The following is a 57,671-nucleotide window of genomic DNA, read 5'->3' as shown; positions in this document are numbered from 1 at the left end:
GAACAACGGCAACACGAACACCGCGCAGCTGTACCGCGTCAACGCCTCTGACCTCGGCGGGGGCACCGTGAGCGCGACCGCGGTCGGCCCGCTCATCAGCAACACCCCGATCCTCAACTCGCTGGCCTTCGGTGACGACGGCTACCTGTACATCGCGGGCAACGGCACGAACTCGTTCCTCAAGGTCAACCCCGTGAACGGCAAGACCGTCGACACCAAGACCGTCAGCGTCGCGATCACCGACATGGCCTCGAACGCCGTGCCGTCGACCGGGCAGGCCCAGGGTGGTTTCACCGACGGGCGCGCGAAGCCGAGCGACCAGCTCACGACGACCGTCAGCGGCGGTGACATCCCGACCCCGGTCAGCGCGACGACGTCGACCGGCAAGGACACCGTCACGGTGGGACCGATCATCCTGCTGCCCGGCCAGAGCTACACGGTCGACCAGACCCCCGGGAACAGCACGACCGACCCGAACGCGTACGACACGACGTACAAGTGCATCAACCTGGTCGACGGCTCGGTCGTCGCGCAGGGCAAGGGCACCTCGGCGCCGTTCACCGTCCCCGCGGGCGGCGGCGACGTGCAGTGCGTGTTCTCGAACCCGCTCAAGCCGACCGTGACGAACACCTCGTCGACGGGCAACACCCCCGGCCAGCCGGTGACCGTCGACCCGCTCGCGGGTTCGCAGGGCTCCATCGACCCGACCACCGTCACCCTGACCCCGAACACGCCGGACTCGACCGTGTCGAACGGCGGCAAGCAGCTCACCGTCCCCGGTGAGGGCACCTGGACCGTCGACCCCCAGTCCGGCAAGGTCACCTTCACGCCGGAGAGCGGCTCGACGAAGAACCCGACCCCGGTCACGTACACGGTCGACGACACCCGCGGCAACCAGACCTCCGGCCAGATCGCCGTGACGTACAAGGGGAACGCGCAGCCCGACACCGCGAAGACCACCCAGGGCACGGCCGTCACGGTCGACGTCCTGGCGAACGACCAGGGCGCCACCGTCGCCTCGAGCGTCGTCTTCCCGACCTCCGGCCAGCCGAAGGGCGCGCAGGTCTCCACCGACGGCAAGCAGCTGACGGTCCCCGGCGAGGGCACGTACTCGATCGACCCGAGCACCGGGAAGGTCACGTTCACCCCGGACCCCGCGTTCCGCGGTACCACCTCGCCCGTGTCGTACCAGGTCGCCGACGCCGACGGCGCGACGTCCACGGCGACGATCACCGTGCAGGTCGCTGCGGTCGGCCCGACGGTGAAGAACGAGACCGCCACCACGCAGCAGAACACCCCGACCACGGTCGACGTCGTCCGCGACGCCGCCCCGGGCGTGCAGGGCGGCACCCCCGTCGACCCGACGAGTGTCGTCTTCCCGACCACGGGCCAGCCGGCCGGTGCAACCACGAGCACCGACGGCCGCCAGCTGACCGTCCCGGGCCAGGGCACGTACACCGCCGACCCGACCACCGGGAAGATCACGTTCACCCCGGCGCAGGGCTTCACCGGCACCACCACCCCGGTCACCTACCAGGTCGGTGACACCGGCGGCGCGACCGGCACCGGCACGCTGACCGTCACCGTCACGGCCGTCACCCCGACCGCGAAGGACGACACGGTCACCCTTGCGCAGGGCGACACGGCCACGGTCGACGTCCTGGGCAACGACACCCCGGGGAACGCGGCGACCCCGCTCGACCCCACCAGCGTGACGTTCCCCGGCAACGGCACGAAGCAGCTCACCGTCCCGGGCGAGGGCTCGTACGCGATCGACCCGAAGTCCGGCAAGGTCACCTTCACCCCCGAGCCGACCTTCCGCGGCACGACGACGCCCGTGACCTACCAGGTCGCCGACGTCGACGGCCACACCGCGTCGGCGACGATCACCGCGACGGTCACCCCGGTCGGCCCCGCGGCGAAGGACGACACCGCGAAGACCGAGCAGAACGCCCCGGTCGTCGTCGACGTCACCGCGAACGACCAGCCCGGTGTCGCGAACGGCACCCCGGTCGACCCGACCAGCGTGGTCTTCCCGACCACCGGCCAGCCGAACGGTTCCACCGTGTCGACGGACGGCAAGCAGCTCACCGTCCCCGGCCAGGCGACGTACGTGATCGACCAGACCACCGGGAAGGTCACCGTCACCCCGGCGCAGGGCTTCACCGGCACCACCGCGCCGGTGACCTACCAGGTCGCCGACACCGGCAAGGCCACGGGCACCGCGACGATGAGCGTCACGGTCAGCGCCGTCAGCCCGACCGCGAAGGACGACTCCGCGACGACCGACCAGGGCAGCGCGACCACCGTCGACGTCCTGGCCAACGACACCGCCGGCAACGCCCAGACCCCGCTCGACCCCACCACCGTGATGTTCCCCAGCAGCAAGACGGGCACGACGAGCACGGACGGCAAGCAGCTGACCGTCCCCGGCGAGGGCACGTACACGATCGACCCGACCACCGGGAAGGTCACGTTCACGCCCGAGGCCACGTTCCGCGGCACCGCCACCCCGGTGACGTACCAGGTCGCGGACACCGACGGCACGACGGCCACGGCGACGATCACCGTGACGGCGAAGCCGGTCGGCCCGAAGGTCGCGAAGGACACCACCGCGACCACGTCGCAGAACACCCCGGCGACCTTCGACGTCGCCGGTGCCGCCAGCCCCGGCGTCAAGAGCGGCACGCCCGTCGACCCGACGAGCGTCGTCTTCCCGAAGGACGGGCAGCCGACCGGCGCCAAGGTGTCGGACGACGGCAAGCAGCTCACCGTCCCCGGTGAGGGCACCTACACGGTCGACCCGAAGACGGGCGTGGTCACGTTCACCCCGGCGCCCGGGTTCTCCGGCACCACCACCCCGGTGACCTACCAGGTGAGCGACACCGGCGGGCAGACGTCGACCGGTCAGCTGACCACCACGGTCACCGCGGTCTCGCCGACCGCCGAGCCGGACACCGCCACCCTCGCGCAGGGCGACTCCGCGACGATCGACGTGCTCGGCAACGACCACGGCGGCAACGCGGCCACCCCGCTCGACCCGGAGAGCGTCGTCTTCCCGGCCGCCGGCCAACCTGCGGGCGCCGTCGGCACCGAGAGCGCGAAGCAGCTCGTGGTCCCCGGCCAGGGCACGTACGTGATCGACCCGGACTCCGGGAAGGTCACCTTCACCCCCGAGCCGACGTTCCGCGGGACCGCGACGCCGGTGACCTACCAGGTCGCCGACACCGACGGCACCACGACGACCGCGACGATCACCGCCACGGTCACCCCGGTCGGCCCGGCGGCGAAGGACGACACCGCCACGACCGAGCAGAACACCCCGGTGTCGATCACGGTCCTGAGCAACGACGGCCCCGGCGTCGCGGACGGCACGCCGCTCGACCCCGCCAGCGTGGTCTTCCCGGCGACGGGCCAGCCGGACGGGGCCACGGTCAGCACGGACGGCAAGCAGCTGATCGTCGCCGGCCAGGGCACGTACACCGTCGACGCGTCCACCGGGAAGGTGACGTTCGCCCCGGCGCAGGGCTTCAGTGGCGCTGCCGCACCGGTGACCTACCGCGTCGCCGACACGGGCGGGGTGTCCGCTGCTGCGACGCTCACCGTCACGGTCACCTCGGTCGTGCCCGCCGCACACGACGACTGGGCGAGCACCGCGATGGACACCCCGGTGACGATGTCGGTCCTGAGCAACGACGACGCCGGGAACGCCGCGACGCCGATCGTCCGGACCACCGTCCGGCTGATCGACGGCTCCGGCGCCTCGGTGTCCCGCATCGCGGTGCCCCGGAACGGTGTCTGGTCGGTGAACGACGCGGACGGGACCGTGACCTTCACGCCGGAACCGGGGTTCTCGGGTCCGACGCAGGGCGACTACCGGATCACGGACACCGACGGGCACACGAGCGACGCCGTCATGACCGTGGTCGTCGGCACCCCGCCGACCGCGAAGGCGGACCACCGCGACGGCAAGCCCGGCACCGCGACCGTCGTCGACGTCCTCGGCAACGACGGCCCCGGCACCGCGCCGATCGACCCCGCGTCGGTCCGTCTGGTCGACCCGAAGACGGGCAAGCTCGTCGACACCGTGACGATCGCCGGCGAGGGCACCTTCACGGTCCAGCCCTCGGGCACGGTCACCTTCACCCCGGTCGACGGCTACGCCGGGACCGCCACGATCCGGTACTCGGTCGCCGGCGAGGACGGCAGCCGCGCCACCGCGGCGGTCTCGGTCACGATCCCGGTCGTGCCCGGCATCACGCAGAACCCGGCGAAGGGCGGCGGCGTCATCGTCACCACCCCGAGCGGCGACCGCCTGGCGTTCACCGGCAGCGACGTGCTGTGGCCCGGCCTCGGTGCCTCGTTCGTCCTGATGGCGATCGGCCTCGGCCTGGTCCTGCTGCACCGCCGCCGCACCGCACAGGAGCGCTGACCCGCAACCAGCTGATCAGCAACGGCGAAGGGCCGGGACACCAGATGGTGTCCCGGCCCTTCGCCGTTGCGTGCGGATCGGCTCAGTCGAGCGTCCGCCGCACGTCCGGCAGCAGCTCGTGGAGCCGCTCCGCCAGACGGTCCTGGGCTTCGTGCAGGGACCGGAAGTCCCCGACGTACTGCCCGTAGGTGTCCGAGACGAAGAAGTGCGCGCCCTGCTGGTCGACCACTCCCCCGTAGTACCCGCCGTAGTTCGCCGCCCAGAGCCCCGTGTCGGCTTCGGACCAGACGACGTGCGCCCGGGCCGGTGCGTCGGGTGACACGACCCCGGCAGCGATGCCGGTGATGACCTCGATGGTCGCCGTGTCCACGGTCACCTCGGCCTGGTGGCTGCTGGTGACGCTGGTGCTCATGGTGGTGCTCCTCGTGATGGTGGTGCTGGTGGAACCGTGCAGTGTGGTGTTGTGCGGTGCGCTGGTGTCGCGGGGCCCGTCCGACGACGGGCCGGGATGGTCGCCAGGCACTAGTCGATCGGCCGGATGACGGCCGGCAGCATGACGTGCAGCTGGTCGGCGAGCTTGGCCTGGGCGTCCTCGAGCGTGGCGAAGTCGCCGACGACGAGGCCGAAGGTGTCGGAGGCGACGTACCGGCCGTCGCGCTTGTCGACGGTGCCGCCGAAGTAGCCGCCGTAGTTGGCGATCCACTCGCCGTCGTCTTCCTGCGTCCAGGTGGTCTTCGCGCGGGCAGCACGACCGGCGTGTTCGGCTTCCGCTTCGAGGATCGCGATGACGTCGACGGTCTCGGTGTCGAGCGTGACCTCGGCTCGGCTGTCGGTGGTGACGGTGATGCTCATGTGTCGCTCTCCTTCGCGATCCGGGGTACATCTGCTGACACCAGAACGGTACGGGGCCGGCCGTCGGCAGCGCCAGCGATGCCCGCCGATTCACGGGTCGCACCAATGCGATCGATCGGGTACCCCCGGAAATCCGGGGTTGGGGGACGCAAGAACGGGGTACAGGCCCGAAACGGGGTACTCGTTTCGCGGATGAACGACTTCCCGGGGCACGTCGCGGCCGTCGGACGGTCGCCAGCGGCCGGGAGGCGCGGCACAGTACGGTCGGTTCCCGTGACCACCGCGAGCAGGACGACCGCCGTGCGGATCGTGCTGTGGGCGGCGGTCGGACTGCTGGTCGCCCTCCTGATCGTGCCGGGTACCGAGGACGGGCTGCGGTCCGCCCTGGGACGCGCCCTCGCGGCGCTGCGCGCCCTCGGGCACGGCACCCTCGACGTCGACCCGGGCTTCGCCATGGCGATGGTCGTGACGGCGGTGACCGTCCCGGTGCCGGTGCTGCTCGCGGTGGTGGGGCGCGCCTCCAGGCCGGGTGGGGTGCGGCAGCGCGCGGTCGTGAGCTGCCTGCTCGTCCTGGTGCTCGCCGCGGCTGCGGCGGTGCACGCGGACGGACGGTGGGACCGCTTCCGGGACGTCGCGACGGCCGGACTGGTCGGGGTGCTGCTCGGCAGCCTGCTCGACGCGGCGGTGCACGCGCGGGAGCGGGCGGCGCACGCCTCGGTGCGGAGCAAGCGGGTGGCGTGGACGATCGCGGGTCTCTACGGGCTGCTGGTGGTGCTCGTGGCGACGTGGGGGACGCCGGTCGACGGCGGGATCCACCCGTGGCTGGTGCGGGCCATCGCGGCCGGGCAGCGGCTCGGGGCGCCGTCGTGGCTCGGGTACAGCGCGGTCGAGTTCACGGCGAACGTGGTGTTCTTCGCGCCGTTCGGGTTCCTGGCCGTGCTCCTGCTCGGCGCCCGGCGGTGGTGGGTGGGGATGCTCGGCGGCTTCCTGGTGAGCTGCGCGATCGAGACGACGCAGGCGCTGTTCCTGCCGGCGCGGTTCGCGTCGGTGGACGACGTGCTCGCGAACACCTCGGGGGCCGTGCTCGGGGTGCTGCTGGGGGTCGTGGTGCTGGGGCGGGCGCGGCAGGCCTGAGCGGTCGTTGTTGCATCGGGCATGCTGTCCGAGTTCGGCACTGACGGCTGAAGAAGCACAGAGCGCGCCCCTGCCGGAAACAAACGTGACCTACCGTCAGCGCATGGCCCGACCCGAACGCCGCCCCTACCGTCCGCCCTCGATGTTCCCGTGGTGGTTGTGGATCGCCGCGCCGCTGGCGGTGATCGCCGTCGTGGCGATCGCGTTGCTCGTCGCCTGACGACCACCCGCCTGACGACCATTCGTCCCACAACGAGAAGAACCCCCCGGCACCGAGGTGCCGAGGGGTTCTGTCAGTCGAGCGAGGCTCAGACGGTCTCGCGCTGGCGACGGACCGACTTGCGGACGACCAGCAGGCCACCACCGAGGACGATGGCGCCACCGGCAGCCCAGAGGCCGAGCGTGGAGATGGTGCCACCGGTGAAGGCGAGCTCACCGGGGGTGCCGGTGTTGCCGTTGGCGGCGACCGAGGTCGCGCCGGCCGGGGCGATCGTGAAGGTCGCGAAGCCGGTCACACCGGAGGTCGCGCCCGTCGCGGTCAGGTTGTACGTGCCCGAGCCACCGGCCGGGAACGTGACGCGCACGGTGAGCGAACCGTCGGCGTTCGCGGTGTAGTCCTTCGAGACGGTCGTGGTCGGCAGGGCGCCGAGCGTGACCGCACCGGCACCGGTGACCTGCACGCGGACCGACTCGCCGTCCTGGAAGGCGCCCGGCGTGAAGGCGACCGTCGCCGTGCCTCCGGCGGTGTAGCTACCCGAGACCGACACGTCGGAGTCCGGCGTGTACCCAGCAGCGTTGGCCGCGGTCGGGATGGCGATGAAAGCTGCGCCCGCGAGGACGGCAGCGGCGATGAGCTTCTTCATAGAAGTGTTTCCCCTAGTGATCTGATCCTTCAGACCCTGACACCCAGAGCCCGTGCACCGCACGCAAGCCACGTGGTGCACGCGGTTGCTATGGCGAAGTTCCCTCAATCTAGCGGGAATCCCCAGCTTGTTGCCACCAGATCCGTAACTTTCTCCAGACGACATCTCGTGCAGGCGCTTCATCGAGCGGTCAGCCTTGCGTAACGCGGAGTTCACACGTGGAGAAAATCCCAGTTCAGAGCCGCGTTCATTCGTTCCCAGCGCGGCTGATCCGTACCCCTGTGAGGGCAGTGAGCGCGCGTCGAGGGCGCTCAGCTTGCCGCAGATCCCCTCGATCTGGGGGTAGCTGAGACCGCGTTTCCCGGAGCAACACGATGGTCCATCACCTTGTCAGGACGTACTCGGGTCTATCGTTCGCGGTCAGCCCTGCGGGACTGGGGCGGCGCAGTCGAATCGCAGCGGCAGGGCCTTCGTCTGCTCCACACCCGGGGTGGACAGCACCTCGGTGCCGGCCTTCGCGTTCTTGGCCTGCCCGAGGAAGGCGACCCGGAACGTCGCGCTCTCGCCCGGCGCCAGGACGGTCCGCAGCTGCGCGACCGGGTGGCCGTCGTCGGTCGCCGTCTGCACGCCGACAGCCTTACCGTTCTGCGAGGCGCCGAGGAAGATCGCGTTCTGCGGCGCGTAGACCGCGATGAGCGTCTTGATCTTGCCCGGCTCGGTGCCGAAGTCCCCTCCACCGGTGACGTACCTGGGAAGGCTCGTGGCAGCGTCGGCCGGTGCGGTGTTCTTGATCGTCACCTCGACCGCGGAGGTCGGCAGGCCGTCCTTCCGGCAGACCGACGACCCGACCGAGATCGTCTTCTGCAGGTAGTAGTCCATCTTCGAGCCGGTGCCGTCGTTCAGGTAGACGCCGAACTGCCGGGTCTCCTGGTCAGCGGTCGGCAGCGCTCCGGAGACGGCCGTGCCGTCGATGAGCTGCTCTTCGGACGCGTCGGCGCTCCAGAGGCGGAGTCGTCCCTCCCCCGCGGACTGCGTCAGCGCCGCGACGAACTGCTTCGCGTCGAATCCGCCGCTCGAGACCTTCTCGAACACCGCGCTGGCTGCCGAGGCGAAGAACGCGTCCTGCAGCTTCGGGTCGGAGTACTTCGCGTACGCCTCGCTGAGCAGCAGCTTGACGGCGTTGTCGGACGTCAGCGTGTCGCCGGTCGCGAGCTGCACCGGGCCGGTGGCCTTGAGCAGGTAGCTGAGCGTCACGGGGTCGATGGCGATGACGCCGTTCACCTGCTGCCCGGTCTCGCGCTGCCACATCGCCTGGGCGAGCTTGCCCGAGACGTCGAAGCGCGGGGTCAACGTGACGTCCTGCATGTACTTCCCGGTGATGTCGCCGTACAGCGCCCTCGTGCCGTCGTCGAGCGGGAGCACTGATTCGGGATACGGGCCGAACGCCTGTCCTGAGCGCTGGTCGCCGAATGCGACAGAGCCGTCGTTCACGTTGAGGAGCGCCACGGCGCCGGGGATCCCGCCCCCGGCACGCAGCTCAGCGTTGTTCTGGAAGAGCAGCAGGTACTGGCGGTCGCCGTCGGCGCCGAGCATCGCCGGGGCGAGCTGTACGACGCGGTTCGCGGTGTCGACCTGCCCGTGCACGGACGTCAGGGCGTTCCGGAGCTGGTTCACCGCGGACGTCACCGGGGACAGCGTGTTCATGGTGTCGATCGCGTCCGCGTCCTTGACGGCTTCGTCGATCGTCGCGGTCGCCTTGGCGACCGGCGCCTGCGCCTGCACGAGGGGCTGCAGGTCGACCTTGCCGTTCTTCGGCGCGAACGAGTCCGTGCCGAGCTTGCCGACGACGCTCGCGACCGGGCTGACCGCACCTTGCGACACGTCGTCGACCACGCCGGCGATCTGGCGCACCGCACGCAGGTTCGTGCCGAAGAAGGGAACGTGCTCCGAAGCACGCCAGATCGGGTCGCCGGTCAACGAGCGGGCCGCGCCGGCTTCGTCCTCCAGGTGCGCGGCCGTCTTCTCCGCGCTCGCGGTGTCGCCACCGGTCAGCTGCGTCCGGAGCGTCTGGACGTCGGTGACGGCGTTCTCGAGGTGTCCCTTCGCGAGCACACCCCGCACCCCCACCCAGGCGACGGCGAGGATGACGAGTAGGACGATGGCCAAGACGATCCACAGCACGGTCCGGGCCCTGTTCCCCCGGCGTACAGCAGTGCGTCGCGACTCGGGCAGGTCGGACATGAGGGCAATCCTATGGTCCCTCATGTCCGCTTCCCGTCACTGACGGATCGAGTCGGCGTTCTCGTGGAACCAGTCGATCGTGCTGCGCAGGCCGTCCTCGAGCCCGATCTGCGCGGTCCAGCCGGCCTCGGCGAGCTTCGACACGTCGAGCAGCTTCTGCGGCGTGCCGTCGGGCTTCGACGTGTCCCACACGGTCTCGCCCTCGAACCCGACGACCTTGGCGATGGTCTCGGCGATCTCGCGGATGGTCACGTCTGATCCGGTGCCGACGTTGACCTGGTCAGGACCGTCGTAGTGCTCGATCAGGTGGAACACCGCGGCGGCCATGTCGTCGACGTGCAGGAACTCGCGGCGCGGTGTCCCCGTGCCCCAGTTCTCCACCCGGCCTAGGCCGTCCCGAACCGCTTCGTCGTAGCGACGGATCAAGGCGGGCAGGACGTGCGACCCCGTCGGCGAGAAATTGTCGCCGGGTCCGTACAGGTTCGTCGGCATCGCCGAGATCCACGGCAACCCATGCTGTCGGCGTACGGCCTGCACCTGCAGGATCCCCGCGATCTTCGCGATCGCGTACGCGTCGTTCGTCGGCTCGAGATGGCCGGTCAGCAGGGCGTCCTCGTGGATCGGCTGGTCGGCGAGCTTCGGGTAGATGCACGACGACCCGAGGAACACCAGGCGCTCGACACCGTGCTCGACGGCAGCGTCCATGACGTTCACCTGGATCTGCAGGTTCTCGCTGAGGAAGTCGTGCGGGTAGGTGTTGTTCGCGAGGATCCCGCCGACCTTCGCAGCCGCCAGCACGACGTGCTTCGGGCGCTCCTGCGCGAAGAAGTCGAACACCGCGGCGCGGTCCTTCAGGTCCAGCTCGGCGGACGTCCGGCTCACCAGGTCAGTGAAGCCCTCGGTCTCGAACTTCCGCTGCACCGCGGAGCCCACGAGCCCGCGGTGGCCGGCGATGTAGACGCGGTCGGATCGATCGAGCGGCCCGGGGGTAAAGGAGGTCTCGGTCATCAGGACTCCCAGCTCGCGAGCTTCACGGTGTCGATCCACGGACGGCCCTCGTGGTCGAGCGCCTCGATGTCGGCGTCGACCATGATCCGGGCGAGCTCCGCCGTGTCGACCGTAGCCTCCCAGCCGAGCTTCTCCTTGGCCTTCGACGCGTCCCCGACGAGGGCGTCCACCTCGCTCGGGCGCAGGTAGCGCTCGTCGAACCGGACGTGGTCCTCCCAGTTCAGCCCGGCGTGCGAGAACGCCGTTGACAGGAAGTCCTTGACCGTGAAGTTGCCCCCGGTGGCGAGCACGAAGTCGTCCGGCTCGTCGACCTGCAGCATCCGCCACATGCCTTCGACGTACTCCGCGGCGTAGCCCCAGTCACGCACCGAGTCGAGGTTGCCGAGGTACACGTGGTCCTCGAGCCCGGCCTTGATCCGCGCCACCGCACGGGTGATCTTGCGCGTGACGAACGTCTCACCGCGGCGCGGGGACTCGTGGTTGAAGAGGATGCCGTTCACGGCGAACATGCCGTACGCCTCGCGGTAGTTCCGGGTCACCCAGTAGCTGTAGACCTTCGCGGCGCCGTACGGGGAGCGCGGCCAGAACGGCGTCTCCTCGTTCTGCGGCGGCGGGGTTGCGCCGAACATTTCGGACGACGACGCTTGGTAGAAGCGCGTGTGGATGCCGGACATCCGGACGGCCTCGAGCATGCGCATCGAGCCGACCCCCGTGACGTCCCCGGTGTGCTCCGGCTCGTCGAACGAGACACGCACGTGGGACTGCGCGGCGAGGTTGTAGACCTCGTCCGGCTTCAGCTCGCCGAGCAGGCTGACGAGCCGTGCGCCGTCGCCGAGGTCGCCGTAGTGCAGAAAGAGCTTCGCATCCGGATTGTGCGGGTCGACGTACAGGTGGTCGATCCGCGAGGTGTTGAAGGTCGAGGCACGGCGGATGAGCCCGTGCACCTCGTACCCCTTGCGGAGCAGCAGCTCGGCCAGATACGACCCGTCCTGCCCGGTGATGCCCGTGATGAGTGCGCGCTTCGTCAATCGTTTCCCGATCCCGTGGAGGTAGCAGTCCGACGTCCCCGCGCCAGCCCCTGCAGAAGTTGAGCATAAGTGTTGAACGAGGCGTGGCTGGACAAGCGTTCCCGACGGAAGCGCTGACCGGCGAGGCCCAGCTCTGCAGCCCGCTCCGGGTCGCTTGAGAGTGCCTCAGCCGCTTCGAGCAGCGCCCGCGGGTCGCCAGCCGCGACGGAGACGCCACCGCCGGAAAGGAGCACTTCGCTCTCAGTGACGCTCCCCGCGTCCGTCGCTGCCAGGACGGGAAGGCCAGTGCTGAAGTAGGAGGTGAGCTTGCTCGGGACCGCCATCCCAGCGACGCCTGGCTTCTCGTTGACGAGCAGCGCATCCGCGGCCGCGAGGGCGCGGCGGAACTCAGCATCGGGGAGAGATCCGAGCATCTGCAACGAGAGGACATCCGCGGCGGCCCGCTCGAGGTCGCGGCGTTGGTTCCCATCGCCGAGGAGCACGAAGCGGACCTGACTGCCACTTGCGGCAGCGAGCTTCGCCGCCTCGACGACGTTCTCGAGCCCCTGCTTGACCCCCATGTTGCCTGCGTGGAGGACGACGAATTCGTCGTCGGTCCAGCCGAGTTCCGCTCGTGCCGCCGCCCGATCGACGGGTTCGCGATCCTCGAGGTGCGACCAGTTGCGCACGACTGCCACGGCACTCGGAGCGACACCAAGCTCCTGGACGACCGTGTCACGGAAACGCTCGTGGATCACAACGACCGCATCCGCTCTCCTGAGCAACCATCCCTCGAGCGCCGCGACCGCCCGCGCTAGGCGACCCGGCCGTTCACCAAGCTCCCGCAGGCCGAGGGAGTACAGGTCCTGTACCCAGACGACGACAGGAGCCCGTCGGCCGAGCCGCGCACGGAGGAACGCGATCGCACTGGACAAGAGCGCGGGCGATACGAGCACGATGGCGTCCGGCCGGCCAAGCCGAGTCAGCGACGACGCGAGTCCGAAGGAGATTTCGGACACTGCACGCGACAATCCGCCCGGCTTCGAGGGAAGACGGTGACGGAACCGCTCGACGACCACACCAGCATGCGACTCACGAGACCGACGGGGCGGCTCGCCATTGAACCGCCACTGCGGGTAGTGGGGGTGCGCGCTCAGGGCCCGCACGCGGAAGCCGCGGCGAGCGAGCTCCTCAGCCAGACCCGCCGAATACGGTGCGATCCCAGTGGTCTCGGGGGTGTAGTTCATGCCGATCAGCAGAACCGACAAGGGGGTCGTCACCGACTAAACATAACAGTTGCGATGAGTTCCGACCCCTCCTGGCCTTGAACTGGGTCAGGTCAAGCAGCCCCAAGTGTGCGAGGCGCCCGTTCGTGGTCGCGGCCCGTCAACGACCTCCGGGACACCCCCCCCAGGTCCGACCATTGAGAGGATTCCATCCTCGACGGCCCTCACGAGCGATCTGATGACGATACGCTTCCCCCATGTCACGGTTGATTCCGTTGTTCGCTCGCCTCCCAATTCCGATCAGCTACCGTTGGCGCCTCCTCCGTCTCGCAGGGCTGGACACAGATACTGCGGGGATCGCGCCGGGAGTTCAATTTTGGAATACGAAGGTGAAGTTAGCCGCGGGCTGCTTCGTGAATCGAGGCGTCAAATTCGAAGGGGCGGCACAGATCGATGTCGGCTCACATGCAGCGATCGGCCCCGATGTTCTCATCTTGACTTCGACGCACGATATCGGCCCTTCGTCCTGGCGCGCTGGGGCGGGCGCACCTCTGTACGCTCCTGTTTCGATCGGAGCAGGAGTATGGATCGGCGCGCGAGCCACAATCCTCCCCGGCGTGACAATCGGTGATGGCTGTGTCATCGCCGCAAATGCCGTCGTGCGCGGCGACTGCCCAAGGGACACGATGTGGGCGGGGGTGCCTGCGCGCCTCGTAAAAGCTCTCATTTGAACAGCGCCTGATCGCAACGCGCTCGTCTCGCGATGCGGTACGCAGACACCCAGGCGTGCTTGAAGGAACGGCGGTCGCTGACGGCGCTAGGCTGACGAACACTCAGGGCGAGCCGATGGCTGCCGTGCTGCTTGCACACCTCAGGGACGTCCGCATCGAACGAGGAGAACAGATGACCGAGAGCGTCGCGCCCCACCCCGACCCCCGAGAACCCAGGATCATCTCGCTGGCCGATGCGCCGGGCGAGCGAGCAGCTTGGGACCGCCCATTACCAATGGTGCTTGCTTGGTCGGCCGCTGAGCTTCTCTTCGTGTACAACCCCTGGCAGTTCAGTTCTCGTCTCCGAACTTGGGTGCTTCGACGATTCGGAGCGAACATCGGCGATGGGGTGATCATGCGCCCCCGAGTCCGCGTACGATTTCCCTGGAAACTTCAGATTGGAGAGAACAGCTGGATTGGAGAAGGCGTCTGGATTCACAATCAAGCTCGAGTGACGATAGGCTCCGACACCGTAATCTCACAAGAGACCTTTCTTACCACCGGTACCCACGCACATCGCACGGATATGGGATTGCGAACACGCCCAATCTCAATCGGAGACGGAGTCTGGATTACTTCTCGATGCATGCTCCTGGGCGGCACGGTGATCGGAGATGGCTCCCTTGCCCGTCCGATGTCGCGAATAAGCGGGCAATTTGCGCCCAACTCTGTCATTGACGGAATTCCAGCCGTGCATGTCGCGAACCGATTTGACGAAGTGAATTGACCTTTCATCCGACGCACCATCGAAGCCGAGACGACCTGAGCCATGCCAAGAAATAAAAGACTCGACGAATCCGCCGTCTTATGGGTCCAAGGAGGTCTCGGGAATCAGCTGTTCCAGCTCAGCGCGGCCTTCCAGACTGCCCAACAAAAGTCACTTTCGCTCCTTCTCTCGAGATCCAGCTTCGGGCGAGACAAGCTGCGCAACTTCGAACTTGAGCGATTGATCAATCCCACCAAAATCCTCACCAGCGCGGAGGAGCATCGACTCGGGCAGCCCTACAACTGGCGCGGCAAGAGGAGAACCTCACCGTTACTCAGCAACGTGAGATTTCAATTCGCCAGCGATCACCCGCAAGAAAGCGATTTCGAGCCCGGCACCTTGAATATAGGATTTTATCAGGAACATGCTTGGCTGGAGTTGCCCACCGATATTGTCCGTGGAGAACTCACGCATCAAGCGTCAGCGGTCAAGGGGATGCTGCGCGAAGGACAGCTCGTCGCACACGTTAGACGAGGCGACTACGCTACCTCAGCCTCCGCGCGCGCTTCCTTCGGCTTCCTTGATCGAGATTACTACCACAGAGCAGCCTCGGAATTAGGCCGCGAGCTCCAAGAAGCAATCATCTTCACGGACGATGTTCAAGCCGTGCAACGCGAGTTTGGCGTCTCGCGGGACCAGGTGGTCGGATCGGACGACATCCGGTCGCCGCTGGACACGCTCCTCACCATGTCCACGGCGAGTGCACTCATCATTCCGAACAGTACGTTCTCCTGGTGGGCCGCAGAAATCGCAGGCGACGTTCCAGTGGCCGCTCCAGAAACCTGGTTCTTCGATCGACCAGAGGACCTCAAGCGTCAACAGTGGATTGCAGTACCGAACTCGTCATGAGATTCAGAGTCCGCACCTCCATAGGATGGCTCCCATTTAGCCAAGTAATCCTTTTGATATCGTCCTTGACGACCTTCGCGATTCTCTCGCGACTCATCGCGCCCTCAGCGTATGCACAGTTCGCAGTTCTGGCATTCGTTTACACAATCTGCTCACTCGCGACCGATTTATCGTCGATGGGCTTCCTTCTTGTACATGGAGATTCCGCGACAAATCGTCGGCTTGCCTGGAGGAGCGCGACGCTGAGCGCTGCAGGAGGCGCCTGCCTCCTAGCAATAGCAGCCACCACGCTCACGCTTGCTCCGCTACCCCTCGGCCCGCCAGGCCTAGCGAATTCCGCGATCCTTGTACTCGGCTTAGTAGCGCAAGCGCTTTCTCAGCCACCAAGAGCGCAGCTAATGTTACGCCGAGCTTACTCGCGTATTGCTGTTACAGACATCGCAGCGACCGCTGTCACGGTGGTGGTCACAGTACTCCTAGCCCAAGTCAATGCCTCGGTCACGGTGCTCTGCACACAATTGACCTTGCTGTCCGTGGTTCGCCTATTGCTGGTCGCAGCACTGAGTGCCAGGAGAGAAACATTCTCGGACATGGCAAACGGGAGCTCCGGCGGAGCTGCGATGGGTCCTGTCGCGTACGGACTCCGTGTACTGCCCCTGAACGTTGCTTCGTACGCGAGCCGCTCAATTGACTCCGGGGTACTTCCGCTCATCCTCCCTGCAACCGCGGCGGCCACATACTCACGGTCGTACCAGCTCATAATAAGTCCGATTACTCAGATTCAACTTTCACTCGGCGGGGCACTCGTGGAGCGGCTCGCGAGGCATGCAGACGGAGATCCCGCCGCGGCTCGTCGCTTCAACGGGGCGCTCTGGGCCGCGCTACACACTCTGACCTTCTCTGCCGCCATCGCGCTCTCGCTCGGAGCCCCCCTGATCCAAAGCATCTTCTTCGGACCCGCGTGGCAACATGTCGACGTTTTCGTCGCCGCGATGGCCGCCCTACTGCCTTCATTGACGTTGAGTACGTACATCTCCTGGAAGCTGCAGATCAGCGCGAACATCCGCCACTCGCTCGCGAACCTGACAGTCCTGATGCTGGTGCCGTTCTTGGCTATAACACTGGCCCTCACGTCAGGCACGAGCGGTGCCGTAATCGGACTCGCGGCAGGAGCCCTGATACAGGGACTACTGCTGGCAATTATGCACAGAAGCTATCTCCCAACCAGGCTGTGGCTGGTTCTACTTCAGATCGTCACAGAATGGATTGTGCTCGCTGCGCTCGTGGCACTTCGCCTAAGTTGAGTCTTCTCAGTGGAGGAACGGGAATGCAGACTCAAGCTTCGTCAATCTGTGGACACGCCGACGGTCAGACCCACGAGGCAAAGCTGCAATGAGCTGATCGGTAATTGTTGAGATCTCTTCGTTCGACACCGTCCAAGCGGCCGGCAGTCCGAGCGACTCGCCCAATGCGCTCCAAGCTCGTATGAGCTCTGGATTTCGACTCACCCGACTCGTATAGGACGATTTTGCCGTCGCTTGTGAAGGATGATGCCGGTAGGCCACGTTAGCCACGGACGCAAGTCGAATTCTCCTCCCTTCAGCAGCGAGGCGCATCCAGAGTTCATAATCCTCGGCGGGACCATGAACGTAGGTTTTAGACCCGTTCAGCGCACCCCTCCGGGCCAACATAGTCGACTGCGGCAGCGGGTTGATGATGAATAGGGCCAGGGGCAGCGCGGCTGGCGAGAGCGGGGCCGGTCGAGGCACGTGGAGACGTCTTCCGGCTCCGAACCTCACAATAGGTGCGAACAACAGATCCAAATCTCTCATGGCGCGCTCGAACCCCAAAAAGCGATTCGGCAAACACACATCATCCGCGTCCAAGGCCGCAACAAACTCACTGTCAGATTCTCCGATCAGCAAGTTCCGGGCGCGCGCCGCTCCAATATTCCGCCCAACGCCGACGAAGACTTTGACTCTTGAGTCCTGGTCCGCCAAGCGATCAGCCACGTCACGCGTATCATCGGTGCTCGCGTCATCGTAGATCAGTACCTCAGAGTCCTTCGGCAGCGCAAAGAGCGTCGATCTGACGGAACTTCTGAGGGTGCCCCCGGCGTTATGAGCAGGAATCACGACGCTAATCCGCGGCATTACGACGCTCCAAGACTCGGGCCGGTATTCCAACGGCGGTTCTTCCAGGTGGAACGTCGTCGAGCACCACACTCATGCTCCCCAAGAGAGCCCTGTCGCCCACGTTAACTGAACCCAGGACTTGCACGTAGGCTCCGAAAACTACGCCATCCCCAATCACAGGAACAGGTCCCCCTGCTACGCGCTCGCCTACGGTGACGCCGTGCCGAAGGACGCAGTCGCTTCCGATCTCGGCTCGCGGATGAATGATGATTCCTCCGAAATGGTGGATCATGAGCCGGGGCCCTACCACGGCGCCCCGAGGGATATCGATACCTGTGATCAATCGTACGAAACTATAGAGGCCGAAATAGATCGCGTGTTCGAGTAAAGATGCAATCGAGCGACGACCCTTGCTCCTTTGACCAAAGCGGTAGACACGCAGAGCCCAGTAGCTCGGCTGCAGAAGCCATGCGTGAGGGCCGTAGAGGTCTCTTTCCGCCTTACGATCCTCTGCGGACTCGTACGCTGTCATCGCCCTTCACCCGATATCATCCTCCGCAGTTGACGACTCAGCTGGTGTCTAGCCGCACTTGCATAACGCCGGACTCGAGATACTCCGAGTATTTCCCTCTGAACGACGCCCGCCTGCTTGCCGATCAACACTGCCTGGCTGCTGGACACTCCATCTAAATGGAATCGCGCTAGCGGCGAGAAAGCCCTTGCGAATGGGATACCGCGGACGTAGAGTCGAGCGGTGAACGCATAATCGCCGACTATTCCGAATCTGGACTCATACATGAGGGCGCCGATCTCTCCCCGAGGGTAGAGGATAGCTTGGTGAGAGGTTGGAAGTGCGTGCCAGATGGATCCTGGTGCACGGCTCCGACGCGCAACATCAAATCGGCGTCCTGCTAAAACGTAGTCGCCGAGCAGGACCGAGGTTTCGTGACGTCCGATCAGAGAAGCCAGATTCCGCCATGAGATGACCGCTTCATCACCGCCGTTCAGGAACCAGACGTATTCACCGCTCGCGGCAGCCAAGCCCTTATTCATGGCATCGTAAATACCATCGTCGGGCTCGGCGATCAGACGCACCCGGCCGGGCATTGCTTCCGCTAGCGTTTGGGTGGATTCCCTGACCGCACCGTCAATCACGATCATCTCGACGTCGTCCGCTCCGTCTACGAGGATGTCTCGCACCGAACTGAACGTTCTCGATAGCCCTTCGTCATCGTTGTAAGTTATAGTGACGATCGAGATTTGCGTCATGCTTACCTACCTGATCTTTCAGCGACTCAGCGGCCGCGGAAGAGTGGACAACTGCAAACAACAGCCAAAGTGTCAAGACGAATTCTGGAAGCATCACGCCGCCGGAGAAGAGCAGACTTCCGACGGACCAGACCGCAGCGAGCGCCGCACCGGTCCTCCCTGTTCGTTGCGCCTGCAGTGTTCGGCGCAGAGCCCAGGCGATGAGAGCAGCGGTCCCAACGAGCCCGATCCAACCGAAATAGAAAACGAATACATAGAATCCATTATCCAGCGAGTCGCCAGTAGCTGCCCCGTTGAGAATCCCGTAATCCGCAACGGTGTCCCTCAATGAACCAAAAGGGTGCCCTAAGGGATAATGATTCAGGGTATCACGAAGTATTTGCAGCGGGCCTATCAGGCGGTAGTAAGCGCTCGATCCAGTGGTGAAGGTTGAGTCAAGCCTTCCGGAGAGGTAAGGGACAGCTACGGCAGCTGCCAGCACCAATCCAACGATTGCAGGTAGTCTCCATTTGCTCCGGCTCGCCAGGAGCGCCACCATCGCGACGAGAGCAAAAACTAGCAATCCGGTCGCGGACCGGATGGTGAGCATGCCGACAGTGCCCAGAATCCATGCGGTCTTGACGTGTCGTCTAGCCGCAATCAGCATCACCGCGAGACTGCCGACTATGAAGGCCGCGTATGAGGGTTCAAGGTAGAAAGCCGCAGCTCGAGGGATAGGGTTGAATTCGAGATGAGGGTTGTACTCGTACAGATATTGGTGCTCCCCGAAGAGATTGAACCATGCGAGGCTGCCTCGAGATCCCGTCGCAACCTGAAGCACCGAAATTAGGACGACGACGCTCAGCGAAAAAAGGATTCCCCTCATCGCTCCGTGCGCGAATCTTGCGCGTACCGTAGATGGATCATACTGAGCCACTATGAAGGCCGCGAGTACGAATAGAGAGAACGTCCCGAAGAACGTTGAAGATCCGCCACGCAACGAAGGTGAGACTATTTGGACGAGAGCGTTCGGTATGCAGACAATCGACGTCGTCACCAGAAGTGCGCCCATTGAGATCCGCCTCGATGACACTGCGAGGAGGACGACCCCTGCGAACAGGCCGATCGTGATCGGATAGGTGCCCAACTCGCCCAGTTGAAAGTGCTGGAAGATGATCAGCACTGCTACAACGGTCGTGACAAAGCCGTTGTAGATGCTAGTCGTCAAGACAGTGCCTCGCGATAGACGTCGGCATACTCAGAAACCATCCGCTGCGGGTCGAAAAGCGCGTTGGGAAGTGTTCTCTGGATTTTCCGGCTCTCAACAGCCGCGATAGTCGAACGCCAGTCACGGGCCGAGACTATAATGACTCGATCGTCCGACGCGAATTCTGATGCCGCTTTCGATGGGTTGGCGACGATGTGCATCCCGGCAGTCAAAGCCTCCGCTATGGTGAGCGGGTAATAGTCCACCCGAGAAAAGAACAAAAGATGGGAATGTTCTTTCATCAGTCGAACCATGGTGCCTCGGTCAGCTACCGCGGGGAGATGTTTGGCTCCTTGTATGCGCTCGGGGGCGTTGTCACCCACGATGGTCACGCGGCCCGGTGCGGCCTCCGATATCTCGCGGAGGAGTTCAAGGTCTACTTTGGCGCGGTCGCGCAGATCTCTGCTCATGAAAAGGTAAGTGGGAGCATTCGGCGCTGTTCTTGGCGTCCCGCTCTGACTCGCGCGCCAAAATTCAGGATCAACAGAATTCGTAATGACAGAGACGCCCGTGAAACCTGCCTCTCTCATCTCCTCCGCAAGCCATCGTGCACAAGCGACAAGTTTGACCGGGGTTGCTTGACTCAGCGCCGCAAACGCGTCGCGCCGCCGCGCGAACTGGACGGCGGCTCTATCGAGCGTCGCCGACGGATATGCCTCAGGATGGGGACACGGGTCGCAGCCGGTTCTCCATCCCTCGCAGGCGCCGGGTTGTGCGCATCGGCCGGTCATCAACCACTGATCGTGCATCGTCCACACGACCGGCTTGGCTGCGGACTCGAGAACCTTCATGAGTCCGGTGGGCGGCAGCATGTAACTGTGAACAGCATGCAGGTGCACAAGATCGACTCTCTCGATCGCCGCCTTCAGCACGGACAGTCGCCCGCCCAGGGGACCAGGAAGTTCCTCTCCGTGAATTCGATGCGCGGCGAGGTTGGCTGCTGCGCTCAGGCGTGATGTGAGCCGAATAGCGTCGTACTCCGCTTCCAGAGGTGAAGATCCACCCGAGGGCCCATATCCGTACGCTATTGAGGCTTCAAAGCCCTCCCTGCCGAGACCATCAAACAGCGTCCGAGCAACTCCGCCGGCCCCGCCTTCGCTCAATCGAACATTGACCTGTAGGACACGTCTCATTCGCGGCCCTCAGTTCCAGATGTCGACTTCTTCGGCAGGCGCCAGACTGACGTCGAGCCGGCCAGGATGACAGTTTCAATAGGCTCCACTTGAATACACCACCGCCCTCACGGTCTTCCACAAGATCAAAAGGTCACTCACAAGCGACCAGTTCTCCACGTAATACAAATCGAGCCGCACCGAGTCCTCCCACGACAGGTTGGATCGTCCACTGACCTGCCATAAACCGGTCATGCCCGGCTTCACCAGGAACCGTCGGTGCACGTGGGAGTCGTACCGCTCGACCTCGCGGGCGAGCGGCGGACGCGGACCCACGAGGGACATGTCGCCCACGAGGACGTTGAACAGTTGCGGTACCTCGTCCAGGCTGTACCGCCGCATGAACGCACCGATGCGGGTCACCCGGGGGTCGTTCTTCATCTTGAACAGGACGGCGTTGCCCTCGGCGCGGTCGAGCGTGCTGAGTTCCTGCAGACGGGCCTCGGCGTCGACGACCATGGAGCGGAACTTGACCATCCGGAAGGTCGAGCCGTTCAGGCCGACGCGCTCCTGCCGGAAGAACACGGGTCCGGGCGACGACGTCTTGACGAGCAGCGCGAGGACGAGCAAGACCGGGGACAGGACGAGCAGGAGCGCAGCTGATCCGACCAGGTCGAACGCGCGCTTGGTGTAGAGCTTGCGACCGGAGTACGTCGGGGTCTCGACGTGGATCAGGGGCAGGCCCTGCACCGGTCGGGTGTGGATGCGCGGACCACCGATGTCGGTCAGGCTCGGCGCCACGACCAGGTGCTGCCGGCCGGGCTCGAGCGACCAGCTGAGCTGGCGGACGCGCTCGGGCGGCAGGTCGTCGGAGCTGGTGATGACGACGGTGTCGGCGCCGGTCAGCTGGAGCGCCGACGCCACGTCGTCGATGCCGCCGAAGCTCTCGATCGTCGAGCCGTCCAGCACACCGCGGGTCCCGTTCGACACCGCGGCACCCACGACCCGGTAGCCGGCCTCGGGTGTGCGGGCGAGCTCACGGCCGATGTGGAGCACGCTCGCGGTCGAGCCGACGAGCAGCACCCGGGCGGAGTACCCGCCGTGCTTGCGCTCCGCGACGAGCCACTGCCGCCACATCCAGCGCGAGAGCAGCAGGACCAGGATCCCGACCGGGAACGCGATCAACACGTAGCCCCGGGCCAGGTCGACGTGGAACAGGAATGCTGCGATCGCGAGCAGCCCGAAGACGCGCACGCTCGAGTCCGCGACCAGGCGGTACTCGGCACTGCCCACCCCGATGACCCGGCTGCCCCGGGTGTCGTAGATCGCAAGAGCGACCATCCACACGAAGATGACGACGACCGAGATGCCGGTGTAGCTCAGGCGCAGGTCCGCGGTGTTCGTCGCGAGATTCGAGTCGAAGCCGAGCCATGCGATCTGCACCCCGAACACGACCCAGACCACCGCGAGCAGGTCCGTGACCAGCACGCGCCGCGAGTACGTGCGGCTCCACTCCTGAGTTGCCGCAGGAGCACCTGCCGGCCGGACCCGCTCCGCCGTCACGGTGTGCTCCGGCTCACCACGTCTTGCCGCCGTCCGCGGACACCGCGACCGTGTCGCCCGCCCACATCCACACGGACTGCCCCGCCCGGTCGATCGCGATCGGCCCGGTGGTCGTCACCGGGTTGCACCCCACAGGGGTGGTCGGCGTCGCCGGCGTGACACCGATGGCGGTCATGGTCTCGACCTGCACGCCCTCGCACGCCGAGGCCCCGACCCGCGCGAGCGTGTAGGAGCTGCCGTCGACCGCGACGCCGCGGACGCCGCCGAGCGGCACGTCCACCCACGCGGCGGTGCCGGTGCGCCACTCGACCTGGCCGTCGCAGACGACGATCGCGGTGCGGGTGCCCTGGAACGCGTCGAGCGGCTCCGGGCACGGGTTCGCGACGGTGGTGGTGCCGAGGCGCACGCCGTCCGGCGTGATGCCGGCGCCCGAGGCGCCGGCTGCCGCCGCCTTCCAGGTCACGCCGTCGTCGACGGAGGTCCGCTCGGTCGCCTCGCAGCCGTCACCGACGGCCTCCAGCAACGAGAGTCCGTCCGTGGTCGCGCGCATCCCCCACAGGGCACGCACGTCGTCGCCCAGGGCGACGGGCGTCCACGTGGTCCCGCCGTCGACGGTGTGCTCCAGCACGACCTGCGCGACGGAACACGACGCACTGGAGGCACGCCATGCCTCCCGTCCGTCCACTGCGGACAGCAGACGGCGGGCCGGGCCCTGGGACGCACCCTGCGCGGACGCGTCCGGTGTCGGGGTGGCAGACGCCGACGGCGTCGGCGTCGCGTCCGAGGACGCGCCGAAGGTGGGGACGGGTCGGGGTGAGCCGACCGCCTCCGGGGCGGTCCGCCCCAGCGCCATCGCGACGAGCACGACGTCCACCACGACCAGGAGCACCACGACGGCGGCGACGCCGATCAGGGTGTTCCGTTTCAGATCACTGCCGAGGCCTCGGGCCCCCCGGCCTGCACGCATGTCGTCCCCCGGTCTCAGCGGTCGGCCCGGCGCAGCGTGCCGAGCTTCCCACGCGCCTTCTTCGGCGCCTTCGTTTCGGGCTGGATGGGCTCCGCCTCGTCCAGGCCGTAGCCGTAGCCGTACCCGTAGCGGCCGTAGCCGTACGCACCCGGTCCGCGCACCGGCATCATCGTGATGACGAAGCCCGCGATGGGGGCGCCGACGTTCTCGAGCGACGCGACGGCGGCGGCGAGCTGGCCCTTGTGGGTCTTGCCGGAGGCGACGGCGAGGATCGCGCCGGACGCCTTCTTGGACAGGATCGCCGCGTCGGTGACGGGCAGCAGCGGCGGGGCGTCGAACAGCACGTAGTCGAACTGCCCCTCGAGCGTCGTGATGAGGTCCTGCATGGCCTTCGAGCCGAGCAGCTCCGACGGGTTCGGCGGGATCTGACCAGCCGGCAGCACGACCAGGTTGCCGCGGCCCCAGGGCTGGGCGACGTCCTCGAGCGAGGCGCGGCCGATCAGCACGTCGGTCAGCCCGGCGGAGCCGTCGACCTCCATGTACTCGCCGACGCGCGGACGGCGCAGGTCGGCGTCGATCAGGATCACGCGGAAGCCGGCGCTGTCGAGCGCGATCGCCAGGTTCGCGACCGTGGTGCTCTTGCCCTCGGACTGCATCGACGACGTCATCACGAAGGTGCGTGCGCCGGTGCCCAGGTCGAGGAACTGCAGGTTCGTGCGGAGCGTGCGGAAGGACTCGGCGCGCGGGCTGCGCGGGTCGACCTGCACGATGAGCGGACGCTCGGAGGCCTTGCCGTCGAACGCGATGCCGCCGACGACGGGCTTGGCGCTGATCTTCTCGACGTCGGTCTCGGTGCGGACGCGGTTGTCGAGCGTCTCGCGCAGCACGGCGATGCCGACGCCGAGCGCCAGGCCGACGAGCAGCCCGAGGGCGATGTTCACCGGGACGTTCGGGCTGACCGGGCTGAGCGGCACGTCGGCCTGCTTCACGCGGGTCAGCTTGACGGTGCTCGTGCCGTTCGCGTCGGTGGCCTCGATGTCCTGCACGACGTTGGTCAGGCTCGACGACACCGCGTTGGCGATCTCGGTGGCCTGCACCGGGTTCGTGTCGTTCACGGTGATGGAGATGAGCGTGGTGCTCGTCGGCGCCGTCGCCGAGACCATCTTCGCGAGCTGGTCCGCGTTCATGTCGAGCTTCAGCGACGAGATCACCGGCAGGAGCACGATGGGCGTCTGCACCAGGTTCGAGTACGTCAGCACGCGCTGCTGCGTGAAGGTGTTGCCCTGCGCCAGGTCACTCGCGCTGCCCGACGTCTCCGTCGACACGAACACCTGGGCAGAGGCGGAGTACACCGGCTTCTTCAGCAGGGAGAAACCGGCCGCGGCCGCCACCCCCACCAGGGCGAGCACCACGATGAGCACCCACCCCTTGCGGAGCACAGTGATGTAGTCGCGCAGTTCCACGCGGCCGTCCTTCCCCGATCCTCGCCGTCCCCGTGGTCCCACACAGGCTCTGCGGGGGTTTTCCCAGCAGACGGCATTCAAATAGTGTCACATGATTGAGGCCCACTCGGCTGTTCTCCGCGATCCGCGTCAGTGGTCCTCTACGCTCGCCCCATGACGACCCAGCCGGAAGCGGCCGCCCACGAGCCATCGACCGCCCGGCAGCGGGACCTCGTCGCCCTGCTGATCGCCCTGGTCGTGGCGGTCGTGCTCGCCCGGATCGTCAGCACCCTGACGCTCCGCGGGGCGGTCCCGACGCCGGTGCTGCAGGTGCTCGTCGGCGACCTGTCGGTGTGGGTGCCGCTCGCGCTCGGTGCCGTGTGGGTGCTCGCGCGGACGGGCCGGGGCACGCTCTCCCGGTTCCGGATCGAGCTCGGCGACCTGGTCTTCGCGCTCGGAATCGTGATCCTGGCGCGGGTGCTCGACGTGGTGCTGGCGATCTCGTTCACCGGGACGACCGGGTTGACCCCGGCGCCGTCGCTCGGGGCGCCCGACGTGGGGTTCCTGGTCGTGTCGGCGATCGGCATCGTGCTCGTGAGCCCCGTGCTCGAGGAGCTGTTCTTCCGCGGCCTGTTCCAGCGCATCCTGGCCGACGAGCTGACCCCGCGGACGCAGTGGCTCGCGGTGGTGCTGACGGCGTTCCTGTTCGCCCTGTCGCACCTGTTCCTGGGCTCGGCGACGACGACGCTCGGCGGGTTCCAGGTGTTCGTGACGACGTTCGTGCTCGGGCTGCTGACCGGGACGCTCGTCGCGATGACGAACCGGATCGGCGCGGCGGTCGTGGCGCACGTGCTGTTCAACGCGGTGGCGGTCGTCGCGACCTGGCCGCGGTAGCGGGTCAGGCGCGCGCGGCCGGACCGGCCGGCGCCGGCGCGCTGGCCGAGTCTCGGCCTGGCGGACAAGTCTCGGGCGCGAGCACGCGAGTCTTGTCCGCCAGCGCGAGACTCGGCACCGCACCGCACCGCACCGCGCCGGGCCGGCTGGGCCGCGCCCGCGCCCGCGCCGCGCGGCTCAGCGCAGGGCGCGCAACGCGTCCGCGATCGGCGCGAGCGCCGCGTCGATCTCGTCGGCGACCCGCACGTGCGTCTCGTCCGAGCGCCGGTAGGGGTCGTCGACGTCGTCGTCCGCGGGGTCGGCCGGCGGCGGCACGGTCCCCCGCAGCCGAGCGACGCGCTCGACCAGGTCCTGCGCCGTCTCGATCCCGGACAGGTCCTCTGGTTCGAGCCCGTCGAGCACCCGCGCGAACTGCTTGATCGTGAACGCCCGCTTCGCCGCCCGGGGCGCGAGCGACACCACGGCTGCGCGGTGCGACCGCTCGGCCGTCAGAACGAGGTCGGCCGACGCCGCGATCTGCTCCGTCAGGTAGCGGGACCGGTGCGTCGACGGGTCACCGCCGAGCCGGGCGGACTGCGCGGCCGCAGGGCCGTCCATCGCGGCACCGTCGTCGGCGATCGTGCCCGCCGACTCGACCGTGAACGCGTGCGCGTCCGGGCCGAGCCGGGCGGTCAGGACCTGGGCGCCGAGCGGCGACCGGCAGATGTTGCCGCTGCAGACGAACAGGACCCGCATGCTCAGAGCGCCGCGCCGAGCAGGTCGTGGCGCACGACGATGGCGTCACGGCCGGGGCCGACGCCGATCGCGGAGATGCGGGCGCCGGACATCGCCTCGACCGCCAGCACGTAGTCCTGGGCGTTCTGGGGCAGGTCCTCGAACGAACGGGCACCCGTGATGTCCTCGGTCCAGCCGGGGAACTCCTCGTAGATCGGCTTCGCGTGGTGGAAGTCCGACTGGTTGACCGGGACCTCGTCCACGCGCTGGCCGTCGACCTCGTACGCGACGCACACGGGGATGGTCTCGAGGCCCGTCAGGACGTCGAGCTTCGTCAGCACGAAGTCGGTCACGCCGTTGATGCGCGCCGTGTACCGGGCGATCGGGGCGTCGTACCAGCCGCAGCGGCGCGGGCGACCGGTGGTGGTGCCGAACTCGAAGCCGTTGGCGCGGAGGAACTCCCCCGACTCGTCGAACAGCTCGGTCGGGAACGGGCCGGCGCCGACGCGGGTCGTGTACGCCTTGACGATGCCGATGATCCGCTCGAGCTTGCCCGGCCCGATGCCGGAACCGGTCGCGGCGCCACCGGCGGTCGCGGACGACGAGGTCACGAACGGGTAGGTGCCGTGGTCGACGTCGAGCATCGTCGCCTGGCCGGCCTCGAACAGGACGGTGTCGCCCCGCTCGAGCGCCCGGTGGATCTCGAGCGCGGTGTCGGCGACCATCGGACGCAGGCGGTCCGCGAAGGACAGCAGCGACTCGACGACCTCGTCCGCGTCGATCGCGCGGCGGTTGAAGACCTTGACGAGCAGGTGGTTCTTCTGGTCGAGGGCCGCCTCGACCTTCTGCCGCAGGATGTTCTCGTCGAAGATGTCCTGGATGCGGATGCCGACGCGGTTGATCTTGTCGGCGTACGTCGGGCCGATGCCGCGACCGGTGGTGCCGATCTGGCGCTTGCCGAGGAACCGCTCGGTCACCTTGTCGATGGTGCGGTGGTAGTGCGTGATGACGTGGGCGTTCGCCGACACGAGCAGCTTCGACACGTCGACGCCGCGGGCACGCAGGGCGTCGAGCTCCTGGAACAGCACCTCGAGGTCGACGACGACGCCGTTGCCGATGATCGGGGTGACGCCCGGCGTCAGGATGCCGGACGGCAGCAGGTGGAGCGCGTACTTCTCGCCGCCGACGACGACCGTGTGCCCGGCGTTGTTGCCGCCGTTGAACTTCACGACGTAGTCGATGCGGGAGCCGAGGAGGTCGGTGGCCTTCCCCTTGCCCTCGTCACCCCACTGGGCACCGATGATGACTGCTGCGGGCATGGAGGTTCTCCTCACGTTGGCGGAGGACCGCACCGGCGGGCTGGGCCGATGGTCCACCCGAGTCTATCGAACGGTCACCTGCCCGCTACCTCGCGCGGTCGGTCCGGGTCGCGTCGCGACGTGGTCGCGACCCACGGACGGACGGGAGGCACGGTGCCAGCTGGCACCGTGCCTCCCGTCCGGTCCGTGGTGACGCTGGATCCGGGGTGACGCTCCGCGGTCAGGCGCGGAAGAAGTCCTGGTACGACGGATCGCCGACCGGCTGGGAGTGCCCCGGCTCGGCGAGGCGCTCGGCCACCATGGCCTGGATAGCGTCCGGCGGGGTGAGCCCACGGCGGCGCCACTCCATCGGGTTGGCCCGGAGCTGCATCAGGGTGCTCTGCGTTCGCATGGGACGACCTTCCCACTGATTGCCTAGTTTGTCTAACTACATGTCCTGTTGCCGCACTCCTGTTGCGTCGGACGTGCGGAACGCCCCGCCACCCGAGGGGTGACGGGGCGTTCCGGGCGGTGCGTCAGTGACGCGGAGCCACCTTGGCGGTCGACTTCGAGGTCGCCGAACCGTCCTGGTAGCCCTTCGCCTTCGCGGTGACCTGCACCTGGAAGCGGTGCCCCTGGTCGGTCGTGCCGAGCGAGTAGCGCTCGCCGGTCGCACCCTTCACGGCCACGCCGTCACGGAGCCACTGGTAGGAGTACGTCACCTTCTTGCCGTCCCACGAGCCGTGCTGCGCGCGGAGCGTCTTGCCGACCTTCGGGTCGCCCGAGATCGTCACGGCGCTGCCCTTGCGGAGCGCGAGCGTCGGCGCGGTCTGCGCCGCCGCGAGCGTGTCCGCCTGGTCGCCCACCGCGTTGCCGAGGTGGAGCAGCAGGATGCGGGCGTTCGTGACGTCCGCGGGACGCGTGACCTGCAGCGAGCCCTGGTCCGCGAAGAGCACACCCGTGGTGGTGCCCTGCGCGAAGGTCAGCGCCGGCTTCGACGGGTCGTACGTGGCCGAGTCGGTCTCGTCGACGACGTAGGAGCCGCTCGTGGCGAGCGCCGGGGCGTACGCCGACTCGGTCAGGACCGAGTAGTCGAACGGACCGGTCGCGCCGATCGTCGAGGCCGACACCGTCAGGACCTTCACGGCGCTGTCGAACGTGTTCACGTCCTGCCCCGCCGTCCCGCCGCCCAGCGGCTGCGAGTCGACCGTCTTGCCCGTCGCGAGGTCGACCGTGGTGGCGAACGTGGCGTCGACCGTGGCCGACTTCGCGTCGTACACCAGGTAGTCCGGCTTCCCGTCGCGGTTCGTGTCGATCATGACCTCGACGTTGGTGACGGCGCCCGGGTTGGCGTCGGCACCGGCGGTCTGGACGCCGAACGCGAGCGTGTCGGACGCCTTGTCGTAGTTCGCACCGTAGGAGCGGATGTCCGCGGCCTGGAGCGACTGCTTCGCCGAACCGGCCGGGAACGACTCCTGCGGGTCCGTCCCACCGAGCACGAACGGCGCGACGACCGAGTGGTACCCGGTCACGGCGTCGCCCTGGTCGACCGCGCGCCCGGTGAGCGCGAGGTCCGCCGTGGTCTGCGTGCCCGAGAACGCGATGTCCTTGCCGTGCACCGCACTGACCGGCTTCGGGGCCACGTAGGCACCGAGGCGGAGCGGGTTGAGCGACTTGTCGGTCGGGGTGAAGGCCACGACACCCGACGCCGCGGCGACGAACTCACGCTGGTAGCCGGACTGCACCGACTCCTGCGTGGGGTCGATGACGCGACGGAGCTTCGTCGGGTCGGCGATCGTGAACGTCAGCTTGACCGTCGCGGTGCCGTGGGCCGGAGCCGTGACCCGCTTCGTGCTCAGCGTGAACGCGACGCCCGGCTGGTCCACCTGCGGCTGGTACGCCACGTCGTAGGTGTGCGGACGGCCGTCGGTGTTCTGGATCTGCAGCGTGCGGGACTCGGTCGTGGCACCGCTGACCTCGACGACACCGTACGAGGCGGTGACGAGCTGGTCGTTCTCGATGCTCCGGACCGTGGTGCCGGCGGTGACCGCCTGCAGCGCGTCGACGCGGCCGGTGCCCTGGCGGAGCAGCGTGGCCGTGCGGTCGCCCTGGCGGACGTCGTGCGTCGCGGTGTTCATCACGGCGGCCTTGACCTGCGGGGCGGTCCAGGACGGGTGCGACTGGAACGTCAGCGCGACGATGCCGGCCACGTGCGGGGTCGCCATCGAGGTACCGCTCATCGACATGCGGCCGTCACCGGTGCCGTTGGCCGCGGAGATCACGTTGACCCCGGGGCCGGCGACGTCGGGCTTGACGATGTCGTCGAACGATCCGTGGACGCCACGGCTGGTGAACGGTGCGAGCGTGTTCACGTTCGCCTGGTCGGTCGCCAGCTGGAAGCCCTTGAGCTCCTGTGCGAAGCGCACGTGCAGGGTCCCGGCCTGGGCAGCGGCCTGGAGGCTCGCCACGCTGTCCGACGTCAGCTCGGCTCCCGGGATGGTCGCGTTGCCCGCGATGCCGGAGTCGAAGCTCGTCACCGTGCCGGCCAGCAGGACGCCGACACCGCCGGCTGCCTGGACGTTGTTGAAGCGGACGCCCGAGCCGCACTCGAGTGCGCCGTCGGTCCACTTCAGCCAGACGACCTTGCCCTTCACCTTGGCGGCCTCGTCGGCGCTGAACGCCTGGCAGCCGTCGATGTTCGTCGACGGGACGACGACGTCGCCCTCGACCGGCAGGGTGCCCTGGTAGTTCTGCGAGTACTGCGCGCGGTAGGTGTTCGCGACGTCCGCGGGAGCGGTCGCCTGCACACCGTCGAAGAGCGACTGGCCGGTGGCGCTCGCGGCCACGGTCAGGGCGCCCTCGGCGTTCCCCGGCGAGCCACCGATGTCGGTGAAGTCGTCGGCGTTGCCCGAGGCGATGACCGGCAGGACACCGCGGGCGGTGAGCGCGTCGATCTTGGCGTTGTCGGGGTCGTCCGGCGCGCCGTAGTCGGAGCCGAGCGACAGGTTGAGGACGTTGATGTCCTTGCCCTCGGTCAGGGCCTTGCCGACCCAGTCGAGCGCGGCACCGGTCAGGTCGGTCGAGCCGCCGTCGTCACCGAACACCTTGAGGGCGTACAGCCCGGCCTGGGGCGCGGTGCCCGGGCCGACCCACATGTCCTGCACGGTCTGGTTCGTCAGCTTCGAGTAGTCGCCGCGGAAGGTCTTCTTGTCCGCCGTCAGACCGAAGCCCGCCGCGGTGCCCGCCACGTGCGTGCCGTGGTCGCCGCCCTTGCCGTCGATCGGGTTCGCGTCCGGCTTCGGGGTCGGGTCGTACGCCGCGCTCGAGGTGTCCGCGTTGTAGGTCGGACCGGCGAAGTCGTAGCCGCCGAGGTACTTCGAGCCGTCGTACCAGCTCGGGTCGGGGGCGTTCGTGCTCGCGAGGGCGGTCTGGTACGCGGCCGTGGTGCCGGGGCCGCCGAAGTCCGCCTGCGTGTAGTCGAGACCGGTGTCGAGCACGGCGATGTTCACGCCCTTGCCCGTCTTCCCGGTCTGCTGCCACGCGTCGAGCGCCCGCGTGTAGACGTCGCTCGCCGCGTTCTTCGGGCTGACGCCGTCCGCGCCCGGCTTCACCAGGTCGGGGTCGACGCCGCTCGGGGCCTGCGACGCATCGCCCGGTGCCGGGTCGACGATCTTCTTCGGGGTGAGCGGGATGATGCTCTCGACGTCGGAGCGCTCGGCGATGCTGCGGAGCGCGTCGACGTCGGCGACGACCGCGACGCCGGGCACCGTGTACTCGGTCGAGTACAGCTCGGTGGCCTTCGCGTCCGACTGCTTGACGGCGGCGCTGACCGCATCGACCGTCGACGCGATCGCCTGCACGCGCTGCTTCGCCTGCGTCGACTGGGTCTTCGACTTCGTCAGGTCGCCGCCCTTGGCCTTCGCGTCGACCGCGAGCGCACCCTCGCCGGTCGTCCGCACGAACGCGGCGATCGTCTTCGAGGGCTTCGCGTCGCGGAGCGGCTGCGCGAGCTTGAGGTCGGCCGACGACAGCCCGCTCGGGGCGGCGTTCGCGGCGCCGCCGACGGCGAGTCCGCCGCACGTCAGGGCCACGGCGGCGACGCCGGCGGTCAGGACGCGGGTGAGTCGGCGGTGCCGGGTGGGGGTGGTGGGGTCTGTCTGATCTGGTGTTGCACGGTTCGGTGTAGCTCTGGTCACAGGGCGCACTCCTCGGGTTCCGTCCGTGGTGGGAATTCCTGTGAAGTTATGCGGTCGTTCACAGGCACCGCAGTCGGCACTTCGGGGGACTGGCCCCCGTCCGGGGGTACACGATCTGTGAACTTGCACACTGCTGTGCACGATCGTACGATGGTCGCCGTGACCACCGCAGACCAGCCCGTGCGCGCCCCCCGGCGTGACGCGACCGAGAACCGCGCCGCCCTGATAGAGGCCGCGAAGACCGTCCTGCAGCAGGACCCGGACGCGTCGCTCGAGACCATCGCGAGTGCCGCCGGACTGTCCCGCCGTGCGGTCTACGGACACTTCCCGTCGCGGGACGACCTGGTCCGCGAGCTCGTCACCGCCGGGGCCGCGCGGATCGCCGCCGCCATGCCGACGACCTCGGACCTCGGGGTGCTGCCGCCGGCGTCGCGCCTCGCCGTGATCGCGGTCGCGCTCTGGTCCGAGGTGTCGCACGTCCGCTCGATGGCCCGGATCGCCGTGCGCTCGCCGTTCGCCGAGTCCGTGGCCGAGGTCTTCGCGCCCCTGCGGGCCCAGGTGCGCGAGGCGTGCACGCTCGGGATCGCCGAGGGCTCGATGCGCGACGACGTCGACCCCGCCACGCTCGCCCGGCTGGTCGAGGGCGCGTGCATCACCGTCCTCGACGAGGCCACCCGCTCGGGCACCACCGACGAGGCCGGCCGGCGCATGGTCGTGCTGTCGGCCCTCGGCACCGCCGGGATCGACTGGCGGACGGCCCTGCTGTCCGAGCCGGTCGCCCCCGTGTCCCCCACCACCACGACCACCACCCCGGAGGCCCGCGCATGACGACGCTCGAACTCGACCACGTCGGCATCGGCGAGGAGCCCGGCGCGGCGCTGCCCGTCGTGTCCGCCGTCGCCGGACCCGGGCGCCCCGGGGTCGTCGCCGTCGAGACCGAACAGGCACCCGTGCTCGCGTCGCTCGTCGCCGGCGGCCGGATGCAGCCCGAGACCGGACGGGTGCTGCTCGACGGACGACCGGACGCGGGGGCGGTGCGCACGGCGTTCGCGCTCGTGGACACCCCCGGGGTCGCCGAGCCGTTCCCGGTGCTCACGCTGACCCAGGTCGTGCGCGAGGAGCTCGCGTTCGCCGGGCAGCGGCCCTCCCGCCACCACGTCGACACCGTGCTCGACGAGCTCGGGATGCGGGAGTACGCCGACACCGCCGTGCAGCGGGTCCCGACGGGCGTGCGGATGCGGCTGCTGGTCGAGCTCGCGCTGCTGCGGGACGGGGTGACGGGCATCGTGCTCACCACCCCCGAGCGGCACGGGGGCGCCGTGGCGGAGTGGTTCGCGGTGGTGCGCGACGTCGCCCGCCGCGGCGTGACCGTCGTCGTCGTGACCTCCAAGGCGGCCGCGGCGACCGTCGAGCAGCTGCTCGACACCATCGGGACGGACACCGTGTCCGACCCGCACCAGACCGAGGGTCCCGACGACGTGACCGTGACCGACGGAGGCCCCACGAGCCTCCCGGCCGACACCGACCACCTGCCCACGGAGGCGACAGCGTGACCATCCCCTCGCTCATCCGCGCCGAACTCGCGCGGCTCACCGCGACCCCGCTCGCGCGCCTGGCGTTCATCGCCCTGATGATCGTGCCGCTGCTCTACGGCGGCGCGTACCTGTGGGCCAACCGCGACCCGTACGCCAAGCTCGACCAGGTCCCGGCCGCGATCGTCGACCAGGACGCCGGCGCGACCCTGGACGGCGAGCGCGTCGACTACGGCAAGGACGTCACGAAGCAGGCACTGGACGGCGCCGACTTCAAGTGGACCGAGACCTCCGCGGCCGACGCACGCTCCGGCGTGCGGAACGGCACCTACGACTTCGTCGTGACCATCCCGCACGACTTCTCGGAGTCGCTCGTGTCGGCGCAGGGCGACGATCCGAAGCGTGCCGAACTCGTCATGACGACGGCGGACACGAACTCCTACCTGGCGTCCACCATCGCGGAGCAGGCCGGCAAGACCATGCGCACCGCCGTGGCGGAGCGGGTCGGCAAGCAGGCGGCGAAGACCCTGCTCGTCGGGCTCGCGGACGTGCGGGACAGCCTCGGCGACGCCGTCGACGGGGCGGGGCAGCTCGCGTCGGGGGCCACCTCGGCCGCCGACGGTGCCCGGCAGCTCGCGTCCGGGACGGACCAGCTGTCGGCAGGGGCGTCGCAGCTCGCGTCGGGGACGGCCGAGCTGCCGTCGCAGACGCGGCAGCTCGCGGACGGGGCCGGTCAGGTCGCGTCCGGGGCGTCGTCGCTGGCGTCGGGGCTCGCCGACGCGCAGCGGCAGACGGCGGACCTGCCGGCGCAGACGCAGCAGCTCGCCGGCGGTGCGAAGCAGGTGTCGGACAACCTGACGGCGTTGACCGCCGAGACCGACCCGGCGCTCCAGGCGCTGCAGACCGCGTCGCCGGACACCGTCACGGCGGCGATCACCCAGGCCGCCGCCGACCGCGGGGTCACCCTGACGCCGGAGCAGCAGGCCGTGGTCGCCGCGACCGTGCAGGCCCAGCTGCAGGACGAGAAGACGCAGCAGCAGCTCGCCGACGCGAAGGCCGCGCTGCAGGGGCTCGACCAGCTCCGCGACGGGTCGCAGCAGGTGACGGACGGGGCCGCGCAGCTCGCCGCCGCCGCACCGACGCTGTCGAACGGGATCGCGTCCGCCGCGTCCGGGGCGTCGCAGCTGTCGACCGGCGCGTCGCAGGTCTCGGCCGGTACGTCGAAGCTCGCCGACGCCGCGCCCACGCTGTCCTCGGGTGCGTCGTCGCTCGCCTCCGGTGCCGCGTCGGCCGCGTCCGGTGCGTCGTCGCTGTCGTCCGGGGTGGACCAACTCGAGAGCGGCTCGAAGGAGCTCGCGTCGAAGCTCGACCAGGGGCGCACGAAGATCCCGGCGTCCACGGCGTCCCAGCGGAACGCGCAGGCATCGGTCATCTCGGACCCCGTGAAGGTCGGTGACGACAACGTGGCCGCCGCGTCGAACTACGGGGCCGGCCTCGCGCCGTTCTTCATCTCGCTCGCGGCCTGGATCGGCATGTACGCGCTGTTCCTGATCCTCAAGCCGATCTCGAAGCGGGCGATCACAGCGGTGCGGAAGCCCCTGTCGGTGGTGCTCGGCGGCTGGCTGACGCCGGCGCTCCTCGGGGTGGTGCAGATGGCGGCGCTGTTCCTGATCGTGCGGTTCGCGCTCGACCTCGACGTGGTGCACGCCGGGTCGACGGTGGGCGTGATGGTCCTGGCCTCGGCGACGTTCGCGGCGATCATCATGGCGCTCAACGTGCTGCTCGGCTCGGTCGGTCAGTTCCTCGGGCTCGTGCTCATGCTCGTGCAGCTCGTAACCGCCGGTGGGACGTTCCCGTGGCAGACGCTGCCGGGGCCGTTGGCGGCGCTGCACTTCGCGCTGCCGATGACCTACTCGGTCGACGCCCTGCGGCAGACGATGTACGGCGGGTCGATGGGCGCGGTGTGGTCCGACGTCGGGGTGCTCGCGTGCTGGCTGCTCGGCGCACTGCTGGTGTCCCTCGTGGTGACGGCCCGGCAGACCCGCACGCGGACGCTGCGCGACCTGCGGCCGAGCCTGATCGGGTAGCGGGGGCCGGGCGGGGCGGCGCCGGGCGCCGGGCGCCGGGCGCTCCGCACAACGAGAAGCACGCCGCGCCGCGGAAGTCCGTGGCGCGGCGTGCTTCTCGTTGTGCGGGAGCACACCGAACCACCCCGACCCCGGGCCGGTCGCCGCCGGTGGGACGCCACCCCGCCCATGTCCTGACAACCGCGGAACGGCGCCCGGTACGATCGAGGGACACCACAGGAGGTCGACGGGGATCATGGGACACGGCACGCCCGCCAGCGCAGACGGCACGCCAGCGACGACGGAGCACAAGCCCGCCACCATCTACGACGTGGCCGCCCGTGCCGGGGTGTCGAAGTCCCTCGTCTCGCTCGTGCTGCAGCGTTCGCCCCGGGTCAGCGACCAGCGCCGGCAGGCGGTGCTCACGGCCATCCAGGAGCTCGACTACCGCCCCTCGACCGCCGCGGTCTCGCTCGCCGGCACCCGGAGCCGCACGATCGGCGTCGTGCTCGACGACTTCCGGAACCAGTGGTTCGTCGACCTGCTGACCGGCCTGCGCGAGTCGCTCCAGGACCAGGGCCACCGCCTGGTCGTCGCGGACCGGTTCCTCAACACGGGCCTGGACGCCTCGCCGGTCGAGGGCTTCCTCTCCATGCGCGTCGAGGGCATCGTCATCGCCGGCGAGCCCGACACCGACCTCGCGATCCCGGCGAGCATGCCCGTCGTGGTCGCCGGCGGTCGCGCGACCCTCCCCCGCGCCGACACCGTCGCGAACGACGACCGCGCCGGTGGCCGGATGGCGGCGGAGCACCTGCTGTCGCTCGGGCACACGCGCATCGGCTTCGTGGGTGCGAGCTCCGCCGCCTCCGCCGAGCGGCTCGCCGGCCTGCAGGAACGGGTCGACACCGCCCGAGCCGATGGCCCGCCCGACGCCGAAGTCGTCACGAGCGTCATGCGCGGCGAACCGACCGAGACCGCCGGCGCCGAGGCCGTCGGGCACCTGCTCGACGAGCACCCCGACGTCACGGCGGTGTTCGCCGCGAACGACGTCATGGCGCTCGGCGCGCTGTCCGCCCTGGCCGACCGGGGCCTGCGCGTCCCCGAGGACGTGTCCGTGATGGGCTACGACGACACCCCGCTCGCCGCGACCGCCTACGTGGCGCTGACGAGCATCGACGACCGGAGCGTGGAGATCGGCCGTGGCGCCGGGGAGCGGCTGCTCGCCCGCATCGCCGACCCGACCGCGCCGGCGCAGGAGACCCTCGTCGAGCCCCGCCTGGTCGCCCGCAGGACGACCGCACAACGCTAGCCGCGGCACTCGCCGCAGCGCGCCGCCCGCCTGGTCAGGAGGCCGGTGGCTCCGCGTGCTGCACGACCCACGCGTGCATGACGATCGCGGCCGCCGCCGAGGCGTTGATGCTCCGCGTCGACCCGAACTGCGTGATCTCGAGGTGCGCGTCCGCCCCCGAGACGGCCGCCTCGGTGAGCCCCGGTCCCTCCTGCCCGAACAGGAACACGCACCGCTCCGGGATCGCCGCCGTCTCGATGCGCTCGGCCCCCGGGGTGTTGTCGATCGCCACGACGGGTCGGCCCTCGTCGCGCATCGCCGCGAGGAACGCCTCGACGTCGGGGTGGTACCGCACGTGCTGGTACCGGTCGGTCACCATCGCCCCGCGCTTGTTCCACCGCCGCCGTCCGACGATGTGCACGGTCCCGGCGAGGAACGCGTTCGCGCTCCGCACGATCGACCCGATGTTCAGGTCGTGCTGCCAGTTCTCGATCGCGACGTCGAAGCCGTGCCGACGGGTGTCGAGCTCCGCGACGATCGCGTCCATCGACCAGTAGCGGAACCGGTCGACGACGTTCCGGGTGTCCCCGGCGGCGAGGAGCTCCGGGTCCAGCCGCGGGTCGTCCGGCCACGGCTCGGGGTGCGGTCCGACGCCGTTGGTGGTCGCCTCGTGCGTCGGCGGCAGTTCCGGCGCGTGGTCGCCCCGGTGCGCCGGTCCCGTCGACGGGACCACGGGGTCGGACGGGAGGCGCTCGGTCACGCGACCAGCGTACGGTGCGTGCCCCGCGCCTCCCGTCCGGCGACCGTCGTCACCGCCGGCCGGACGCGGTCAGTACCCCGTCGGGTACTCGACCGTCGGTGCGGACGCGGCGACCGCGACCAGCGCGATGACGAGGACCACGTACAGCAGGGTGATCACACCGCCGACGATGACGGCCGCGAGCGCGAGGCCGCGGCCGCCCTCGCCCCGCTTCCGGGTCTGCGACATCGCGACGAAGCCGAGGACGAACCCGACGATCGGCGCGACGAACGCCGCCACGAGGGCGATGATCGCGAGGGTGTTGGTGCGTGGCGGAGCAGCGGGCGCTGCTGCGTACGGCTGGTACTGGGACTGGGTCTGGGCGTTCTGTTCTGACACGGCCAACGAGCGTAGGGCGACGCGGATTTCGTTGCGAAGTGCCAACCTACGTCGTGCCCGGGCGCAGGAACTCCTCCGGGTCCTGCCCCTTGCCGGTCGCGGCGAAGATGCGCTTCCGGTCGCCGGGCCGGGCGGGGTCGTACAGCACCGTGACCACGTGGCCGAGCACCGGACCCTCGCCGTGCGCGAAGCCCTCGGTCCGCTCCACCCAGCGCCGGACGCCCTGCAGGTCGACGAACGTGAACGTCCACCGCAGCAGGGTGCGGGACGCGTCCGGGGTTGTCGCACCGCTGACGGCGGTGACCTCGCCCGTGGTCCGCCGGCCCTGCTGCAGCACGTCGGTCAGGCGTGCGCGGCGGCTCCCTCGGCCCAGGCGCGTGACGCCGCCGGCGGTGCAGGCCAGCACCGCGAGGAGCGTGACGAGGGCCGGCACCCACCAGACGGTCGCGTACCAGACCCAGTCACCGGCGCTCCAGGCCTCGTCGTGGCCGAACGTCGGGTCGACCGCGGTCCCGACCCGGTCCGGGGCGGGCCACTGCGTCTGCGTCGTCCACCACAGGAACGCCGCTGCCCCGACGAGCCAGAGCGGCAGCACGCCGATGCCCGCGACGTCGGTGGTGCGACCGGACCAGCGGTGGTTCCAGCGGGTGTAGACGGCGGCGGCGACGAGCGTGCCGACGACCGCGACGGGGGCGGCCCACGGGACGGTGTCGGGGTCGGGGCTGTCCGAGAACACGCTGTTCAGGTTCATCATCCGGAACACCAGGACGAACTGCCCGATGGCGGCGCCGCCGACCGCGCCGGCGACGGCGACGAGCAGGCCGCCGAGGACCGTCATCGCGAGGGCGAGGGGCGTGCGGCGGTGGCGGGCCTCGCGTTCGCGGCGGGCCTGCTGCGGGTCGACCGTGCTCACCGGTCGATGTCGGCGCTCGTGGAGCGGACGCGTGCCTCGATCCCGCTCAGCAGGATCTCGAGTCCCAGGTCGAACCGCTCGTCGTAGGAGTGCTCGCCGAGGATCTCGCCGACGAGCCGGTGCCGCTCCGGGCGCCCGGCGTCGGAGTCGCCCCGGCCGACCTGCACCCCGGCGTGCCCGACCACGAAGTCGTACACGACGAAGAACGCGTACATGGCGTCCCGCTCGCTCAGCCCGGCCTGCCGCAGGGCGCCGACGACCTTCGCCACGACGGCGTCGGACTCGGTCGAGGCGAGCGGGGCGCGCTGGCTGTGCGACTCGAGCACGAGTGGGTGCGTGTGCATGAGCTGCCGGAAGGTCCGGGCGAACACGCACACCACCTGGCGCCAGTCGTCCGGCCAGACGAAGGTCGCGGTGAACTCGTCGACGGTGCGGCGCACGAGCTCGGCGTGCAGGTCGTCCAGGCCACCGATGGTCCGGTGCACGGTCATCGGCGCGACGCCGAGGCGGGCGCCGAGGGCGCGGAAGGACAGGCGCTCGAGGCCCTCCTCGTTCGCGATGGCCGTCGCGGCGTCGACCACCTGGTCGCGGCTCAGGACGTTCGGCCGGCCGCGGCGGCGCGGCGCGGGCTCGTCGCCCGTCGACGTGTGTCCCTTGCTGGCCGCGGCGGGGCTGGCCGGGGCCTTGCCGGCCGTGGTGGAGCGGGGTGCGGCGCTGGGGGTGCCGGGGTCGACGAGCACGGAAGGGCCTCCTGATCCGGATCCGGTACGTGTACGGAAAAGCCTAGGGCAAAGCCGAACGCCGTTCGGTGTCCGGTCGGCCAGGACTCGGTGGCCGACCGGCTGGCGAGCGCTCCCGGTAGCCTGGGCGCATGGCGACCCGCGACGACGTCGAGTGCTGGCTGACCGACATGGACGGCGTGCTCGTCCACGAGAACCAGGCGCTGCCGGGCGCCCCCGAGCTCATCCAGCAGTGGCTCGACGAGGGCACCGAGTTCCTCGTCCTGACGAACAACTCGATCTTCACGCCGCGCGATCTCAGCGCGCGCCTGCGGAGCTCCGGCCTGCACGTGCCCGAGGAACGGATCTGGACGAGCGCGCTGGCGACGGCCGACTTCTGCCGCTCCCAGATGCCCGGCGGCTCGGCGTTCGTGATCGGCGAGGCCGGCATGACGACCGCCCTGCACGAGGCCGGGTTCATCATGACCGAGACCGCCCCGGACTACGTGGTGGTCGGCGAGACGCGGAACTACTCGTTCGAGGCGATCACCAAGGCCGTCCGGCTCATCCGCGACGGTGCCCGGTTCATCGTGACGAACCCGGACGCGACCGGCCCGTCGGCCGAGGGGGTCCTGCCGGCCACGGGTGCGATCGCCGCGATGATCGAGAAGGCCACCGGGAAGCAGCCGTACGTCGTGGGCAAGCCGAACCCGATGATGTTCCGGTCGGCGATGAACCGGATCGGGGCGCACTCCGAGAACACGGGGATGATCGGCGACCGGATGGACACCGACGTGCAGGCCGGCATCGAGGCGGGGCTGCACACCGTGCTCGTCCTGACCGGCATCAGCGACCAGGCCGAGATCGACCGCTACCCGTTCCGCCCGAGCGAGGTCATCACGGGCGTGCACGAGCTCGTCCGTCCCGAGCCCATCGAGGTCGAGATGTAGCGAGGGCCCCGCTCGCACTCCCGCGCCCGGCCCGCTGGCCTTCCGCAAGACGCAACGTCGGCGGTTCCTCGCAGCGACATTCCGCTGCGAGGAACCGCCACAGTTGCGTTTTGCGATCCCGGCCGACGCCCCCCGCCGCGCCCGCGCCTCACTCCACCGTGACGAGCGTGCCGAGCGGCAAGGCGTCCACCGCCGCCACCGCCTCGGCGGACAGCCGGACGCACCCGTGCGACACCGCACCCGAGGTCGTGGCGTTCCAGTGCAGCCCGATCAACCCGCCGTCGTGCCCGCCGTACGGCTCGTCGGCGGCGCTCGAGTGCAGCGAGGTGAGCTGGATCGGGTGGTCGCCGGTGCCCTGTGACGGGTCGACGTACCGCTGCTCCAGGTAGCCCGTGACCCCGGTCGGCGTCGGGGTGTCCGCCGTGCCGACGCCCGCGGCGAAGTGCTGCTGCACCGCACCGGTCGACGCCGAGACGATCGAGACGGACTGCTCCTCCGTCGAGATCACGACGCGCGAGGTCGGCGCCGGTGCCGCCGTCAGCACGGCCGCGGGCACCCACGCCGCGGTCTGCGCCGCGGCACCGCCGGCTCCGGCGGCCGAGGGCAGCTGCCGCCGCGCGGGCGTCAGCACGAGCTCCCACGGACCCTGCCGGCGCACACCGACGACCGTGGTCGGCTGCTGCAGGAAGTCGTCCTTCGCGAACCGCGCCACGGGGGCGGTCCGCGCGTCGCCGAACAGCGGGGCGTCGGCGGTCAGGTGGAACACGTCGACCGAGGTGGTCGTCCGGTCCCACGGGAGCAGTCCGCCGATCACGGCCGAGTACTGCGCCTCGGGCAGGGCTGCGAGCGCCGCGGCGTCGACGGACGGAACGCTCGGCACCGAGGACGCGGGCGCCGTGGCCGCGCGGGTGGTGCCGGCCGCGGGGGCGGGCCCGCCACCCACCAGGAGTGGGAGGGCGATCGCGGCCGCCGCGACGGCGGCGGCGACGCCGCCGACGGTGGTCCAGAGGGTGGTGCGCTGCACGGGGTGTCTCCCGGTTCGGAGGCGGCGGTGTGGGGGTGGTGGGGAGGACGGCCGGGAGGCGCGGTGCGGGCGGGCACCGCGCCTCCGGTCCGTCAGGGGGTGGGCGTCAGCCGCTGACGACGGGCAGGTGCACGCCGACCGGGACCGTGCCGGCTGCGCCGGCCGTCCCCGAGCCGCCGGTCGTGCCCGAGCCGCCGGCCGCCGCGGTCACCGTGATGCCGAGCGGCGACACGAGCGCCGAGGCACCCGAGGCGTCGACCAGGTCGAGCGTGTGCGATCCCGCTGCGGCCCCCGCGGGGATCGTCACGGAGCCGGTCGCGGTGCCGTCGGCGCCGACCGTGAGCGTGCCGACCGTCACCGGGTCGGAGTGCAGCACGACCTGCAGCGTGGCGCCGGCGGGCAGGCCGGTGCCGCGGAGGGCGATGGCGCTGCCGGCCTGGACGGTGGTGCCCTGCGGTGCGGTCAGCACGCCGGAGACGACGGTCGCCGTCCCACCGGTCGAGAGCACCTTCGCGCTGCCGTCGGCCTGGATCGCGACCGTGGCGCTCGTCGCTGCGGCGAGGTCGAGCCGCTCCCACGAGCCGTTCGCGGAGCCCGTCTGGTCGAGCGGGTAGCCCGAGTCGATCTCGGTCTGCGCGAGCACAGCGGTGCGCTGCGCGTCGGTCAGGGTCGGGAAGGCCGTGAGGAGCAGGTTCGACGCGCCGGCCGGCACCGAGGGGGCCTGGCCCGCGACGCCCGTGCGGGCGAAGCCGTAGGTGAGGCGCTCGTGGTAGACCGACACGGCCGATGCACGGTCGGTGACGACCTGCGCGGTGCCGCCGGGCATCGCCTGGCCGCCGTAGGGGTCGTCCGTGTAGGGCTTCTCGGCGGCGATGCAGGACGCGAGGGTCCCGCCGCACTGCGCCTCGAGGTACTGCACGAGCTCGGCACGTGCGGGCTCGAGGACCTGCGTGCGGTACTGCGTGTCCGACCAGCGGGTGGCGAGGGCGGCCTCGCCGTCGATGCGTCCGCCCATGATGTCGAGCGGGTAGTGCACGCCGAGGACGATGCGGTCGTTGCCGGCCTCCGAGGTGCGGGCGAGGATCTCCGGTGCGAGCTCGGGGACGAGCGTGGCGAGGGTGATGCCGGCCTGGTACGCCGTGGTGGTGTGCCCGGACGGGTACGAGCCGCCCGTGCAGATGCCCTTCTGGCCGTAGCCGGCGTCGAGCACGACGTCGTTCGGCGAGAACTCGTGCGTGGTGTCCGTCGTGGCGGGCACGCGCGTGATCGTGAGGTTGCCCTTCGCGTCCGCCCACGCCTTGCCGGTGCGGTTCGCGGCGAGCGACGACGCGTTCACGGTCGCCGGGTTGCAGTTCACCTGGTCGTCCCCGGCGGGCAGCGTCGCCGCGGGGTCGGACGGCAGGTAGGGCCGCGGGTAGCTGAAGTGCGCCTTGGCCGCTCCGGTGCCGACGTAGGCGCCGCTCGTGCCGTTCGAGGAGTTGATGAGGGCGTTCGTCAGCGGCAGCGAGCCGTCCAGGCGGCCCTTGACGAAGAGCTTGCCGAGCACGTCGCCGAGGCCCTGCGACACCGTGAACGACTGGTCGTACGCGGTGTTCGTCGCGTTGTTGTACTCGGCGTCCTGCAGCGCCGTGAACTGCTGCGCCTTCGTGGCGTGCTGATTGATCCAGCTCGTCAGCTCGTCGTTCTTCGCGAGCGTCGCACCGTCGTCGACGGTGCCGTGCAGGTTGTTCGTCCCCGTCGAGGTCCAGTACTGGTCGTAGCCGTTGAGCAGGCTGATCAGGTTCGGCGGGGTGGAGTCGCTCGGGTACGTCGTCGCGGCCTGGGCGACGAGCGGTGACCCGATCACGAGGGCGGTCGCGACCGTCGCGACGGTCACCCCGCGGAGTGCGGTTCTGCGCATGTGTGGTGGTCGCCCGCGGGCGACGCCCCTTTCCTCGATGTACCGGTGTGGAAACACCGCGACGCTAAGGAGGGGTGGTTGCCGGTGGGGGAACGATCCCCCACCGGCGGGTGAACCGGACCGCAGGCTGTGGGCATTCGCAGCGCCGGGCGGCCGGCGCGCGGTCCGACCAGGCGGTCCGTCACGTGGGCCGCCGATCCGTCCGTCGGTGGATCAGACCCCGGCCTGGAGGCGCGGCTCGGCTCCCCGACCCGCGTCCACCCCGGCGGGTGGCACGTCCCGCCACCGGCGCCGCAGGCGGCGCGGCCGGTCGTCGCGCCACGCGACCAGCCCGCCGGCGACGAGCCCGAGGGCGAGCACGCCGAAGGACACGAGGCCGACGATCCCGACGGGCAGGAGTCGGCCGAGGTCCGTCGTGTCGACCGTGGCGGAGACCGCGATCGACCCGAAGTCCCAGAAGGCGTGGAGGAGCACGGGCAGGAGCAGGTTCCCCGTCAGCCGACGTGCCAGGTACAGCGTCGAACCGAACGACGCCGCGAAGCCCACCTGCAGCAGGGTCGCGCCGACGGCTGCCCCGGCGAGGATGTTGAGCAGGTGCAGGAGCCCGAACAGCACGCACGAGGCGATCCACACGCCGAACTCGGGGAGCCGGCGCCGGAGTCCGACGAGCAGGACCCCGCGGGTGAGCAGTTCCTCGAACACCCCGACGAACAGCACGCCGAGGGTCAGCAGCACGAAGTACCGGACCGGGAGCGCGGACCAGTCGACGAGCGGCAGTCGCGCGGCGCACACCACGGCGATCAGCACGATGGTCACCGAGGTCCACCGCAGCGGCGTCCGGTCGTGGTCGACAGCAGCGCCCGGCCACCAGCCGAGGGCGGTCACGTACACGCAGAGCACGAGCACCGCGATGCTCTCGGGGAGCACGAGGGCGTGCACGACGCTGTCGACCGTCTGGCCGAGCGTGGCGTAGTCGTCGCTCGGTCGGGACCGCCAGGCGCTGACCGCGGCGAACGCGACGAGTGGCAGCAGCCCGAGCAGGAGCGACGACGGGACCGGCCAGCGCGGACGGCGACGGCGCACGGGCTCGGTCGGGGTCACGTCCCGTTTGTACCATTGACGCATGCGGCTCCCCTCCCTCAGCACCATGGCCGAGGACTACGTGAAACTCGTGTGGAAGGCCGGGGAGCGCGGCGGGCAGGGGCTCGCGACCCGGGACATCGCCGCGTCGCTCGGTGTCTCGGCGTCCACGGTGTCGGGGAACCTCCGGAAGCTCGACCGCGACGGCCTGATCGAGCACACCCCGTACTACGGCGTCGTGCTCACGCCGCTCGGGCAGCAGGTCGCGGTGGCGATGGTCCGACGGCACCGGCTGATCGAGACGTTCCTGGTGCAGCGGCTCGGGTACTCGTGGGACGAGGTGCACACCGAGGCCGAGGCCCTGGAGCACGCGGTGTCGGAGACGTTCCTCGAGCGGGTCGACGCCGACCTCGGGCACCCCACCCACGACCCGCACGGCGACCCGATCCCCGCCGCGGACGGCACCGTCCCGGCGTCCCCGGGCACGCTGCTCGGGTCCGTGGAGCCCGGCTCGTGCGGCGTCGTCGACAGGGTGTCCGACGACGACCCGTCCCTGCTGCGGTACTTCGACGAGCTCGGGGTCGGGCTCGGGACGCACCTGCGCGTGGAGCGGGTCCGGGACTACGCGGGCGTGATCGCCGTCACCCGCCGGTCCCCCGACGGCGCGGAGTCCCTCGTCGACCTGCCGGCCGCCGCGGCGAGCGCCATCTGGCTGACGCCCGACCCGCACTGACCCGCCCGGGCGCCGCCCAGCCCCGCCGAGCGCCCCACATCTGTCACGCTCGCCGACGCGACCCGACGGTTTTCGCACGCTCGACGGAACGCACGCGGCGTGTCCTGCCCGCTCGCGGCATCGGGAAGCGGCGCACTCGTGCCGGGAAGCGCCGCACCCGCGCCGCCCCGAGCGGCCCCCGTCAGGCGCCGGCCGCAGCCCCCGCCCGCCGGAACGGCGCCGCGAGCGTCGGCAGGATCGACGACCGGTGCACCCAGAACACCACGACGGCCGCGACGAGGTGCACCACGCTCAACACCCACCGCCCGCTCGTGTCGGTGACGACGAACTGCACCGCGAACAGCGCCACGAGGGCGATCGCCGACCACCGGTGGAAGCGCAGCGCGATGATGATCGCGACCCCGAGCACGGTCTGCGACGCGGTGAGCATGAACTCCTCGACCTGCCGACCGTCGAGCGGCAGCCCACCCGTGGTCCCGCCGCCGAGCACGTGCGCGATCGGCAGCGACCCGACGAGCAGCGACCACTGGTTGACCTTCGACGCGATGAGCGTCCCGATCGCGGCGCCGCCCATCCCGCGCAGGGCGAAGAGCGCGGCGACGATGAACTCGGGTGCCTCGGTGGCGAGCGGCGCGAGCCACTGCACCAGGAAGTAGCTGTCGATGCCGAGCGCGCTGCCCGAGGCGACCAGGGCCTCGGCGAAGGGCTCCGCGGACGACAGGATGACCGCGGCGGCGACGACGAACAGCGCGACGATCGTCCAGCGACGGGCCCGCGTCGGCATCGAGGCGATGTTGCCGGCCATGCCGACCATCTCCTCGTCCTCGTCGTCCCCGTCGGACACCTTCGACGCGCGCCACAGGTAGGCGACGAACGCGGCGAGCAGCACGAACCCGAACCACATCGGGATGGAGCCCATCAGCGGGATGAGGAACGCGACGACCGCCAGGAGCGCCAGGAACCCGATGTCGAGCCGCGAGGACGTCTCGAGCTGCAGCACCTTCGTCGCCGAGGCGGGCAGCGACCCGGCCTTGACGTACCGCCGGGCGACGAGCAGCGAGATGATCACGACGAGCGGCCAGCCGAACCCGAGCAGCAACCGGTTCGAGCCGGTCATGTTCGCGGCGGCGAACTGCTCGTAGGCGGGGTCGTACCCGGAGCGGAACGCGTAGTACAGGTCGACGGCGTACTCGGGCAGTACGGCGATGAGCGCCAGGATCGCGATGGCGAGCGCACCGGAGATGTCCTTCTGCGCGGCCTCGGCGGCCCAGGCGAGCAGGAACGAGGCGGCGACGACGGCCCCGCCGAAGACGAGCAGGTCGACGACGGCGTTCGGCGCGAAGCCCGTCACTCGGAAGACCACGGCGGGCAGCGCGAGCACGATGCAGATCGCGATGCGGCCCCAGGCGCTGCGGCCCATCCGGGGTGCGTGTGCCCGCGCGGTGGCGGCAGCGGTGGGCGTGGAGGTGTCGATCACGGGGTGGTCCCTTGGTCGGGCCGCACCGGAGCACAGGGGTGGGAGCGCTTCGGCACGACAGAACGGCCGAAGGTCTCGCTCGCCCGCCGGGTGGGACCGGACGGGTGGTGCACCGGGCCGATCGTCGTGATGGCCAGTGTGTCGATGCACGCGCTGGGAGCTACTCCCCTTCGCCCATCACCCTGCACGCTCCGATCCGCACGTGCAAGCCGATCGGGCCTGTTCGGCGACCCGAATCCGCGTGTTCCCCGGCCCGCCCCGGAACCCCGGGAACGGCGGCGTCGGCAGGGAGTCACGACACGCGCGACCCGACACAAGGGACCCAGGGACGGACGGGAGGCACGGGGCGGGCCCGCCACGTGCCTCCCGTCCGTCAGGTGGTCAGCCGGACGCGCGCTTGCCGCGTCCGAGCGCCATCTCGCGTCGTGCGCGCTCGACGGCGAGCGCCGACCCGGCGTCCGGGTCGGCGAGGAGGCGCTCGGTGTCCGCGGCGTGCTCGCGGACGGCGTCACCGCGTCGCTCGGCGGCCTCGGTGAGGACGGGTCCGGCGACGTCCGCGCCGAGGGAGGCGAGCGCGCGGCTCAGCGCGAGCCGACGCTCGCGGTCGCCGGTGCCGAGCTCCCGGGCGAGCCGTCGCGCCAGGGCGGGGCGCTCGCGCTCCGGTGCGAGCAGGGCGGCAGCGCGCCAGGCGGTCCGGGCGACGCCGGGGTCCGGGTCGCCGAGGGCCTCGGCCACTGCGGGGTACACCGAGGCGTCACGGATCTTCGACAGCGTGTGGATCGCCTGCGACCGGGCCTGCGCCTCGGGTCGGTGCAGCTGCTCGACGAGCCGCGGCACGGTCAGCTCGGCGGGCAGCCGGACGATCGACCACGTCAGCGCCTCGCGCACCTGCAGGTCCGGGTCGACCGCGCAGCGCTCGAGCAGCAGCTCGAGGTCGGCCGGGTCCGCCGCGGTCCCGAGGGCCATCACGGCGCGCAGGCGCACGGAGGAGCGGGGGTCGGTGAGGGCGTCGGCGGTGGTGGTCATCCCCTCATGGAACACCCTGCCACCGACGGAACAGCGCCCTGCCACCGGCGGATCGGGGAGTCAGACGACGGGCATAGCGTGGGGCGGTCCGGGCACGCTCCGGACCCGTACGGGCGACCCGTACGACCGATCCGCACGACCAGGAAAGGACCTCCGCATGCCCCGCATCGGAACCAGCGACCTCCACGTGTTCCCCCTCGCCCTCGGCGGCAACGTCTTCGGCTGGACCGCCGACGAGCAGACCTCGCACCGGGTGCTCGACGCCTACACCGGTGCCGGCGGCGACTTCATCGACTCGGCGGACGTCTACTCCGCCTGGGGCGACGGCAACGAGGGCGGCGAGTCCGAGCGCGTCATCGGCTCGTGGCTCCGAGCCTCGGGCAAGCGCGACGACGTGGTGATCGCCACGAAGGTGTCGCAGCACCCGCAGTTCCCGGGGCTGTCGGCGTCGAACATCGCCGCGGCCGCCCGCGCGAGCCTCGAGCGGCTCGGCACCGACCGGATCGACCTGTACTACGCGCACTTCGACGACCAGGACACCCCGCTCGAGGAGACCGTCCGCGCGTTCGACCAGCTCGTCCGCGAGGGCCTGGTGCGGTACACGGCGATCTCGAACTACTCCCGCGCACGCGCCGAGGAGTGGATCCGCATCGCGAAGGCCGAGGGCCTGGCGCTGCCGGTCGCGATCCAGCCGCACTACAACCTGGTCACCCGCGAGCCGTACGAGTCGGAGCTCGCGCCGCTGGCCGCCGCCGAGGGCCTGGGCGTCGTGCCGTACTTCGCCCTGGCCGCCGGGTTCCTGACGGGCAAGTACCGGACGAAGGACGACTTCGCCGGGAAGGACCGCGAGGGGCAGGTGTCCGGGTACTTCTCGGACCAGGGACTCGCGGTGGTCGACGCCCTCGACACGATCGCGCAGGCGCACGGCGTCGAGATCGCCTCGGTGGCGCTCGCCTGGCTGCAGGGCCGCCCGGACGTCGTCGCGCCGATCGCCAGCGCCCGGAACACCGAGCAGCTGCCGGCGCTCCTGGCGTCCGCCGAGCTCGAGCTCACGGCGGACGAGGTCCGGACGCTCGACGATGCCTCGGCAGCGGTCCCGACCGAGGCCTGACCCGCGGCTACGGCCGCGCTGAGCCGCGGGCGCTGGTGCCGGACTACTTGCCGTCCGGCGCCAGCGACCCGGTCAGCATCTGCCCCTGCGCACGGGTCGCGAAGCACGAGATGAACGTGTTGCCCTGGTCCCAGGTGGCCTGGTCGGGGGCGTAGGAGCCCTGCACCTGCACGTCGCCGACCTTCGCGGCCGCCGCGGTGTCGATCGCCTCGGAGCTCTGGCAGGTCTTCGCCGCCTGCTCCGCGAGGGCCTCGGGTCCGGGCCACTGGCTCGCGGACACCTGCACGCGGGCGGTGAGCTGCGCGGTGTGCGGCGAGGAGCAGTCGACCACCGTGTAGCTCTGGTCCCACGCGTTCGTGAACGGGGACAGGCACTCCCCGCCCGCCAGGTCCGTCCACGGGTGCACACCGGGGGCGGCCTGCGTCGTGGCGAACTGCAGGGTCGCGGCCGGTTGCTGCTGGGTGGACCCCTGCGCCGTGCCGGACTCGGGGGTGGCCTCGGGCGTCGCGGGGGCCGAGGCGGCCGCGGTCGAGCTCGGTGCCGGCGTCGACTCCTCGATCGACCCGCCGAGGATCCAGCGAGTCAGGGCGAACACGGCGACGAGCAGCACGACGATGAGCACGACGGCCCCGCCGATGAGCAGCTGCTTCCCGCGCTTGCCCTCGTTCTTCAGGCGCGAGACGCCCTCGTCGAGCAGGACCGCGGCGCGGTTCGGCTGCGCGGGTCCGGCCGTGGGGCGCGGTGCCCCTGCCCGGTCGGCCGAGGGGACCGCGGGCATCATCCGCGTGCCGGTCTCGTGCGGGTCGTACCCGGTGGCGCCGAGCTGCCCGACGGCGGCGGTGCCGAACAGGTCCTTGATGGCGCTCGTGTCGCTGGTCTCGCGGCCGTCCCACTCGGACTGGTCGATCTCGTCGGCGTCCGCGACCCCGGCGCCGGCGGCCGTGGGGGTCCCGGTCCGGCGGGGGCCCGGCTCGACGTCGTCGACGTGGTCGGCTCCGTGGCCGACGTCCTGCCGGTCGTCGAGCGGGAACGGCAGTCGGGTCGTCGCGGCCTCGGACGCCGGACGCGGCGCCGGCTCGACCAGGGGCGGGACGGGTGCGGCGGCCGCGTCGGGTGCGGCCCACCACGGGGTGGCCCCGGTCGGCGGCTCGGAGGGCTCAGCAGCGGACGCCGGCTCAGCCGCAGGCGCGGACGCCGGCGCAGGAACTGAGGAAGCGGGCGCAGCGGCGGGCGCCGGCGCGATCGGCAGTACCGTCGTCCCGTCCGCCGGGGTGTCGACCTCGCCCGAGACGACGTCGTCGTCCGCCTCGTCCGCGAGCGACCACGACCCGGCGCCGAACGCCGTCGTGTCGAAGGAGTCGGTCGTCAGGGTCGTCGGGACCTCGCCGGTCTCGTCGTCCCGGATCGCCCAGTCGAACGGGCGCTCGGTCTCCCCGCGGTCGTCGTCTCCGACGCCCTGCAGCCGCAGGAGCTCGGTGAAGCTCGGCGGCTCCCCGGTCGAGGGCGCCGGCGTCGGCGGGAGCACCCCGTGCACGCCGAGCGGCTGCGCGACCGGGCCGGTGGGCGTCACCGGCGGCGGAGGCGTCTGCGCACCGGTCGCCCGACCGAGCCAGTCGACGTCGCTGCGCCCCTGACCGAACGGGTCGGTGCGGCGGCGTTCCTCGTCGACGGCACGGTTCTCGGCCGCGCGCTCGTCCCGGTGCGTGAGCGCCGTCGGAAGCGTGATGGAGGAGGGGTGCTGCGTCGTGCTCCTCGGCGGCACCGGGGCGGCCGGCGGGATGCGCTCCCCGAGCGTCTCCCGCTCGTGCTCGGCGCTCGCCTGCGGGTTGACCGAGGGTGCCTGCAGCTCGTCGTCCATCCGGATGGCCTGCGTGGCCCCGGCGTCCTCCGGATCGGGCGCGGCCGGCACCGAAGGCGTCACGGCCGGCGGCACCGGACGCTCGGCCAGCGGCGCGGGACGGCCGTCGACCGGCTCGGCCGACTCCGCCGACTCGGCGGCCGAAACCGGCGCAGCGGGCGCAGCGGGCGCAGCTGGCGGAGCGGGCGCGGTCGGCACGTCCGACGTGAACGGCTCCGGCAGCGGCGCGCCCGTCTCACGGGCGGCCCGCTCCGCCTCGCGACGCTCGCGCCGCGAGGGCCACTCGTCCGCCGTCCGGGGCGCACCGAAGATGTCCGCGGCACTGCGGAGCCCGCGGAACGGAGCGTCCGAGGCGGACGCGCGCTGAGCCTCCAGGCCGTCGTCCCCGTCTGCCGGGCCGGCGGTGTCCTCGGGCTCGCGCGCGTCGTCCGGACGCTCCCCGGTCACGCGCTCAGCCCCAGGTCGGCCAGCCCGATCGCAGCGAAGTAGGGGTACCCGGCCGCCTCGATGCGCTCCTTCGCGCCGGTGTCGCGGTCGACGACGACGGCGACGGCCGCGACGATCGCGCCCTCGCGCTCGAGCGCCTCCGCTGCCTTGAGCGGCGACCCGCCGGTCGTGGAGGTGTCCTCGAGCACGACGACGCGCTTGCCGCGGACGTCGGGGCCCTCGACCTGCTTGCCGCGACCGTGGTCCTTCGGCTCCTTGCGCACGACGAACGCGTCGTAGGTCAGGCCGCGCGCGGCCGACTGGTGCAGCACGGCGCTCGCGATCGGGTCCGCACCCATGGTCAGGCCACCGACCGCGTCGACGTCCGGGACCTGCTGCAGCAGGTCCGTCATCACCTGTCCGATCAGGGGTGCGACGCGGTGGTCGAGGCTCACCTTGCGCAGGTCGATGTAGTACGAGGCCTGCTTCCCGCTGGTCAGCGTGAAGTCGCCGTGGAACACGGCCTCGTCCGAGATGTGCTGGATCAGCTGTTCGCGCGCGTCGGTCACAGCGCACCAGGGTAGTCGGTCACCCCGGGATCGCACCCGTCGGCCGTTCCCCGCCACCCGCAGGCGGCGCTCCGGACGGCTCGGTACGCTCCGCCTCATGTCCCACGACGCACCGGAGCCGCGCGCCTCGGTCACGTCCGGACCCGGTCCGGCGGCCCACCGCAGGTGGGTGGCGACGGTCGGCCGGGAGGCGCTGGGCGCGGTCGTCGCGCTGGCCCTGTCCGTCATCGCGTTGCGTCACGTCGTAGCGACCGAGCGGGTCGCCCTGCTCTGGTACGACGCGGACTCCGTGCTGCTGCCGCTCGTCGAGCGCTCGATCCGTTCCGGGCAGCCGTTCGAGTGGGCGATGTCCCCGGCGCTGTTCTTCTTCCCGGAGCTGCCGGTCTACCTGCTCTGTTCGCTCGTGACGGCGACGGCGCAGCAGGCCCTGGCGCTCAACGGGGTCCTGGTGCTGCTCGCCGTGTACGCCCTGGTGCGGGCGGCTGCGAACGAGCTCATGCCGTCCGCCCGGCGCTCGGCGCGGATCGCGACCGCGGCGGTGGCGCTCGGGTTCGTCACGCTGCTGGTGCTCACCGAGTCGTCTGCGACCGCCACGTCGCTCGAGCTCGCGTCGCTGCTCCTCACGACGACCTACTACTACGGCGCCCTGCTCGCGATGCTCGGCACCGCGGTGCTCGTGCTCCGCGCCGTCCGGACCGGTCGGGCGTCCGTGACCGTGCTCGTGGTCCTCGCGCTCGTCGCGGCGTGCACGACGGCGTCGAACCCGCTGTACGTGCCGTGGTCCGCGGCACCGGTCGTCGTCACGCTCGTGCTGCTCGCCGCCGCACGACGGCTGCCGTGGCGCCCGGTCGCCCGGCTGTCCGGGGCGCTCGTCGCGGGGTCGGTGGTCGGGTACCTGCTGCGGATCCCGCTCCGTCCCTTCGTCTCCCTGGACCCGTCGACGTACGTGCACCCCGAGCACGCGGGCGAGACGCTGTCGTTCTTCGCCGCGCTCACCGACGACCGAGCAGGATCGGCCGCCGGGGACGCGGGTCTGCTCCTCCTGTTCGCGGGCGTGCTGCTCGCCGCCGGTGGGACGGTCTGGGCCTGGCGGGTCCGGACGTCGCGCACCGTGCTCGTCGCGACCGCGCTGCCGCTCGTCACGGTCGTGGCGGTGTCGGTCGGGGTGGTCGTCGCCGGGTCGGACACCCCGCGGTACCTCGAGCCGATCGTCACGGCCCCGCTGCTCGCGCTCGTGGCGGTCGCCGAGCTCACCCGCACCGCCGTCCGGACGACCCGCGTGCACCGGCCCCGCCGCGGGCTCCGGCTGACCCTGGCGGTCGCGGCCGCCGCGGTGCTCCTCGCCGGGGTCGCGACCGCGCCCGGCACCCTCTCGGCCGTCGCGCACGCCCGGTACGGCTCGGTCGCGTGCCTGGACCGGTGGGCGGACGGTCGGCAGGTCACCGGCGTCGGGCAGTTCTGGACCGTCCGACCGCTCGCCGCCTACGCCGCGTCCGACGTGCAGCTCCTGCAGGTGCGGGACACGTTCGACGCCTACCCGTGGCTCGTCGACCTCGGGACTTACCGGGACGCCCGGCCGACGTTCGTCGTGATCGGGGCGAACGACGTCTGGACCACCGCGGTCGAGGACTCGCTCGGCTCCCCCGCGTCGATCACCCACTGCACCGGGTACGACGTGTACGACTACGCCGGGACCGCCGGCGCGGCGGTGCTGCGGCGGGACGTGGTGGGGAGCGCCGACGTGATCCGGCGCGAGCGGGGGTTCTGAGCCGTCTCTGCGTCAGGCGGCTGGCGTCCGTGCGTCGGCCGGCGTCGGGCGGCGCGTGCCGTGCGTCGTGTGACGGTCGTCCATCGGAGTTGTCCACAGCGGCGCGCCGTCGGACCGAGATGCCTGAACGGATGTATAGGCTCGACTCCGTGACTCGTCCCACCAACGGCCGCATCCCCCGCACGTCCTTCCGGTTCCGCCTCGCCGCGACCGGACTGGCGCTCGCCGGCCTGCTCGGGACGGTCCTGCTGGACGCGCCGAGTGCGAGCGCCGCGAAGTACCCCTCGTGGGACGACGTGATGGCCGCCCGCGGGCAGGAGTCCGCGAAGCAGGAGCAGATCACCGCGATCCGGAGCATCATCGACGGCCTCGCGACCCAGGTGAAGGAAGCCGAGGCCGAGGCACAGCGGCTCGGCGACGAGTTCTACGCCGCGCAGAGCGACGCGCAGGACGCCGCCGAGAAGGAACAGAAGCTCCGCGCCGACGCCGAGGAGCACGCGAAGGTCGCCGAGCAGAGCGCCGCCCAGGCCGGGCAGCTCGCCGCGCAGATGGCCCGCCACGGTGGCGCCGACGTCACCGCCTCCGTACTGTCCGGCGGCGAGTCGGCGCGCGACCTCCTCTACGACCTCGGTGCGCTGAGCAAGCTCTCCGAGCAGTCCGAACGGGTCGAGGCCGCAGCGACCGCGGACGCCGCCGTCGCCCGCTCCCTCACCGCGCAGGCCGACCGGGCCTCGGCGGAGCTCGACCGGCTCGCCGCCGCCGCGCAGGAGCGGATGGACGCTGCCCAGGCCGCGGCCGACAAGGTCCAGTCGGCGTACACCGAGCAGCAGGACAACAAGGCCCGGCTCGACGCCCAGCTCGCGACGCTGACCTCGGGTCGCGTCCGGACCGAGGCCGAGTTCGCCAAGGGCGAGGCCGAGCGCAAGGCCGCGATCGAGAAGGCCGCGCGCGAGGCAGCAGCGGCCCGCGCGCGCGAAGCAGCGGCCGCGGCTGCTGCGTCGAACAGCGGCGGCGGCGGTGCGCCCGCGCCGGGCGGGGGCGGCGGCGGCAGTGTGGGCTCCGGCTCGGGCACCGGCTGGGTCCGTCCCGCCGGCGGCTACGTCATCAGCCCCTACGGCTACCGCGTGCACCCGATCACCGGACGGGTCACCAAGCACGACGGGCTCGACCTGACGAGCGGCTGCTCGACGGCGATCGTCGCGGCGTCGGCCGGCACCGTCGACTACGTCGGCTGGTACGGCGGCTACGGCAACTACGTCCGGATCAACCACGGCGGCGGCGTGAAGACCGCCTACGGGCACATCGTCAACGGCGGCTTCCGGGTCTCGCAGGGCCAGCAGGTCTCGGCCGGGCAGCTCATCGCCCTCGTCGGCTCGACCGGCAACTCGACCGGGTGCCACCTGCACTACGAGGTCCACATCAACGGCGCCACGACCGACCCCGCGCCGTTCATGGCCGCACGGGGCGTCGGCTTCTAGCCCGCGGATCGTCGGCTTCGGGCACGCGGTCGATCGGCCCGCGCTCCGGCGGCACCGGTAGGTTCGATCCCATGCGCGTCGCGACCTGGAACGTCAACTCCGTCCGGACCCGAGTGGGGCGGATCGTCGACTGGCTGGTCCGCGAGGACGTCGACGTCCTCGGCATGCAGGAGATCAAGTGCAAGCCCGAGCAGTTCCCGGTGGAGGCGTTCGAGGCCGCCGGCTACCAGGTCGAGGCACACGGGCTGAACCAGTGGAACGGCGTCGCGTTCGCCAGCCGGCTGCCGATGGAGGACGTCACCCGTGACTTCCCCGGCCAGCCCGGGTTCCTGAAGGGTCACGAGGGCCCGGACCTGCCCGTCGAGGCCCGCGCGATGGGCGTCACGGTCGACGGCGTCCGCCTGTGGAGCCTCTACGTCCCGAACGGCCGCGAGCTCGGCGACCCGCACTACACGTACAAGCTCGACTGGCTCTCGCAGCTGGCCGACCGGACGTCTGAGTGGCTCGAGGCCGAGCCGGAGACGCCCCTCGCGCTCATGGGCGACTGGAACGTGGCGCCGCTCGACCGGGACGTCTGGGACGTGGCCGTGTTCGAGGGCGCGACGCACGTCAGCGAGCCGGAGCGTGCGGCCTTCCGCGCGTTCGAGTCCCGCGGCCTGCAGGACGTCGTCCGGCCGATCGTCCCCGAGGGCTACACGTACTGGGACTACAAGTCGCTCCGGTTCCCCCGGAACGAGGGCATGCGCATCGACTTCGTGCTCGGGTCCCAGGCCTTCGCGGACGTCACGGTCGGCGCGACCATCCACCGCGACGAGCGGAAGGGCGACGCCCCGAGCGACCACGTCCCCGTATCGGTCGACCTGGACCTGGAGACCTCGCTCGACGACGACCGCCCGATGATCTTCTGACGCAGGTCCCTCCCACCCACCTGCTCCCACCGCGAGCGGGCAGGACACGCCGCCAGCGTCCCGCCCGGCGTGCACGACACCCCGTCGCCGCCCGCCGAGCGGCCCACATGTGGGTCTCTCGCGACCGGACGACGGACGGGAGGCACGGTGCCAGCCCGCCCCGCGCCTCCAGTCCGACTCACCCACCCGCCACCGCGAGCGGGCAGGACACGCCGCCCGTGTCGCGCCCCGCGTGCAAGACACCCCGCCACGGGCCGCTGAGCGGCCCAGATGTGGGCCTCTCGCGACCGGACGACGGACGGGAGGCACGGTGCCAGCCCGCCCCGCGCCTCCAGTCCGACTCACCCACCCGCCACCGCGAGCGGGCAGGACACGCCGCCCGTGTCGCGCCCCGCGTGCAAGACACCCCGCCACGGGCCGCTGAGCGGCCCACTTGTGGCCCAGTCGGCGCCGCCGCCCGGGCGCGCACGCTACGGGTGCAGCACCGCCGCGACCACGACGAGCACCGGCACCGCACCGATCGTCGAGACGAGCACGACGTCCCGCGCGACCGGGACCGCCGCCTGGTACCGCTGCGCGTAGTTGAAGACGTTCTGCGCCGCCGGCAGGGCACCGAGCGTCGTGAGTACGAACACGTCCTGCTCGTCGAGCCGGAACACGAGCCGGGCGACCACGAACGCCACGAGCGGCATCACCACGAGCTTCAGCCCGGCGGCCACGAGCACGTCCGCCCGGATCGCGGGGTCCCGCAGCGGGGTCGCCCCGTGCAGGCTCATGCCGAAGGACAGGAGCACCACGGGCACCGCGGCGGCCCCGACGAGGGCGAACGGCTCGAGGATCGGCGTCGGGATCTCGATCCGGAGCGCGGAGCACACCAGACCGAGCAGCGACGCGATGATGATCGGGTTGCGGAAGGGTCCGGCGACCCGGCTCCGCCAGGTGCCCCCGGTGGCCGTCGCCACGTCGAGGACGGTGAGCGCCAGGGGTGCGAGCACGACGAGCTGCAGCAGGATCACCGGGACGACCGCGGTGGCCTGGCCCAGGACGTAGACGGCGACCGGCAGCCCGATGTTGTTCGCGTTCACGTAGCCGGAGGCCAGCGCCCCCACCGTCGTCGTCGCGACCGAGCGCCGGAGCACCAGGCGGAAGACCAGCACGGCGACGAGCGCCACGGTGACGGCGCTGATCAGCGAGACCCAGAGCATCGGCGACACCAGCGTCTCGATGTGGGCCGTCGCGATGGTGTGGAAGAGCAGGCAGGGCATCAGGACGAAGAAGGCGAGCCGGCTCATCACGAACTGGGCGTGCGGGCCGAGCAGCCCGGCGCGGCCGACGACGTACCCGGCGGCGATGATCGCGCCGATGATCGCGAACCCGGTCAAGACGCCACCCATCGCCTCCATCCTGTCAGCCCGGTCCCGGACGGACGACCATGTGACTGCTCACAGACGCGCTCGGACGGGAAATGCGCGACGCATCGGTACCGTTGCACGCATCATGACCTCGACGCCCGACACGCTCACCCGTTCGACCGACTCCAGCCAGCCGCTCGTGCCGCTCCTCGAGGAGCGTTGGAGCCCCCGCTCCTACGACGAGACCGCCACCGTCACCGACGCGCAGCTCGACGCCCTGCTCGAGGCCGCCCGCTGGGCCCCGTCCGCGATGAACCACCAGCCGCGCCGCTTCGTTGCCGGCCGCCGTGGCACCGAGACGTTCCGGAAGA

The 57,671-nt window shown here is 70.3% G+C and carries 48 protein-coding genes (2 of these 48 only partly in view); 17 read left to right on the top strand and 31 right to left on the bottom strand.

Annotated features, from left to right (window positions below; genetic code table 11):
- A protein-coding gene (locus LQK89_RS02465; protein WP_231050057.1) for an Ig-like domain-containing protein crosses the window boundary here: on the top strand, window positions 1-4,432 show its 3' portion. The gene continues 488 nt to the left of window position 1, outside the view; the window shows 4,432 of its 4,920 coding nt (coding positions 489-4,920); its start codon lies off the left edge, out of view; the stop codon is at window positions 4,430-4,432.
- A gap of 82 nt (window positions 4,433-4,514) precedes the next feature.
- Here the strand turns inward: LQK89_RS02465 and LQK89_RS02460 are convergent, their stop codons facing one another.
- Together LQK89_RS02460 and LQK89_RS02455 are read right to left on the bottom strand one after the other, a co-directional pair.
- A complete protein-coding gene (locus LQK89_RS02460; RefSeq protein ID WP_058742193.1) occupies window positions 4,515-4,844 on the bottom strand; it encodes a hypothetical protein in 330 nt (109 codons plus the stop codon).
- 110 nt (window positions 4,845-4,954) lie between these two features.
- A complete protein-coding gene (locus LQK89_RS02455; RefSeq protein ID WP_058742194.1) occupies window positions 4,955-5,284 on the bottom strand; it encodes a hypothetical protein in 330 nt (109 codons plus the stop codon).
- 273 nt (window positions 5,285-5,557) lie between these two features.
- Between LQK89_RS02455 and LQK89_RS02450 the strand changes: the two genes are divergently transcribed.
- Entirely contained in the window at window positions 5,558-6,418 is an 861-nt protein-coding gene (locus LQK89_RS02450; RefSeq protein ID WP_231050056.1) for a VanZ family protein, read from the top strand.
- A 308-nt stretch (window positions 6,419-6,726) separates the two neighbouring features.
- Here the strand turns inward: LQK89_RS02450 and LQK89_RS02445 are convergent, their stop codons facing one another.
- From LQK89_RS02445 to LQK89_RS02425, 5 genes are all read right to left on the bottom strand, one after another.
- Window positions 6,727-7,281: a hypothetical protein gene (locus LQK89_RS02445; RefSeq protein ID WP_231050055.1), complete on the bottom strand. Its 555-nt coding sequence runs from the start codon at window positions 7,279-7,281 to the stop codon at window positions 6,727-6,729.
- 420 nt (window positions 7,282-7,701) lie between these two features.
- Window positions 7,702-9,447, bottom strand: a complete 1,746-nt coding sequence (locus LQK89_RS02440; protein WP_231050054.1) for a DUF4012 domain-containing protein — start codon at window positions 9,445-9,447, stop codon at window positions 7,702-7,704.
- Window positions 9,448-9,558: 111 nt separating this feature from the next.
- Window positions 9,559-10,530, bottom strand: coding sequence for a GDP-L-fucose synthase family protein (locus tag LQK89_RS02435; protein ID WP_231050053.1), 972 nt, complete (start codon window positions 10,528-10,530; stop codon window positions 9,559-9,561).
- Window positions 10,530-11,558 carry a GDP-mannose 4,6-dehydratase gene (gene gmd / locus LQK89_RS02430; protein ID WP_231050052.1) on the bottom strand — a complete coding sequence of 343 codons (1,029 nt, stop codon included), beginning with the start codon at window positions 11,556-11,558 and terminating at the stop codon, window positions 10,530-10,532. Before gmd ends, LQK89_RS02435 begins: the two co-directional genes overlap by 1 nt.
- Window positions 11,555-12,784: a glycosyltransferase family 4 protein gene (locus LQK89_RS02425; protein ID WP_231050051.1), complete on the bottom strand. Its 1,230-nt coding sequence runs from the start codon at window positions 12,782-12,784 to the stop codon at window positions 11,555-11,557. The genes gmd and LQK89_RS02425 overlap by 4 nt, the downstream gene beginning before the upstream one ends.
- 236 nt (window positions 12,785-13,020) lie before the next feature.
- On the opposite strand from LQK89_RS02425, the gene LQK89_RS18100 reads away from it, so the two are divergent.
- From LQK89_RS18100 to LQK89_RS02410, 3 genes are all read left to right on the top strand, one after another.
- A complete protein-coding gene (locus LQK89_RS18100) occupies window positions 13,021-13,494 on the top strand; it encodes an acyltransferase (protein ID WP_331000565.1) in 474 nt (157 codons plus the stop codon).
- An 808-nt stretch (window positions 13,495-14,302) separates the two neighbouring features.
- Window positions 14,303-15,148 (top strand): alpha-1,2-fucosyltransferase, encoded by an 846-nt coding sequence (locus LQK89_RS02415; RefSeq protein ID WP_231050050.1) that lies wholly within the window; start codon window positions 14,303-14,305, stop codon window positions 15,146-15,148.
- A gap of 65 nt (window positions 15,149-15,213) precedes the next feature.
- Complete coding sequence (locus LQK89_RS02410) at window positions 15,214-16,452, top strand: oligosaccharide flippase family protein (protein WP_231050049.1); 1,239 nt, start codon at window positions 15,214-15,216, stop codon at window positions 16,450-16,452.
- A 6-nt stretch (window positions 16,453-16,458) separates the two neighbouring features.
- On the opposite strand, the gene LQK89_RS18145 is transcribed toward LQK89_RS02410, so the two are convergent.
- From LQK89_RS18145 to LQK89_RS02375, 8 genes are all read right to left on the bottom strand, one after another.
- Complete coding sequence (locus tag LQK89_RS18145; protein ID WP_442874058.1) at window positions 16,459-17,301, bottom strand: glycosyltransferase family 2 protein; 843 nt, start codon at window positions 17,299-17,301, stop codon at window positions 16,459-16,461.
- Window positions 17,288-17,575, bottom strand: coding sequence for a serine O-acetyltransferase (locus LQK89_RS02405; protein ID WP_231050048.1), 288 nt, complete (start codon window positions 17,573-17,575; stop codon window positions 17,288-17,290). Before LQK89_RS02405 ends, LQK89_RS18145 begins: the two co-directional genes overlap by 14 nt.
- A 236-nt stretch (window positions 17,576-17,811) precedes the next feature.
- On the bottom strand, window positions 17,812-18,483 hold the full coding sequence (locus LQK89_RS02400) for a glycosyltransferase (protein ID WP_231050047.1): 672 nt from the start codon (window positions 18,481-18,483) through the stop codon (window positions 17,812-17,814).
- 28 nt (window positions 18,484-18,511) lie between these two features.
- Complete coding sequence (locus LQK89_RS02395) at window positions 18,512-19,714, bottom strand: O-antigen ligase family protein (RefSeq protein ID WP_231050046.1); 1,203 nt, start codon at window positions 19,712-19,714, stop codon at window positions 18,512-18,514.
- 41 nt (window positions 19,715-19,755) lie between these two features.
- A complete protein-coding gene (locus tag LQK89_RS02390) occupies window positions 19,756-20,901 on the bottom strand; it encodes a glycosyltransferase (RefSeq protein ID WP_231050045.1) in 1,146 nt (381 codons plus the stop codon).
- Between the two features lie 105 nt (window positions 20,902-21,006).
- A complete protein-coding gene (locus LQK89_RS02385; protein ID WP_231050044.1) occupies window positions 21,007-22,398 on the bottom strand; it encodes a sugar transferase in 1,392 nt (463 codons plus the stop codon).
- Window positions 22,399-22,486: 88 nt separating this feature from the next.
- Complete coding sequence (locus LQK89_RS02380) at window positions 22,487-23,440, bottom strand: hypothetical protein (protein WP_231050043.1); 954 nt, start codon at window positions 23,438-23,440, stop codon at window positions 22,487-22,489.
- A 14-nt stretch (window positions 23,441-23,454) separates the two neighbouring features.
- Window positions 23,455-24,903 carry a polysaccharide biosynthesis tyrosine autokinase gene (locus LQK89_RS02375; RefSeq protein WP_231050042.1) on the bottom strand — a complete coding sequence of 483 codons (1,449 nt, stop codon included), beginning with the start codon at window positions 24,901-24,903 and terminating at the stop codon, window positions 23,455-23,457.
- Window positions 24,904-25,056: 153 nt separating this feature from the next.
- Between LQK89_RS02375 and LQK89_RS02370 the strand changes: the two genes are divergently transcribed.
- The gene (locus LQK89_RS02370; RefSeq protein WP_231050041.1) at window positions 25,057-25,776 is read left to right on the top strand and encodes a CPBP family intramembrane glutamic endopeptidase; all 720 of its coding nucleotides are present in this window, start codon (window positions 25,057-25,059) and stop codon (window positions 25,774-25,776) included.
- Between the two features lie 177 nt (window positions 25,777-25,953).
- Here the strand turns inward: LQK89_RS02370 and LQK89_RS02365 are convergent, their stop codons facing one another.
- From LQK89_RS02365 to LQK89_RS02350, 4 genes are all read right to left on the bottom strand, one after another.
- Window positions 25,954-26,511, bottom strand: a complete 558-nt coding sequence (locus LQK89_RS02365; protein ID WP_144803004.1) for an arsenate reductase/protein-tyrosine-phosphatase family protein — start codon at window positions 26,509-26,511, stop codon at window positions 25,954-25,956.
- 2 nt (window positions 26,512-26,513) lie between these two features.
- On the bottom strand, window positions 26,514-27,809 hold the full coding sequence (locus tag LQK89_RS02360) for an adenylosuccinate synthase (protein WP_058742208.1): 1,296 nt from the start codon (window positions 27,807-27,809) through the stop codon (window positions 26,514-26,516).
- A gap of 220 nt (window positions 27,810-28,029) precedes the next feature.
- Window positions 28,030-28,200, bottom strand: a complete 171-nt coding sequence (locus tag LQK89_RS02355) for a hypothetical protein (protein ID WP_167509991.1) — start codon at window positions 28,198-28,200, stop codon at window positions 28,030-28,032.
- A 124-nt stretch (window positions 28,201-28,324) separates the two neighbouring features.
- Window positions 28,325-31,984: a S8 family peptidase gene (locus tag LQK89_RS02350; protein WP_231050040.1), complete on the bottom strand. Its 3,660-nt coding sequence runs from the start codon at window positions 31,982-31,984 to the stop codon at window positions 28,325-28,327.
- Between the two features lie 159 nt (window positions 31,985-32,143).
- On the opposite strand from LQK89_RS02350, the gene LQK89_RS02345 reads away from it, so the two are divergent.
- From LQK89_RS02345 to LQK89_RS02330, 4 genes are all read left to right on the top strand, one after another.
- Window positions 32,144-32,812: a TetR/AcrR family transcriptional regulator gene (locus tag LQK89_RS02345; protein WP_144803010.1), complete on the top strand. Its 669-nt coding sequence runs from the start codon at window positions 32,144-32,146 to the stop codon at window positions 32,810-32,812.
- Window positions 32,809-33,537, top strand: coding sequence for a hypothetical protein (locus LQK89_RS02340; protein ID WP_231050039.1), 729 nt, complete (start codon window positions 32,809-32,811; stop codon window positions 33,535-33,537). The genes LQK89_RS02345 and LQK89_RS02340 overlap by 4 nt, the downstream gene beginning before the upstream one ends.
- Complete coding sequence (locus tag LQK89_RS02335; protein WP_174778951.1) at window positions 33,534-35,603, top strand: YhgE/Pip domain-containing protein; 2,070 nt, start codon at window positions 33,534-33,536, stop codon at window positions 35,601-35,603. The genes LQK89_RS02340 and LQK89_RS02335 overlap by 4 nt, the downstream gene beginning before the upstream one ends.
- Before the next feature lie 235 nt (window positions 35,604-35,838).
- Window positions 35,839-36,891 (top strand): LacI family DNA-binding transcriptional regulator, encoded by a 1,053-nt coding sequence (locus LQK89_RS02330; protein WP_231050038.1) that lies wholly within the window; start codon window positions 35,839-35,841, stop codon window positions 36,889-36,891.
- Window positions 36,892-36,925: 34 nt separating this feature from the next.
- Here LQK89_RS02330 and LQK89_RS02325 read toward each other — a convergent pair whose 3' ends face one another.
- From LQK89_RS02325 to LQK89_RS02310, 4 genes are all read right to left on the bottom strand, one after another.
- A complete protein-coding gene (locus tag LQK89_RS02325; RefSeq protein ID WP_442874073.1) occupies window positions 36,926-37,603 on the bottom strand; it encodes a TrmH family RNA methyltransferase in 678 nt (225 codons plus the stop codon).
- A 96-nt stretch (window positions 37,604-37,699) separates the two neighbouring features.
- Complete coding sequence (locus tag LQK89_RS02320; RefSeq protein WP_175325108.1) at window positions 37,700-38,008, bottom strand: DUF4190 domain-containing protein; 309 nt, start codon at window positions 38,006-38,008, stop codon at window positions 37,700-37,702.
- A gap of 46 nt (window positions 38,009-38,054) precedes the next feature.
- The gene (locus LQK89_RS02315; protein ID WP_231050037.1) at window positions 38,055-38,921 is read right to left on the bottom strand and encodes a DUF3592 domain-containing protein; all 867 of its coding nucleotides are present in this window, start codon (window positions 38,919-38,921) and stop codon (window positions 38,055-38,057) included.
- A complete protein-coding gene (locus LQK89_RS02310; RefSeq protein ID WP_231050036.1) occupies window positions 38,918-39,661 on the bottom strand; it encodes a TetR/AcrR family transcriptional regulator C-terminal domain-containing protein in 744 nt (247 codons plus the stop codon). The genes LQK89_RS02315 and LQK89_RS02310 overlap by 4 nt, the downstream gene beginning before the upstream one ends.
- A gap of 131 nt (window positions 39,662-39,792) precedes the next feature.
- Between LQK89_RS02310 and LQK89_RS02305 the strand changes: the two genes are divergently transcribed.
- Window positions 39,793-40,590 carry an HAD-IIA family hydrolase gene (locus tag LQK89_RS02305; RefSeq protein ID WP_174778956.1) on the top strand — a complete coding sequence of 266 codons (798 nt, stop codon included), beginning with the start codon at window positions 39,793-39,795 and terminating at the stop codon, window positions 40,588-40,590.
- Between the two features lie 148 nt (window positions 40,591-40,738).
- On the opposite strand, the gene LQK89_RS02300 is transcribed toward LQK89_RS02305, so the two are convergent.
- The 3 genes from LQK89_RS02300 to LQK89_RS02290 all read right to left on the bottom strand — a co-directional run bounded on the left by LQK89_RS02300 (window position 40,739) and on the right by LQK89_RS02290 (window position 44,615).
- Window positions 40,739-41,614 (bottom strand): L,D-transpeptidase, encoded by an 876-nt coding sequence (locus LQK89_RS02300; protein ID WP_231050035.1) that lies wholly within the window; start codon window positions 41,612-41,614, stop codon window positions 40,739-40,741.
- A gap of 106 nt (window positions 41,615-41,720) precedes the next feature.
- Complete coding sequence (locus LQK89_RS02295; protein WP_231050034.1) at window positions 41,721-43,514, bottom strand: phosphatase PAP2 family protein; 1,794 nt, start codon at window positions 43,512-43,514, stop codon at window positions 41,721-41,723.
- A 213-nt stretch (window positions 43,515-43,727) separates the two neighbouring features.
- On the bottom strand, window positions 43,728-44,615 hold the full coding sequence (locus tag LQK89_RS02290) for a CPBP family intramembrane glutamic endopeptidase (RefSeq protein WP_231050033.1): 888 nt from the start codon (window positions 44,613-44,615) through the stop codon (window positions 43,728-43,730).
- Window positions 44,616-44,637: 22 nt separating this feature from the next.
- On the opposite strand from LQK89_RS02290, the gene LQK89_RS02285 reads away from it, so the two are divergent.
- Window positions 44,638-45,327 carry a metal-dependent transcriptional regulator gene (locus LQK89_RS02285; protein ID WP_174778960.1) on the top strand — a complete coding sequence of 230 codons (690 nt, stop codon included), beginning with the start codon at window positions 44,638-44,640 and terminating at the stop codon, window positions 45,325-45,327.
- A 181-nt stretch (window positions 45,328-45,508) separates the two neighbouring features.
- On the opposite strand, the gene LQK89_RS02280 is transcribed toward LQK89_RS02285, so the two are convergent.
- Together LQK89_RS02280 and LQK89_RS02275 are read right to left on the bottom strand one after the other, a co-directional pair.
- On the bottom strand, window positions 45,509-46,804 hold the full coding sequence (locus tag LQK89_RS02280; protein ID WP_231050032.1) for a sodium:proton exchanger: 1,296 nt from the start codon (window positions 46,802-46,804) through the stop codon (window positions 45,509-45,511).
- A gap of 381 nt (window positions 46,805-47,185) precedes the next feature.
- Complete coding sequence (locus LQK89_RS02275) at window positions 47,186-47,830, bottom strand: HEAT repeat domain-containing protein (protein WP_231050031.1); 645 nt, start codon at window positions 47,828-47,830, stop codon at window positions 47,186-47,188.
- A gap of 157 nt (window positions 47,831-47,987) precedes the next feature.
- Here LQK89_RS02275 and LQK89_RS02270 point away from each other — a divergent pair, with 157 nt between their 5' ends.
- Entirely contained in the window at window positions 47,988-48,941 is a 954-nt protein-coding gene (locus LQK89_RS02270; RefSeq protein ID WP_231050030.1) for an aldo/keto reductase, read from the top strand.
- 43 nt (window positions 48,942-48,984) lie between these two features.
- On the opposite strand, the gene LQK89_RS02265 is transcribed toward LQK89_RS02270, so the two are convergent.
- Together LQK89_RS02265 and pyrE are read right to left on the bottom strand one after the other, a co-directional pair.
- Window positions 48,985-51,246 carry a hypothetical protein gene (locus LQK89_RS02265; protein WP_231050029.1) on the bottom strand — a complete coding sequence of 754 codons (2,262 nt, stop codon included), beginning with the start codon at window positions 51,244-51,246 and terminating at the stop codon, window positions 48,985-48,987.
- Window positions 51,243-51,794: an orotate phosphoribosyltransferase gene (pyrE, locus tag LQK89_RS02260; protein ID WP_141860204.1), complete on the bottom strand. Its 552-nt coding sequence runs from the start codon at window positions 51,792-51,794 to the stop codon at window positions 51,243-51,245. Before pyrE ends, LQK89_RS02265 begins: the two co-directional genes overlap by 4 nt.
- A 97-nt stretch (window positions 51,795-51,891) precedes the next feature.
- On the opposite strand from pyrE, the gene LQK89_RS02255 reads away from it, so the two are divergent.
- The 3 genes from LQK89_RS02255 (at window position 51,892) to LQK89_RS02245 (ending at window position 55,948) form a co-directional block, all read left to right on the top strand.
- Window positions 51,892-53,562, top strand: coding sequence for a hypothetical protein (locus LQK89_RS02255; RefSeq protein ID WP_231050028.1), 1,671 nt, complete (start codon window positions 51,892-51,894; stop codon window positions 53,560-53,562).
- 149 nt (window positions 53,563-53,711) lie between these two features.
- Window positions 53,712-55,040, top strand: a complete 1,329-nt coding sequence (locus tag LQK89_RS02250; protein WP_231050027.1) for a peptidoglycan DD-metalloendopeptidase family protein — start codon at window positions 53,712-53,714, stop codon at window positions 55,038-55,040.
- 71 nt (window positions 55,041-55,111) lie between these two features.
- Window positions 55,112-55,948: an exodeoxyribonuclease III gene (locus LQK89_RS02245; RefSeq protein WP_231050026.1), complete on the top strand. Its 837-nt coding sequence runs from the start codon at window positions 55,112-55,114 to the stop codon at window positions 55,946-55,948.
- 470 nt (window positions 55,949-56,418) lie between these two features.
- Here LQK89_RS02245 and LQK89_RS02240 read toward each other — a convergent pair whose 3' ends face one another.
- Window positions 56,419-57,342, bottom strand: coding sequence for an AEC family transporter (locus tag LQK89_RS02240; protein WP_231050025.1), 924 nt, complete (start codon window positions 57,340-57,342; stop codon window positions 56,419-56,421).
- 103 nt (window positions 57,343-57,445) lie between these two features.
- On the opposite strand from LQK89_RS02240, the gene LQK89_RS02235 reads away from it, so the two are divergent.
- Window positions 57,446-57,671: the beginning of a nitroreductase family protein gene (locus tag LQK89_RS02235; RefSeq protein ID WP_058741766.1), read on the top strand. The gene runs 368 nt beyond the window's last position; only the first 226 of its 594 coding nucleotides appear in the window; it begins with the start codon at window positions 57,446-57,448; its stop codon lies beyond the right edge, outside the window.

The organism is Curtobacterium sp. C1, assembly GCF_021049325.1.
In the GTDB taxonomy this organism is placed as follows: domain Bacteria; phylum Actinomycetota; class Actinomycetes; order Actinomycetales; family Microbacteriaceae; genus Curtobacterium; species Curtobacterium citreum.
This window is presented reverse-complemented; position numbering and strand designations above follow the sequence as displayed.

What these genes read in the sequence shown, in the direction of transcription:
- LQK89_RS02425 (WP_231050051.1), bottom strand. Translation starts at nt 12,784, where the DNA reads ATGAACTACACCCCCGAGACCACTGGGATCGCACCGTATTCGGCGGGT.
- LQK89_RS02460 (WP_058742193.1), bottom strand. Translation starts at nt 4,844, where the DNA reads ATGAGCACCAGCGTCACCAGCAGCCACCAGGCCGAGGTGACCGTGGAC.
- LQK89_RS02365 (WP_144803004.1), bottom strand. Translation starts at nt 26,511, where the DNA reads ATGCGGGTCCTGTTCGTCTGCAGCGGCAACATCTGCCGGTCGCCGCTC.
- LQK89_RS02435 (WP_231050053.1), bottom strand. Translation starts at nt 10,530, where the DNA reads ATGACCGAGACCTCCTTTACCCCCGGGCCGCTCGATCGATCCGACCGC.
- LQK89_RS18145 (WP_442874058.1), bottom strand. Translation starts at nt 17,301, where the DNA reads ATGCCGCGGATTAGCGTCGTGATTCCTGCTCATAACGCCGGGGGCACC.
- LQK89_RS02340 (WP_231050039.1), top strand. Translation starts at nt 32,809, where the DNA reads ATGACGACGCTCGAACTCGACCACGTCGGCATCGGCGAGGAGCCCGGC.
- LQK89_RS18100 (WP_331000565.1), top strand. Translation starts at nt 13,021, where the DNA reads ATGTCACGGTTGATTCCGTTGTTCGCTCGCCTCCCAATTCCGATCAGC.
- LQK89_RS02370 (WP_231050041.1), top strand. Translation starts at nt 25,057, where the DNA reads ATGACGACCCAGCCGGAAGCGGCCGCCCACGAGCCATCGACCGCCCGG.
- LQK89_RS02405 (WP_231050048.1), bottom strand. Translation starts at nt 17,575, where the DNA reads ATGATCCACCATTTCGGAGGAATCATCATTCATCCGCGAGCCGAGATC.
- LQK89_RS02270 (WP_231050030.1), top strand. Translation starts at nt 47,988, where the DNA reads ATGCCCCGCATCGGAACCAGCGACCTCCACGTGTTCCCCCTCGCCCTC.
- LQK89_RS02445 (WP_231050055.1), bottom strand. Translation starts at nt 7,281, where the DNA reads ATGAAGAAGCTCATCGCCGCTGCCGTCCTCGCGGGCGCAGCTTTCATC.
- LQK89_RS02360 (WP_058742208.1), bottom strand. Translation starts at nt 27,809, where the DNA reads ATGCCCGCAGCAGTCATCATCGGTGCCCAGTGGGGTGACGAGGGCAAG.
- LQK89_RS02245 (WP_231050026.1), top strand. Translation starts at nt 55,112, where the DNA reads ATGCGCGTCGCGACCTGGAACGTCAACTCCGTCCGGACCCGAGTGGGG.
- LQK89_RS02285 (WP_174778960.1), top strand. Translation starts at nt 44,638, where the DNA reads ATGCGGCTCCCCTCCCTCAGCACCATGGCCGAGGACTACGTGAAACTC.
- LQK89_RS02455 (WP_058742194.1), bottom strand. Translation starts at nt 5,284, where the DNA reads ATGAGCATCACCGTCACCACCGACAGCCGAGCCGAGGTCACGCTCGAC.
- LQK89_RS02275 (WP_231050031.1), bottom strand. Translation starts at nt 47,830, where the DNA reads ATGACCACCACCGCCGACGCCCTCACCGACCCCCGCTCCTCCGTGCGC.
- LQK89_RS02255 (WP_231050028.1), top strand. Translation starts at nt 51,892, where the DNA reads ATGTCCCACGACGCACCGGAGCCGCGCGCCTCGGTCACGTCCGGACCC.
- LQK89_RS02380 (WP_231050043.1), bottom strand. Translation starts at nt 23,440, where the DNA reads ATGCGTGCAGGCCGGGGGGCCCGAGGCCTCGGCAGTGATCTGAAACGG.
- LQK89_RS02240 (WP_231050025.1), bottom strand. Translation starts at nt 57,342, where the DNA reads ATGGGTGGCGTCTTGACCGGGTTCGCGATCATCGGCGCGATCATCGCC.
- LQK89_RS02295 (WP_231050034.1), bottom strand. Translation starts at nt 43,514, where the DNA reads ATGCGCAGAACCGCACTCCGCGGGGTGACCGTCGCGACGGTCGCGACC.
- LQK89_RS02330 (WP_231050038.1), top strand. Translation starts at nt 35,839, where the DNA reads ATGGGACACGGCACGCCCGCCAGCGCAGACGGCACGCCAGCGACGACG.
- LQK89_RS02305 (WP_174778956.1), top strand. Translation starts at nt 39,793, where the DNA reads ATGGCGACCCGCGACGACGTCGAGTGCTGGCTGACCGACATGGACGGC.
- LQK89_RS02415 (WP_231050050.1), top strand. Translation starts at nt 14,303, where the DNA reads ATGCCAAGAAATAAAAGACTCGACGAATCCGCCGTCTTATGGGTCCAA.
- LQK89_RS02355 (WP_167509991.1), bottom strand. Translation starts at nt 28,200, where the DNA reads ATGCGAACGCAGAGCACCCTGATGCAGCTCCGGGCCAACCCGATGGAG.